The following is a 57,671-nucleotide window of genomic DNA, read 5'->3' on the forward strand; positions in this document are numbered from 1 at the left end:
ACATGCGCCAGCTTCTTGGCTCGGTGAACACCTCGGGATAGTCGCGCACCAGGGCCGCCGCGAGCCGGGCGGCTTCCAGGCGCGCGGCGGCCAGGTTCCTCAGCACCATGCCCTCGGGGTCGGCGAACCGTTCTGAACCCTGGGCTTCGAAATGAAAACGAGGCATTGTTCGGCCCTTCTCGCGCTGCACCGAAGGGGCTCGACGCAAGGGCGGCGCCAGAATGGGCCAGGCTTCGCCCGCGAGGTGAATTTTCCGGCCTCGTCCGCGTGGCGGGCGTGTCGTTCGGATACGCCGAGGGGCGTATGCGCGACGCCTTCCCCGCGACGGGACCTAGAACGCCTCGGCCACGATCGTCCCGTCGGGCAGTAGGGCCGCGCGCTTGAGGCCGCTGGAGGCGAACGGCATGGCCACTTCGCCGTCCCGATCCACGGCGATCAGGCCGCCGTGGCCGCCAAGGTCCGCCACGCCTTGGATGGCGGCCTGGGCGGCGGCCTCCAGGCTCTCGCCGCCGAACCGCACCCGATGGGCGATCTGGGCGGCCACCGCGGTGCGGATGAAGTATTCGCCCTGGCCGGTGCAGGACACCGCCGCATGACCGTCCGCCCAGGCGCCGGCCCCGATGACGGGCGAGTCGCCGACCCGGCCCGGCAGCTTGCCGAACACCCCGGCCGTCGAGGTCGCCGCCGCCAGCCGCCCCTCGGCGTCCCGGACCACGCAGCCGACGGTGCCGGTCGGCAGGACATCCGGCGCGTGATTGGCCTCGAAGGTGCCGGCATGGGTGAACCATGTCTCAGGATCGGCGATCGCCTTCAGGCCCTGCTCGCGGGCGAAGGCCATGGCGCCCTCGCCGGCCAGCATCACGTGCGGCGTCCTCTCCATCACCGCGCGGGCGGCCAGGATGGGGCTCTCGAAGCCTTGCAGGGCGGCCACCGACCCGGCGCGCAGGGTGGCGCCGTCCATCAGGCTGGCGTCCAGCTCATATTCGCCGTCGGCGTTGGGCGAAGCGCCCTTGCCGGCGATGTAGAGACCCGAGGCCTCGAGGGCGACCACGGTCTCGACGGCCACGTCCAGGGCGCTGGCCCCCGCCGTCAGCCGCTCGCGCGCCGCCTCGACCAGGCCGCGCATATGGGCGAGTTCGGCGCCGTAGTCGTGGCCCCGCTTGGCCCCCGCGCCGCCGTGCAGGGCCAGGGTAAAACGTTTGTTTGACATTCTGCTTCCTTGGCCGTCCGGCGTGCGCTAGCGTCCGGCCCGCTCTTAAAGACAAACGCAGGGAGAGGCGAGATGAAGGCGGTGCTCAGCAAGGTGGTCGGCGGACCCGAGACCCTGGTGCTGGAAGACCTGCCCGACCCCGTTCCCGGTCCCGGACAGGTGGTGCTGAAGGTCAAGGCCTGCGGCGTCAACTATCCGGACGTCCTGATCATCGAGGACAAGTACCAGTTCAAGCCCGAGCGGCCCTTCGCGCCGGGCGGCGAGGTGTCGGGCCTCGTGACGGCGGTGGGCGAGGGCGTCACGGCGCTGAAGGTCGGCCAGCGGGTGCTGGCCTCGACCGGCTGGGGCGGCATGGCCGAGCAGGTGGCGCTGGACGCCGCGCGCTGCACGCCGATCCCCGACGCCATGCCGTTCGACGAGGCGGCCGCCTTCATCCTGACCTACGGCACCTCGTACTACGCCTTGAAGGACCGCGGCCGCCTGAAGGCCGGCGAGACCCTGCTGGTGCTGGGCGCGGCGGGCGGCGTGGGGCTGGCGGCGGTCGAACTGGGCAAGGCGGCCGGGGCCCGGGTGATCGCCGCCTGTTCCAGCCAGGAGAAGGTGGACCTGGCCATCCGCCATGGCGCCGACGCCGGCGTGGTCTATCCGCGCGGCCCCTTCGACAAGGACGGCCAGAAGGCCCTGGCGACCCTGATCAAGGACGCCTGTGGTCCCGGCGGTTGGGACGTGGCCTATGACGCGGTCGGCGGCGACTATTCCGAAGCCACGATCCGCGCGGCCGGCTGGAACGGCCGGTTCCTGGTGATCGGCTTCCCGTCCGGCATACCGAAGATCCCGCTGAACCTGACCCTGCTGAAGTCGTGCGACATCGTGGGCGTGTTCTGGGGCGCGGCGGTGGCCCGCGATCCCGAGGGGCACGCCCGGAACGTCCAGGAGCTGATGGATCTCTATGCCGCGGGCAAGATCCGGCCCTACGTCTCCGAGCGGTTCCCCCTGGCCAAGGCGGGCGACGCGATCGCTCACCTGGCCAGCCGCAAGGCCATGGGGAAGGTCGTGGTCGTCAACGAATAATCCGCGACAACGCGACACAGGCGAACCGGAGATTGTGTTGAATCGCGATGTCCCGAGAGCCCGGTCCGCCTGCGTCGTCAGTTGCTTAAATGGTGAACTGTTCTTGAATGGGTGTTTTCAAGGTTAAGTCTCGCTAATCATCCTTCTTGGGGAAAGGCTAAGCCTATTCCTGTAGACCTGTGCTCCAAATCGTCGGAGTCGGGTAAGATGTTTCTTCCAGCGAGAGACGCCAGCTCTCCAGAGGTGCGTCAGAACTTCCGCATGAGCCGCCGTCCCGAAGAGCGCGTGCAAGTGCTCGGCGGGTCGATGGACCTGGTCCGTCCAGAGGAAGTCTTCCACTTCGTGGCCGGCAAGATCGCCGCGCGCGAAAGCGCCGTGGTGGCCAATCACAACCTGCACAGCCTGTATCTGATCCGCAGGGACGAGAAGATCGCCGAGTTCTTCGCCAGGTCCGACCTGATCGAGGTCGATTCCGTGCCGCTGATCTTTTGGGCGCGCATCGTCGGCCGGGCCAGCCGCCGTTTCCATCGTTGCACCTATCTGGACTGGCGCGACGCCTTCTGGGAGCGGGCCATCCAGGAAAACTGGAAGGTGTTCTTCGTCGGCGGCGCCCCGGGGGTCGGCGAGAAGGCGACCGCGAGGATCCAGGAAGACTGGCCGGGCGCGCGGATCCGCACGCATCATGGCTATTTCGATGTCGCCTCCGGCTCGGCCGAGAACCAGGCGGTGGTCGACGCGATCAACGCCTATCGGCCCGACATCGTGCTGGTCGGCATGGGCATGCCGCGCCAGGAGATCTGGGTTCTGGAGAACCAGGCCAGGCTGGGTCCCTGCGTGACCTTCACGGTCGGCGGCGCGTTCGACTACGAGGCCGGCGTCCAGCGTCCGTCGCCCCGCTGGATGGGGCAGGTGGGCATGGAGTGGCTGTTCCGGCTGGTGGTCGATCCGCGGCGCCTGTTCACCCGGTATTGCGTAGAACCGTGGCACCTGATGGGTCCGGCCTTGCGGGATGTGCGTCGCGCCTTGGCGCGACAGGCCGTTTCCAGTAAAATTCCGGATGCTCGCGCGGAGTATGTGCGAGCCTCGGATTTGGCGCGCTCTGATGTTCTGGGGGGACAATGAGCCTGAAAATCTACATGCCGTCGCCTCACCGAAAGACCGAGCGGCCCAATATCGCGCAACGCGTCGCGGCGATCTTTGGCCTGGCCGGGCTCGTCCTGGCCTGGGCGGTCGTCCTGCTGCCCTGCGCGATCTGGCTGCTGTTCAACCTGGTGTTCAACCGGCCTCAGCCGTCGCCGGCCAGCCAGCAAGCCTGAACGCTGTTCACTTAGTCCTGGCCAGGCGCGTCCCGCCGCGCCAGGATAGCCGCGCCTGACGCAGCGGCCCGCCTTCCAGAGGCCGCGCGCGGCCAAAGGGAGCGGCGGCATGGCGGGACGTCTGGACGGCAAGGTTGCGGTGATCACCGGCGGATGTTCGGGCATCGGGCTGGGAACGGTGGAGCTGTTCGCGGCCCACGGCGCGAAGGTCGTCGCCGCCGACCTGCAGATCGAGAAGGGCGAGATGCTGGAGCAGCGTTTCCCCGGCCAGGTCCGCTTCGCCCCCTGCGACGTGACCCACGAAAGCCAGGTCGCCGCTGCCCTGGCCCTGGCCCAGGACGCCTTCGGCGGCCTCGACATCCTGTTCAACAACGCCGGCCATGGCGGGGCGCCCAATGGCGTGGCCGACATGACCGCCGAGGGCTGGGACGCCACCTTCGCCCTGCTGCTGCGCGGACCGGTGCTGGGCATGAAGCACGCCCTGCCCCTGATGCTGAAGCGCGGCGGCGGCAGCATCATCAATACCGCCTCGATCGCCGGTCTCCAGGCGGGTTTCGGGCCGCTGGCCTACTCCACGGCCAAGGCGGCGGTGATCCATATGAGCCGGTGCGCGGCGGCCGAGCTGTCGCCGCTGAAGGTCCGGGTCAACGCCATCTGCCCCGGCCTGATCGCCACCTCGATCTTCGGGGCGTCGATGGGCCTGCCGCGCGAGGTCGCCGACCAGATGGCCGCCCGGGTAGCCGAGGTCGGGCCGAAGATCCAGCCGATCCCCAAGGCGGGCCTGCCCGACGACATCGCCCGCGCGGCGCTCTATCTGGCCAGCGACGATTCCGAATTCGTGACCGGCACGCACATCGTGGTCGACGGCGGCGTCACGATCGGCGGCCGGCATGCCTGGGACCACGCCGCCCCTTCGCCGCTGCTGTCGGCCATGGGGATAACCCCCGAACAGGCCGAGCAGATGCGGGCGGCGCTGATCGCCTCGCAGGGCCAGTGAAGGCGGACCGATGAAGGTGGGTCCGTGAGCCTGATCGGGGGCGGCCCGGCGCTCGGGGCCCGGCTCACGCCCAACCTGCGCGGCGCGCTGTGGATGCTGGCCTCGGCGGTTCTGTTCACGGCCATGACCATCCTGATCAAGTTCCTGGGGAGCGGCTATCCGGCCGCGCTGCAGGCCTTCTACCGGCAGTTGGCGGGCGCGATCATCCTGCTGCCGCTGGTGGCCCGCGACTGGCGCGGCGCCTTGCGGACCACGCGGCCGGGCATCCTGGTCTTCCGGTCCAGCGCCGGGGTGCTGGCGATGATCCTGGCCTTCTACGCCTATCAGGAACTGCCCCTGGCCGACGCCAACGCCCTGTCGTTCACCCGCACCCTGTGGCTGGTTCCGCTGGCGGCGCTGGTGCTGGGCGAACCCGTCGGACCTCTGCGCATCGGCGCGGCCCTGGTCGGTTTCGTCGGGGTGCTGATCATGCTGAGGCCCGGCGGCGGCGACGCGGCCCACGGGCTGGGTTGGCCGCAGGCCGCCGCCCTGGCCTCGGCGCTGCTGTTCGCCCTGACCGTCACCGGCATGAAGGTGATGACCCGCGACCATTCGCCCTTCACCTTGCTGGTCTATGCGGCCGGTCTGGGCCTGGCCTTCTCGATCCCGCCGGCCCTGTTCGTCTGGCGCTGGCCAAGCTTGCCGGACCTGGGGCTGCTGGCCCTGATGGGCGTGATCGGGACCCTGACCCAGGGTTGCTACATCAAGGGCATGCAGGCTGGCGAGGCGGCGGTGATGGCGCCGATCGACTATACCCGCCTGGTGTTCGCGGTGGTCGCCGGCCTGGCGCTGTTCCATGAGACGCCCAGCCCGGCGGTGCTGGCGGGCGCGGCGATCGTCGTGGCCTCGACCCTGTTCATCAGCTGGCGCGAGCACCAGCTGTCGCGTCGCGCGCGCGTCTAGGCAGGCCGCGCGACATCGGAGCGCGGCCTGCCCAGGGTCTTGTTCGCCGCCGTTTCCGCGGAAGGCCGGCTCGATGCTCTAGGAGCGCATGCCCACGCCGACATGGACCCACTGGGTGGGCGCGCCGGGCGCCTGGCGGTCCAGCCACTGATAGGGCGCTTCGTTCCAAGGCAGGATCCAGGGCGACAGGTTGTCGAGCACGACTTCGCCCTGGGGGGTGGCCACCAGCAGCACGGCGTGCATTTCGCCGCGGAAGGTGCGGACGATGGCGATCGACAGGGCCTCGCCCGGAGCGCCCGCCTCGATCAGCGCGCGCCGCTTGGCCAGGGCGTAGTCCTCGCAGTCACCGCGCCTGACGTGGTCGACGCCGGCGGCCCAGTAGTCGGCGCGCCCATAGGCGGCGTAGTCGTCGGAGCGGCGGATCGAGCGGTTGATCTGGGTGTTGATGCGCTGCAGCTCGCGGTCGCTCAACTGGCTGACGATCGGCGGCGCCGGCTCATCCTCGACCGGCGAGACCGGGGCGTCGACGACCGTCGGGTCCATTTCTTCCATCGCCTCGTCGTCCACCAAGGTGGGCGCGACGGGTCTGAACAACGTGACGCTCGATCGCGGCGCGAGCGGGCGGCTGATATAGCTCGGATAGGCCGAGGCCGAGGCGGGGGCTTCGCTGAGTTCGGCGGTCGTGCGTCCGAACACGGCGGCCCAGCGGGCCTGGCCGGCCCATTGGCGGACCTCCGCGAGCTTGGCCGCCTGGCCGGCGTCGATGTCGCCGCCACGGATGCCGTCCACGCACTCGATGGGTTGGCGCTGGCAGAGGTCGGTGAAGCCGATCGGCGCCGCGGTAGGGGCGCCCAGGGGCATGGGCGGCGCGACCTTCATCGGCGCCGCGATGGCGAGGGCGGGCGCGAACGCAAAAGCCAGGAGGCTGAGGGCGGACCGATGGCGCATGGATATTCATCCCCTGTTCGGGATCGAATATCGCAACTAAATGATAATAACGGCCGTAGATAAATGGGTAAATGTAAGTATACGGTTATAGTAAATTCCCGGTAAACTAAGTAAGGGATTTCCCCTAGGCAAAATAAGCTAGTTAATAAGCTTGGCTATTTGGGCGCAATAAAAAAGCCGGCGACGTTGGTGCGTCGCCGGCTTGAGATGGAGTGGCGCCGGTCAGGCCGGATTGGCCGAGGAGGCCGCGTCCTGAACCTCGGGGGCGGGACGGCGACGACGACGCTTGCGCCTGTCCATCGCCCGCAGTTGCCGGACGCTGAGGTCGGGATGGACGCGAAGCTGATGGCGCAGGCGCTCGACCATGCCGGGCAGAACGGCCGCGGTGATCCCCGCCGCATCGGCCATGAAGTCGGCGAGCGACATCTCGCGGCCGGTCAGCCCTTGCAGGAGTTCGATGGCCAGGCCCAACGCCGCGGCGACCACGGCCAGGTCGGTTCGCCGCCGACGGGGAGCGATGATGAACAGGGCGTTGGTCACCGCGAAGAAGGCGATGGCGTGGGCTTCCTTGTCGGTGAAGCCGAACCGCAATTCGAGGTCCTGGAACGGGCCCAGCATCACGACCAGCAGGCTGGCGAACGCAATGGCGAAGAAGAGCTTAAAGCATCGTTGCAGGGTGCGCGGCGTCAACATCGGAAGGTGCTCCTTGTTGGCGCACTTTCATCTGTCGACTTCAACTCCTGGTAAATTCGTATGCTTAATGCCGGGTAATATTTAAGAAAATTGATCAACGAGGCAAAAGAAAAGCCCGCCACCAGACGGTGGCGGGCTTTCCCGAAAGATCTGCGGGCGTTCTAGCTCGCGTAGTACTTCTTATACTCGTCGTAGTAGTATCCGGCGTCGCCGTAGCCGTGCTTGGACTGAGCGTTCATGTCGACCTGGGTCAGGGCCACGCCGGCGATCTGGGCGTTCGCCTGCTGCAGCAGGCGAACCGAGGCGCCGATGGCCCGGGCCGGGGTCTTGCGCCAGCGGGCCAGAAGCACGACCAGGTCGGTCTTGCCCGCCAGGATCCGCGTGTCGGCCAGGGCCAGCACCGGCGCGGTGTCGAGGATGATCAGATCGAACGAGGCGCGGGCGCGGGTCAGGAGCTGGTCCATCGCCGGCAGGCCGAAGACGTCCTCGGTGGACGAGGCGGTGTGCGCCAGCGGCAGGACGTAGGCGCCCGAGGCCTGGTCCAGCAGCACGGCGCTCTCCAGCGCCGCGGTGCCGTGCAGCACCTCGGCCAGGCCCTTTTCCGGCGTCAGGCCCAGGGTGCGGGTGACGGCGCGGCGGCGCAGGTCGCAATCGAGCAGCAGCACCTTGCTGCCGGCCTGGGCGGCGACGCGCGCCAGGCAGATCGAGGTGGTGGTCTTGCCTTCGCCCGGCAGGGCGGAGGTCAGGACCACGATCTTACCCTGCTGGCCGGGCACCGCGTAGAGGATCGAGGTGCGCAGCGAGCGGAAGGCCTCCGCGAAGCCGGACAGGGGTTTGCGAAGGACGTAGTCGATCGGCTGGATGCCGCGTTCGTTCGCTTCGGCGACCGACGACATCAGGGGGATCGAGGCGATGCTGGCGAGGCCGATCTTGCGTTCGACATCATCCGAGGTCGCCAGGCCAGCGTCCATGATCTCGGCGATGACGACCGCCGCCAGGCCCGCGCCGGCGCCGACGATCACGCTCAGCGCCAGGGCCAGCATCACGTTGGGCGAGCTCTGGCGGGAAGGCGGAACGGCGTGGGACACGACCCGGGCGTCAGCCTGTTCGACGCCTTCTTGAGCGCCGGTCTGCTTATAGCGGTCCAGGAAGCTCTGGTAGACGTTGCGGGCGGCTTCCGCGTTGCCCTCGAGCTCCTTCAGGTGGACCGAGGCCGCGCTGTTGGCGGCCAGGGTGCCGCGGGCGCCGCCGAGGCTGGCTTCCACGGAGGCCGTACGCTGCTGGGAGACGCGGACGCGGGCTTCGAGGTTGGAGACGATGCGGCGGATTTCGGCCTGGATCTGTTGGTCGATGTCGGCCAGTTCGCGCTGGGCCCGCACCATGTCGGGGTGGCGGTCGCCGTAGCGGCCCGACATCTCGGCCACGCGGCCGCTGACCACCGCGCGCTGGGCGCGCAGGTTCTGCACGACCTGGGAGCTCAGGGCTTCGCCGACGTCGTCGCCGTTGGAGCCGGCGGCCAGCTGCGCGCGAGCGGTGCGCAGGCGAGCCTCATCCTCGGCTTGCTGAGCGCGGGCCTGGGCCAGTTGCTGGTTGTAGGCGGAGATTTCCTGCTCGGTGAGCGTGGTGCCTTCCGAGCTGAGCAGGTTGTTGGCGACGCGGTAGTTGGAGACGGCCGCGTCGGCCTCCTGCAGCTGGGTGCGCAGGGTGTCCAGGCGGGTGTTCAGGAAGCTGTTGGCCTGGCGAGTGGCGTCGAACTTCGCGGTCAGCTGCGACCGGATGTAGGCGTCGGCGAAGGCGTTGGCGATCGCGGCGGACTTCATGGCCGACGTCGACTGGAAGCTGATCGTGATCGAGTAGGTCAGGCCCACGCGACGAACGGTCAGCTGCTTGCCGACCGCGGCGATGACGGCCTGCTTCTCGGCTTCGGCCGCGCCGGGCGCGGCGCGTTCGGTCGCGGCCTTCTTGCCGCCCAGGATGCTGCCGATCAGGCCCGGCGACTGGAGGGCGGCGTTGAATTCCGGATCCTTGTCGAGCTTGAGAGTGTCGACGACGGTTGCGGCCAACTGGGGAGACTTGAGGATCTCGACCTCGGTGTCCACCGTGCCGGTGTCCGCCGTCAGGCCGGACAGGACCGCCTGGGAATCGACGACCTTCTCCGTACGCGTGTTGATCATGACATTGGCGGTCGCCGTGTACATCGGCGTTTGCCGAAGCATCACGAACAGCAGGGCCGCGGCGATCACGCCGGCCACGGCCAGGAACAGCCACAAGCGACGCCGGAATGCGGCGATCAGGCGTTCAACATCGATGGTCTCGCCAGAAGACCCGCGGGCGCGGCTCGTCTGCGGCTGCGTATCAACACTGTTTTCCATTAATCTTCGCCAGATCCATTTCTAAAGGGCTGCGTTTAGTCGATGTGAACAAATACGCAGTGAAGGCGTGAGCCACTTCCTGATAGTGGATGCATAGTTCACAACCCACCTTTCGAAAGCGTTTCTCTGTTTTTCGATCTCATGCATGGCGAGCGCCAAACCGGGCTCCACTAGCACACCCCCCGAACGCAAGCGAAGGGGTAAAAACGAAGTCAACCAAGTTTGGACAACAAGCGCGTCAGGATTCTGGCGCCCGGGGCCCCGAAATAGAAAAGCGCCTACGCGCTGGGCGCCGTGTAGGTTCTGTAACAGTGCAGCTTGCCGCGGCGTTCCGTTGACCGACGACTGGGAAAAGCCTGTAGGCGGTGGGCTGATGTACAGTCTCGACCAAGACCCGCTCGGGGGTTCAGGGGGGAATGTGTTCAGGAGTTGCATGATGCTTTCGGCGTTCGTCCTCGCTCTTCTGGCGTTGGCCGCGGACCAGTCGGCGGGACCCGGGGAGGTTCCGGCCAGGGCCCTCGCGCCGCCAGTGGCCGAGGCGACGGCCCGGGCCTACGCTTGGCGTCCCGTGGCGATCGGCGGGGGAGGCTTCATCACGGGGTACAGCGCCGACGCCAGGGGTTTGACCCGGATCGTCAGAACCGACGTCTATGGCGCCTATCTCTGGCGGCCCGAGACGAACCGCTGGCTTCAACTGGTCACGACGGCGAGCATGCCATCCGAGGATCACAAGCCGATGACGCTGAACGAGGGCGTCTATGAAGCCGTGGTCGCGCCCTCCGATCCGGATCGGATCTACATGGCCATCCACGGCGGGGTGTACCGCTCGAACGACCGCGGGCGCAGCTTCGTTCGAACCAGCCTGCCGCTGGTGACCTTCGACGCCAACAGCCCCTTTCGGCACTATGGCCCGTTCATGGGCGTCTCGCCCCGGGATCCGGACCTTGTGCTCCTGGGCACGCCGAACGACGGATTGTGGCGATCGGAAAATGGCGGCCGCGACTGGACCAGGATCGCGACGGCGCCTGGAGGGCTTGGCCCGGGCCGCGCGGCGCCGGAACCCAGGCCCGGACTGGTCGTGTGGTTCTCGCCGGATGGCGCGCAGGTCTGGGTGGCGTCGGCCGGAGGCGGGGTCGCGCGCTCGCTCGACGGCGGCCGAAGCTTCACGCCCCTCGTCTCGCCGAGGGACCCCCAGCCGGCCAGCCTGCGCCAAGGCGCCTTCGGCCCCGACGGAGCGTTCTACGGCGTCGACCACGATCACAAGAAGATCTGGAAGTTCTCGGGAGGGGCGTGGGAGGACCTTACGCGGGCGGCCGGCGTGGCCCCGGCGCCGTTCGGCAGCGTCGCCGTCAATCCGGCCGACGGATCGATCTATGTCTTCGACGAAGGCGGTCACGCGATCCGCAGCGACAACGGCGGCCTGCGGTGGTCTCGCGTCCTGACCAGCGCGCGGGTCGGCAAGGGCGACCCGCCCTGGCTGCGCGTGGCCGACAAGGGCTTCTTCGCCACCGGCCAAGTGGTGTTCGATCCCGTCATTCGAGGCCGGATCTGGAACGCCGCCGGCACGGGCGTCTATTTCGGCGATATCGCCTGGCCGCTGGGAAACATCACCTGGGAAAGCCAGGCCCGGGGCATTGAGGAGCTGGTCGCCAACGACGTCAGCGCCGCGCCGGGCCAGCTGCCGCTGTTCGCGGCCTGGGATTTCGGCATCCATCGGCGCGACGATCTGGAGCGCTTTTCGACGAGCTACGGCCCCAAGGAGCGGGTGCTGATCGCCGCGCAGCAGCTGGACTGGACGCCGGCCCAGCCCGGCTTCTTCGTCACGAACGCCTCGGACACCCGCACCGATTGCTGTTCGGAGGACGGCGACGCCGTGCTCGCCGGCTATAGCGAGGACGGCGGCCAGACCTGGTCGAAGTTCGCGACCTTGCCGCAACCGCCCGGGACGACCTTGTCCGATCCATGGCGCATGGCGTTTGGAGCCATCGCGGTCGCGGCCGACGACGCGCGCAATATCGTCTGGGCGCCCACCCACAATCGTTCGCCCTTCTACACGATGGACATGGGGCGGACCTGGCGGCGCGTGGTCCTGCCCGGCGAGCGGCCGCCCAACACCGGTTCGCACGCCGACTACTACTTCCACCGCAAGACCCTGGCCGCCGACAAGGTGCTGGCTCGGACCTTCTACCTGGTCCACAGCGGCGACGGCCTCAACCCGGGGCTCACCGGCCTGTGGCTTACCCGTAACGGCGGCGCGGACTGGTCGAGGGTCTACAAGGGCGAGATCGCGCCGGGCAGCCGCTACAGCGCCAAGCTCAGGGTCGTTCCCGGCCAGGCGGGTCAGCTCTTCTTCACTTCGGGCGTGTCCGGCCCGGGGGACACGGCCCTTCGGCGGTCCGTCGACGGCGGTCGGACCTGGACCGCGCTGCGCCGGGTGCAAGCAGTACACGACATCGCCTTCGGCAAGGCCGCGCCCGAACGGGATTATCCGGCCATTTATGTTACGGGGCGGATTGACGGTCGCTACGGTGTATGGCGATCGGTAGACAATGCGGTGAGCTGGGTGCGGATCGGCGAATTTCCCGTCGGTGCGCTTGATGAAGTCGTCGCCATGGATGCAGACAAGGATGTGTTCGGTCGTGTCTATCTCGGCTTCAAAGGGTCTGGATGGCGATTTGGGCAGCCCTCAGCGTGTAAACCGGGGCATTACACGTTTGGGGACGATAAAGAATGCTATTTTTTGGGGTCGTGAAGCGTGCATGGCCTCAATTTTGAGCCAAAATGTTTCAATGGCATTTCTTAAGGTCGAGCCTTGCTTATATTCGCCGGCAGGAAGGCTTGGCGTCCGATCCGCAGAAACCTTTTGGGGAATGATGAGGCCATGATCGACCGCCCGCTGCGTGCGGAGGCAGGGTTTAGGTTGGGCCGATCAAGCCCGGCAAGGCCCCTGCGACCATGACGGCGCCAAGACTTCTCCTCGTGGCGTCCGCCGGGGGGCATTGGGTCCAGCTCTCGCGGCTGGCCGCAGCCTTCGAGGGTTTCGACGCGCAGTGCGTTACGACGCTGAAGGGCGCGCGCGCGCCCTGCGGCGAGCGGCCGGTCGCCGTGGTGAGGGACGGCTCCCAGACGAATCCTGTGGCGCTGGTGATCATGTTCGCGCAGTTGCTGTTCATCGTGCTGAAGTTCCGGCCGTCCACCATCGTGACCACGGGCGCCGCGCCCGGCGTCTTCGCCGTGCGGCTGGGCAAGCTGCTGGGGGCCCGGACCGTCTGGATCGACAGCATCGCCAATTCGGAGAAGCTCTCCCTGTCCGGCCGCCTCGTGCGCAAGCATGTGGATCTGTGCCTGACCCAGTGGCCTCACCTCACGGACGCCTATCCGGACGTGCAATGCTTCGGGTCGGTCATTTGATACTGCTGTCCGTAGGCACCCAACTTCCGTTCGACAGGCTGGTGCGCACGGTCGACGACTGGGCGATCGCGACCGGGCGATCGGACGTGGTCGCGCAGATCGGGCCCTCGACCTACGCGCCTCGCTCGCTGAAGGCTTTTCCGTTTCTCGCCCCCGAAGCCTTCCGCGAACTCCAGTTGAACGCCACGATCATGATCAGCCATGCGGGCATGGGGTCGATCCTGACCGCGTTGGAATACGGCAAGCCAATCATCATCATGCCCCGTGATCACGTGCGCGGCGAACATCGCAACGGCCACCAACTGGCGACCGCCGAGCGCTTCAAGGCCGTGCCCGGTATCTATGTCGCGTCCGACGAGCTCGGCTTGATCGAGCATCTGACGCGTCTGGCCGAGTTGACGGGCTCGCAGAAGTTGCCGCCTCACGCGCCGGCCAGCTTCACGGACCGGCTGCGCGACTTCATTTGCAAACCCTGAACGGCGCGGCCCGCCCTAGTCGAACAGCCCGGCCAGCTGCCGACCGATCCGGGGCCAGGCCAGGGCCTGGCTCAGCAGGACGCGACCCTGGGCCGCGCGGTCCGCCCATTCCGCCCTGGGCGTGGCGTAGAAGGCCAGGATCGACCGGGTGACGCCGTCCAGGTCGACGGGCGTGGGAATCTCGACCGCGGCCAGCCCCGCGGCGATCAGGTCGGCGATGCCGCCCACCGGAGCGGCGATGACCGGCCGGCCCGCCATGCCGGCGATCACGGCCACGCCGCTCTGCGAGTTGAAATCGGTGTAGGGCATCAGCAGGGCGTCGCAGGCCGCGAGGAGTTCGTTGACACGCTCGTCCGTGACAAAGCCCGTTTCCATGATCAGGCCGTCGGGGCAGCGCGCGGCGATCGCCCGGCATTCGTCGAGATAGGTGGGATCGTTGGGATCCTTGGCCCCCGCGACGATCAAGCGGACGGGGCAGCCGGCCGCCCGCGCGGCGATGACCGCCTCCATCGCCAGGGCGACCTGCTTGTTCCGACGGATCGTGCCGAAGGCCAGCAGCGTGTTGGAGCCCGGCGCAGGCCCCGCGGCGGGCACGTCGAAGGCGCCGTGCGGCGACACCACGATCTTGCCGGCGGGCACGTCGAACAGCCGGACCAGCGGCCCCCGGCCCGCTTCGGACAGCACGACGATCACCGAGGCGCAGCCGTAGATCGCCCGATAGCCCGCGCGCTCCAGCCATCGCCAGGACGCGGGCAAGCTCCAGGAATGGGGCTCGGGATCGTGGCAGACGAAGACGATCTTCGCGCCGGCCAGCCGCAACAGCATCAACGGCCAGATCGCGAAGATGAACGGGTCGGGGATGCTGACAATGAAGCGGCTGCTGGTGAAGCGCGCGGCCAGCAGCGCGACCAGGCCGCCCGCCACCCGAGCGAGCGAAAAAAACGCCCGGCGCGGGCGCGAGCCGCCGTCGACCAATTCCCGAACCGGACGGACGCGGCGGACGTTGCCGAGCTGAGCGGTGCGGTCCTCCGGATAGCCGGCCGGCGCGATGAACAGGACTTCGCTCCCCGCCGCGGCCAGGCCTTCCACGACACCTTGGGCGTAGAGACCCGCCCCCGAACGCCAGGCGCGCGTATAGACGACGATCCGCTTCAACGGTGGCGGCCCCGATGCTCTGATGGAACGGCGCGACGGCCCAGCCGGGCTCGACCGTCGCCAGAGCCTTATCGCGCGTCGGGCCTTCCGCCAATGTCCACTGGCTCCGATCGACGCGAGGGTGAGCGCCCGGCCGCTGGAACGTGCATTCCAGCGGCGGTCTCGCCTCCCAAGGCCTTCCGGCGGGCGGCGTCGCTTCCCAACGCGTCCCGGGCGCGATAGTCAGAAGCCTCTCCCGTGATTTCGGAGCCCGAATGGGACGCTACCTGCCGCAGATCGACGGGCTCCGCGCCGTGGCGGTGTCGGCGGTCGTGATCGACCATTGTTTCGGACCGCGGATCCTGGTCGGCGGCCATATCGGGGTCGACATCTTTTTCGTCATCAGCGGCTTCCTGATCACCGGCCTTCTGGTCGAGGAGATCGACCGCGACGGGCGCGCGTCGCTGCGCGGCTTCTACGCCAGGCGCTTCCTGAGGATCATGCCGGCCTTGCTCGGCGTGTCGCTGTTCGTCGTGGCGGCGCTGGTGGCGGGGTCCTTGGTCGCCCGGAGGTTGGACCTGTGGGGCGAGCTTCGCAACGTGCTCTACGCCTTGGCCAGCATCATGAACTGGGCCCGGGCGGCCGGCTGGACCGGGGGAGGCTTCCTGGGCCATGCCTGGTCGTTGAGCGTGGAAGAACAGTTCTATCTGGTCTGGCCGCTGTTGTTGAACGCGACGGCGGGACGCCTGGACCACAAGCGATATGCGATGGTTCTGGTCGGGGCGATGTTGGCCCTGGCGGCTTGGCGCGGCTTCCTGGCCTGGGACGGCGCCAGCGCCGAGCGCCTGTACAATGGGACGGACACTCGCGCCGACGGCTTGCTGCTGGGCGCGGCCCTGGCCCTGTCGGGCGTGCGGCGGCTACCGGCCATCCTGCTGAAGCTCTGGCCCGTGCCGGTGCTGGGCCTGGCGGTGGTCGCGGTTTCGACGCCCTGGTCGGCGCCGCTCCTGGGCTATGGGGGCTTCACCCTGGTGGCGCTTTGCGCGGCCTGGCTGGTCGCCCTGGCGGTGGACGATCGCGCGCCGTTCGTCCCATGGCTGAAGTCGCCGTTCGCGCTCTGGATCGGCAAGCGGTCCTACAGCCTCTACCTGTGGCACTATCCGATCCTGATGATCTTCTCGTTCGCCGGCGTGCGTTCGCGCCTCACCGACGTCCTGACGGTCGTGGCCTCACTCGTGGCCGCGCACCTGTCCTACCGACTGGTCGAACAGCCCTTCCTGCGTTTGAAGGGGCGTTTTCTGGGGCTCTGGGACGGGCGGGCGCGGGGCGAACGAGGGGTACCGAACTCCGCCCCCTAGCCAGGGCGGGAGCGGCGCGCGGCGCGTCGGCCGGTTCTTCAGATAGACGTAGTAGGCGGCGATAAAGATCGCCGACAGCACGGTCGAAGATCCCGACCACAGGTCCGGGGCGATGACGCCAAGGAAGGTGCAGGCGCAACCGGCCAGGGCCAGGCCGTCCGCGTCCGCGCGCTCGAAGCCGATGGCCTGGAGGAAGAAGCCGGAAAAGGCGCTGATGGCGCTGATGATCATGAAGATGATCAGCCCGACGACGCCGCCCGTGTAGAAGACCCCGACCGCGCCGATGTCCGAGAAGAAGAAGGTGGTCGTCGCCATCAGGTTGATGGTGTCGTCGCGGCTGCTGGCCAGGCCGACGCCGAACAGCCAGTAGTCCCGCACGAAGTACTTGGTCGCCTCGTAGGACAGCGAGCGGATCGTGGCCGAGGAGTCGTCCTTGCCGAACAGGTCGTAGGGCCGGAACGCGTGGTCGTTCAGGCCGATGATCAGGACCAGGGACACGACGAAGAAGGCCAGGAAGCAGAGGACGCCGACCCGCCTGGTGTTCCGGAGCACGACATAGGTGACGAGCGCGAAGATCGTGACCGCCGTGACCGCGCGGAAGTAGGAAAGCCAGATGCCGGCCGCGAACAGGCCGAAGGTCAGCAGATAGAGCCACTTCCTGGCGACGAAAGCCCGGGTGAACGACAGGCACAGGCCGAACACCATCAGGGACGACATCATCGCGAAGCGCGACGGGCGGCCGATCCGCAGGTCGGCCGCGATGAACAGCTTCTCCGCGCCCGGGTCCGTCGGCGCTTTCAGGCCTCCGAGGCCGAGGCTGAGCGCCAGGTAGAAGAGGGCGTAGGCCAGCGCCACCCCGAACAGGACGTTGATCAGGGTCTTGCGCTCGAGGTTGACCAAGGCCGCGACGAAGACGACCGAGGAGAACAGCCCGATATAGACCGATATGGCGTTGAGGTTGGCGTCGCGCCCCCAGGCGGCCGAGAACCAATAGACCTGTGACGCGGCGTAGATGGTCGCGACCACGCTCCACAAGACGATGCCGTACTGGCGGTAGACGATGCAGATGCCCGAGGCCAGGCCCAGGGCCAGAAGTTCGAGGGCCAGGGCGACCGTGCGGCCGTTGGGGCCCGCGTAGAAGCTGACCCGGCCCTGGTGCGCCACGAACGCGATCAGGAACGCCACCAGCGCGAGCATTGTCGCCAGCCTGGCCAGCCATGGCTTCGGTGTGGCGGTCGGTTGCACGAAATCGGCTTTGCTGGTCTTGGTGAAGGAAGATGCGGCGAACCCTTCCGCCCGCGCGGAACTGGTATCAGTGCGCGACAAATCGGGCAACATCAGGGAGCCTTCGCTTCAGCGCGGCCGCCATACAGTTCAGTTTGTTTGCGCCGCCGGGTAATCAATACATCAATCCACTCTAGACTTAGCGAGTACTGGCCGAGGTGGCCGGGGCGCGCAAGGTGAAACCTGCCGTCGCCGCGCCGGCGCCCGTCGCGGTCAGATGCTGGAAATCGAAATAGTAGAGGCTGTCGGGCGCGCCGTAGCGGCAGCCTTCCTTGCCGCATAGACGGGCCTTCGTGTCGAAGAAGGTCACGCCCGGGCGCGCGTCCGCCACCGAGCGCAGGACGGGGGTTGCGGGATCGTCGAACAGCTCGTCGCCGCGGGCGGCCAAGACGCCGGGCGTCCGCGAGAACAAGCGCTGCGCCGCCGCTCGCGCGGGAATCCTGTCGCCGACGATGCGGCTGTAGGGATCGAACCGGAAGGCGGGGACGTCGTCGACCAGGACCACGCGCCGCTTGGCCGCCGTCAGGCGCGCCACCGTGTCGTCCAGGGCGACGGCCAGCGGAACAGTCGCGCCCTGGCCGTCGGTCAGGACCATTTCCGAGGGCCAGTAGCTGGCCAGCACGATGACCTCGATCTCCGGATGCCGCTCGACATAGGCGAAGGCCTCCCGCTGGAAAGCCTGGCACTGCGCCAGGTGGCCCATGCGGCCGGGCACCTCGCGGGCGAAGCCCCACAGGGGTGGGCACGAGGACTTGGTGATCTGGCCGAAGCCGAAGCCCTCGCGCGCCGCCAGCGCCTTGAAACCGGGCGCGATCGCGCTGCCGTGGCTATCGCCCAGCACCAGGACGCGGGGGCCCGCCGAAGCCGGCAGGCAGGTCGCCGGATCCTGCGGCGACACGGCCCCGTAGGGCGCCAGGCAGGGATCGGCCCGGGCCTCGCTGACGGTCCGGGACATCTGACGCACCGCCGGCGAGAACCGGCCGGGCCAGCCGTCGGTCATGAAGAAGGCCAGGGCGGGAAGGGCGATCAGCATCGCGACGACCCCGTAGCGCGCCAGGATCGCCTTCTCCCCGAGGACGCGGCGGCGGAAGGGCTGTTCCACCCATCGCCAGGAGGCCACGGCCGGAATCAGGGACAGGGCCAGCAGCGCGACGGGGGGCAGGCCCTTGCCGTCGGGCGCCAGGATGCGGTTCAGGAAGAACAGCGGCCAGTGCCACAGATACCAGGAGTAGGAGATCCTGCCGATGAAGACGAACGGGCTCCAGGACAGGACCCGGCGATTGAACAGGCTGCCGGGCGTGGCGATCAGGATCGCCGTGGCGATCGTCGGGATCAGGGCGTACCAGCCCGGGAAGGCGTAGGCGGGCTGGTAGAGCGCCATGGCCGCCGCCAGGGCCGCCAAGGCGACGACCGCAACGAGGTCGGCGATCGGGCGCGGGATCGTCCAGGCGCTCGCCCGCCGTTCGGACAGCGCCAGGATCGCGCCCAGGCCCAGCTCCCAGGCGCGGGTCGGCAGGAGGTAGAAGGCCGCCTTGGGGTTCAGGTGCGTCAGCACGATCGAACCGGCGAACGAAATCAGGGTCCCCAGGATCAGGATCGGCATGAACAGCCGCGGCCTGATCCTCAGGCACAGCAGCACCAGGACCGGAAAGACGATGTAGAACTGCTCCTCGACGCCCAGCGACCAGCTCATCAGCAGCGGCAGGTGGTCGGAGGCAGGGTCGAAATAGCCGCCGGCGGTGTAGAACAGCACGTTGGAGGCGCCGAAGATGGCGGCGAAGGCCTCCTTGCCCAGCTCCCGCAGCTCGAGCGGCGTCAACAGCAACGCGCCCAGGCCGAACAGGACGACCAGGAGCGCGTAGAGGGCCGGCAGGATGCGCCGCACGCGCCGGGCGTAGAACAGCGAGAACCGGAATTCCCCCGCGACGGCTTCGCGGAAGACCTGGCCGCCGATCAGGTAGCCGGAGATGACGAAGAAGACGTCCACGCCGATGAAGCCGCCGAGCAGCCCGTGGAAGCCGGCGTGGAAGACCACCACGGCCAGCACCGCGATCGCCCGCAGGCCGTCGATGTCGGGCCGGTAGGCGCCGGTCCAGGCGGTCGGCGACCCGGCGGGCTCGGGCGAACGGGCGGCGTTGTGCGCGGCTTCCTGGATCATGCGGGTCCGGTTGTCTTCGTTCGGCCGGCGCGAGGCAAGGCGCGGGCGGCCTCGCGACGCCGATGCGACACGCACCGGACGATGGCGGGGCGGAAATCGCTCGCGCCCGCCCGCGTCTTGGGCGCAACCCCGCCCGCGCGGCGCCGGGCCTGGGCGGCGGACGCGGTCACAGCGACCTGTAGAGTTCGGCGAACCGCTCGGCGCAGGCCGCCACGGAAAAATGCGCCTCGAATCGCCGCAGCCCCGCCTGGCCGTAGGCGGCGCGGCGCTCCGGCGAAAGGATCAGGGCGGCCAAGGCCTGGGCCAGCTGCGCGGCGTCGTCGGGCTCGACCAGCAGGCCGGTCTCGCCGTCGAGGACCTGCTGGGGAATGCCGCCGATCCGGGTGGCCACGACAGGAAGGCCGCGGGCCATCGCCTCCAGGATCGCCACGGGCTGGTTCTCGGCGCGGGAGGGCAGGACCAGAAGGTCGGAGGCCCGCAGCACCTTGTCGGCGCCCGCCTCGTCCACCCAGCCCGGAAAGGTGATCCGATCGATCACGCCGGCGCGTTCGGCCTGGGCGCGCGCCGTCTCCAGGTCGCCGTTGCCGCCGATCGTGGCGGTGAAGGCCAGGCCATCGGCCTTCAGCCTGGCGAGGGCGTCGATCAAGACGTCCACGCCCTTGCGATGGCCCACCTCTCCCAGGAAGGCGATCGCCGGCGTGGCGTCCCCGACGCGCTCGGCGGGAAGGGCGGCCGGCACGCCGTTGGGAATCTCGACCACCTTGGCCGGCGGCAGCCGCAGCTCGGTCAGCATGAACCGTTTCCAGTGGTCGCCCAGGGCGACGACCGCGTCGGCCCGCGCGAAGAAGGCCCGCACCCCGGCCTGACGGCGGGCCGGCAGGTCGGCGTAGTACTGGTCGTAGCCGCTGCCGTGCAGGTGCAGGATCGTGCGCAGGCCAAGGGCCTTGGCCACGGCCTGGTAGAACTGTTTGCGCCAGGTCGATCCGCGGGGCGCGACATTGATGTGCGCGATGTCGATGCGTCCGGCCATGCATCCCACGGCGAAGACCGCCAGGGCGAGCGGGGCGGTAAGGTGCTTGAACACGGCCTGGTCGCTGTAGCGCGAGCGGTAGACGCGGGTCTGGATATCAGGGATGTGCGCCTGGATGTGGCGCGTCAGGTACGCCGTTACGCGCACGATCCCGCCGCGGCCCGAAAGACCTTCGGGGATGACGATCGCGACTCGTGTTTCTTTCACCGGGGCGTCCGTGCTCTGGGCGGGGCGTGTCTTCGGCGGGGAACGGGCGGAAACAGCTGGCCTATCCCTGGCTTTGCCCGGGCGGCTGCGGGGTCGTCAAGGCGAAGCCGGCGTTTGGGGCCAGGGGCGCGGCGGGCGGCGCGTCCTTCGTCACGATTTGGGGCTCGCTTCGACGGCCGAGGGCGGACAGGCGCTTGAGCAGCCACTTTTCGACGGTCAGGTGGAGGAACAGGGCCGTCGCGACGGCCGAGACCGCCAGGACCACGAACATGGCTTCAGGCGACAAGGGCAGGCGCTTCAGAAGGCGCAGGGCCAGGGAGGCCAACGGCTGGTGGATCAGGTAGAGCACGTAGGACGAGCCGCCGGCCGCCTTCCAGAAGCCGGCGGCGGGCACGGTCCACCTGGCCTCCAGCCGGACCAGCCCGCTGATCAGCGCCGCCGCGCTCAGCAGCAGGCCGATCGCGCCGAACGGACCCAGGACGTCGACGTGGTGCGACACCCCCCGGCCGAACGTCCATTCGATCCCGCACAGCAGCAGCATCAGGCCGCCGCCCAGGCCGATCAGCGGCCAGGGCCGCGCGGCGCCCGGCGCGCCGGCGTTGGCCGCCACGATCATGCCCAGGCCGAAGCCCAGGTTCAGCGTGCTGGCGACCACCGACCAGGATCCCATCCAGGGCACCGTATCCACGCCCGCGGCCAGGGCGTAGAGGCCGGCGGCGATGCTGATCGCGATCCAGACGCCGATGGCCCAGAACGCCTTGGGGCCGAACCACAGGGCCAGGGCGAACAGGGCGTAGAACACCATTTCGTGCCGCAGGGTCCAGGAGATCGACAGGATGGCGTCGGCGTGGGGCAGCAGCAGCAAGTCCGCCGCCACGCCCAGCGGCGTCAGTTCGCGTTGGCCGGCCATCGACGGGCTGATCAGGAAAGCCAGCAGCATGGCCAGGGAAACGGCCAGGAACATCGGAAACAGGCGCACGGCCCGTTTCACGACGAACCGCCCGAGCGCGCCGGCCTGTCCCAAATCGGCCCGATGGACGTGATAGATGATGAAGCCGCTGAGCACGAAAAAGTAGGGAACGCCGACGTGACCAGGCCGGAAGGCGTCGCCGAAGACGGTCACGCCACGGAAGTCCGCGATCACGCTGGTATAGTGGAACAGCATGACCCCCAGGGCGGCGAAGAAGCGCCCAGCCTCCAGGGAAATCAGTTTGTTGCCGTCGGATCGCGCCATTATAGATCTCTGTCCCTTATCCAAGCTTGGCAGTGATTGCCTGTTTGGCCGGCGATGGTCGTTTTTAAGATCGTATATGCCAAAGTCGTGCGTTGTAGTGTCTAGCGGCGGTTTAGACGGAGTTCCGATAGGGACAGTTCACGCCCCTTTTCAGGCGAGGCCCCATGTCTGATTTCAAGACTCATGCCGCCGGGCGAAAGCCGCCACGCCGATGGATCGCATTGATTTTGGGCGGGAGCTTGGCCCTGGGTTCGATCGTGGCGGCGGCGGCGATGTCCACCCAGGAGGGGCGAGGCGTCGTGGTCGAGGCGGCCGACGCGCTCAAGTCCGTGCCGCGTCACCTGCGCACCGAGAGCAACCCCGAACTGATCCAGGCCGAAAATCCGCGCTTCCAGGTGCAGAACGCCGGCCAGCCGTGGAACTACGCCGTCAAGGGCGCGTCGGCCCGCTTCGAGGTTCGCCCCGGCGACAGCCTGCCAGGCGACGGCAAGGTCAAGGAGCGTTCGGAGATCGCGACCTCCCTGCGGATGAAGCCGGGCCGGCCCTACGAGGTCGCCTTCGGCCTGATGATCGAACCGGGACCGCCGAACACAGCCGGCTGGATGACCCTCAGCCAGATCCAGTCGACGCCCGACCCCGGCGAGCCGGGGCACAGCCCGCCCTTCGCGATCGAGATGGTCGGCGAACGCATGCGGGTCATCACGCGTGACGATCCCAACCGCGTCGCCAGCCGCGAGACCACCACTTACCACGCCCACTATACCGACAGCCGGCCGATCAGGCGCGGCCACTGGTATCGGATGCTCATCAGGGTGAAGTTTGGTCCGGCCGGCGACGGCTTCCTTCAGGTCTTTCGCGACGGTCGGCAGCTGGTCGACTATCGTGGCCCGCTGGGCTTCGACGACATCATCGGTCCGTACTGGAAGGAAGGCGTCTACCGGGAGTCCGCCAGGGAATCTTTCGCCGCCAATTTCAGGAATTTGAGCATCAAGCCCCTCTAGGCGCGCGCTTGGTGTAGGTTCGGCGAGGCCGCATCGGTGGCGACGAGGTGGACGATCCAGATGACGGTGGGATTCGCGTGACGCAAGGCCAAGCCAATCCCCGGGCCGCCGCGATCATTCTCAATTGGCGGGCGCCCGTCGACACCGTCCAGTGCGCGCTGAGCGTGGCGCGGCTGGACCACGAGAACCTGGACATTATCGTCTGCGACAACGCCTCCGGCGACGGCTCCTTCGAGGCGATCCAGTCCGGCCTGGCCGAACAGCTGCCGGCGATCAACCAGGAGCGCCTCGCCCGCGGGATGAGGGCCTTCGTCCTGGACGCGCCGGAAGCCTCGGCCTCGCCCGCGTCGCCGCGCGGCGACGACGCGACCCGTCGGCTCTGGGTGGTGCAGACCGGCCGCAACGGCGGCTATGCGGCGGGCAACAACGTCGGCGTCCGCCTGGCCCTGGCCGAACCCGACGTCGACTATGTTTGGATCCTCAACAATGACACCCTGGTGGAGCGCGACGCCCTGGCCAGGCTGCTGGAGCGCATGGCGCAGGATCCCGCGATCGGCATCTGCGGCGCCAAGGTAGTCTATCTGGAAAAGCCCGGCGTCGTGCAGTCGCTGGGCGGCGGGCGTTTCCTGCGCGGTCGCGCCCGCTGCGAGCTGCTCGGCAAGGGAACCTCGGCGGACGCCCCGGTCGACGCCGCCGCGATCGAGGCCCAGCTCAGCTACATCAACGGCGCGGCGGCCCTGGTGCGGCGAACCCTGATCGAGACCGTCGGCTACATGGACGAGGACTACTTCCTGTACTGGGAGGAGATCGACTGGGCCGTTCGGGCCGCCGGTCGCTTCCGCCTGGGCTATTGCGACGCCGCCAGGGTCTATCACCGGGTCGGCATGTCGATCGGGACCAGCGACGAGGGCCGCTCCTCGATGCTGTCGGACTTCTACCTGACCCGAAGCAAGTTTCGTTTCCTGCGGCGGCACTTTCCGGGACTGGTGGTCCTGGCCCTGCCGAACCTGGTGCGGGCGGTGATCCGCGAGCTGCGCGCCGGCCGGCGGGAGCGGGCCCGGAACCTGCTCGTCGCCGCGGCGGGCGGGCGCTATTCGCCAGGCTGAGCGAGGTCAGGCGCGCGAGCGCGCGAACCGGCGCTTCAGGCGACGCCCCTCCTCCACCAAGGGATGGCGGCACAGCACGAGGGTCACGGCCCAGAGCACCATGCCCAGCGCGACGGCGGCGGCCACCTGCCACAGCGGCACGGCCGGATCGCCGCGGACGGCCAGCATCAACGCGCCGGCCGGCGCGATCGCCGCCAGGGCCAGCAGAAGGGACCGACCGTAGATCGGGACGACGTCGGCGGTCGTGGTCTCGGTCAGGCGCGCCAGGGGCGGGCGGTACATCAGGATGGCCGTCGCCGCGTCCGCCAGGCGCGCCGCCGCCGCGCCCAGGAGACCGCCGAAGAACGCGCCGCCGGTGAAGTAGGCCAGGCTCAATCCCGCGCGGCGGTACTCGATCTTGACCTGCAGCTTGGTTTCGTCGCGGATGACGAACACCTCCCAGGTCATGGTCACGCAGGTCAGCAGCACGCCGGCCAGGGCCAGCATCGAAAGCAGCGGCGCGGCGCCAGTCCATTTGGGGCCGTAGAGCAGGTGCACCAGCGGTCCGGACAGCACGGCTATGCCCGCGAAGGCGGGCCAGAGCAGGGCGGTCATGTTGGCCAGGACGCCCAGATAGGCCTGGCGCAGCGAGCCGGCCTTGCGCTGCTGCTCGGCCAGGTCGGCGAAGACCACCTTGGTGAAGACCGTGTGGATGTTGTCCCAGATCACGCTGTGCAGCGAGGCGGCGCGCGAGAAGAGGCCCAGGGCGCTCAGGCCCAGGATGCGCCCCAGGATCAGTTCGCCCAGACGGGTCGACAGCGTGTTGACCCCGCCGATCGCCACCATCCGCAGGCCGAAGGTCATCACCGTTCTCCAGCGCGCCAGGCTCAGGCGTAGCGCGAAGTGGCGGAAGCCGAAGACATTGACGATCGCCACGGCCGTGATCGCGCCCGCCAGGTTTCCCCAAGCCATGCTCATGTAGCTGTGGCCGGCCAGCACGCCCAGGATCGTGACGCCCGACGCCACGGCCGCCTTGCCGGCCGAGGCCATGGCGATCTTGGAGAACTGGAGTTCGCGCTGCAGCAGGCCCGATGGGCGCAGCTCGAAGATGCTGACCAGCGGCGCGACGGCGATCAGCGCCATGACCGACCCCACGCCCGGCTCGGAATAGACGCGGGCGGCGACAAAACTGGCGGCGTAGACCAGGGCGGCCAGCACGGCGTTCAGCGCCGCATTGACCGTGAAGACGGTGTCGACCAGCGCCCCGTCCAGCTCCGGCTCGCGCACCAGCAGGCTCAGCAGGCTGAAGGTCTGCAAGGTGGCCAGAAGGCCGTTCGTGGACAGGGCCACGGCGTAGACCCCCACCTCGTAGGGCGAGAGCAGACGGGTGACGACGATCTGGGTGCCGAACTGCAGGCCGAAGAACAGGATCTGAGCCCCGGCGCTCCAGATCAGATTGCGCCTAATGGACATCGGACAGGGGCTCCGGTCGCGCGCCGCCGCCAGCGGACGTCATCAAGCCGTGATTAGGGCGATCGCGGCGCGCCGTCGAGGTCATCGGGCCTGGTTCCGGACCCGGTCGCCCAGATCCATGCGCCGCGCGACGATACGCGACCCCGATTGGCTGAAATGATCGTTGTCGAGATAGAGCGAGCGGCCGGCGTCCTCGACCTGGCATCGCTCGGCGTCGCAGAGGACATCGTCGAAACCGACGACCGGAACGACGCCGCGTCGTTTCACCTCCGCCAGGAACCTCAGCACCGCCGCGCGCCGCCGCGCGTACTCGCTGCGGTCGATGGCGCAACTGGCGGCCGGAAACACCGACCACAGCCCGGCGTGCAGCCGATCCACGCAGCGGCCAATATTGTACGGCGCCGAAGGCGGCGGCGCGACCAGCACCACGCGCTTGCCCTGGCGGCGCAGCGCCTCGACGGTGCGGGCGAGGCCGGCCAGCAGCCGCGTGTCGTCCTGGGGAAACTCTTCCAGCCCTCCCGGTGTCCGGGCCAGCACGCGCCAGTCCCCGTCCTCGGCGCCGCGCACGTACTGGGTCAGGGCGCTGGAGAGGACCACCGTGTCGATCTCGGGGCGTCGGGCCAGGTCCTCGAGCACCTGGCGGTTGAAGCGCATGCAGCTCTCCGCCCAGGCGGGGTGATAGAGCGCGCCGTTGATGGGCGCCATGTCGAGGAACGGTCCGCAGACGGTGCGGGTCGCCTGGGCCACGCCGCCGGGCGTGGTCTCGGCCAGGCCGCCGACCAGGTGCATGCCGAACGAGTCGCCCCAGACCAGGGTCCGGGCGTGGGGCGCGCTCTGGCAGGCGGGTTCGCGCCGGAAGTCGTCCTTGAACGCGCAGCGGGCGTCCAGGCCGACGTTCCACTCGCGGTCCGCCAGGCTCGGGTGTGACGCATGGCGCGCCCACAGCATCGAGGCGCCGACGACCACGACAGGGATGGCGATTAGGATGGCGATGGCGCGTCCGTCGACCTTGAACCGGCGCAGCGGTTGCTCGACCAGCCGGTACTGGACCTCGGTCAGGACCAGGGTAAGGACGACCAGCAGAGCGTTGATGATCCAGGGCGCGGGACCGACGAAGACATTGTTCGCGAAGGCGAACAGCGGCCAGTGCACGAGATAGAGTGAGTACGAGCGGTCGCCGATCGGGATCAACGGCGCCAGCGCCCGCGCCGGCCGGACGATCTGGCCGCTGACCAACAGGTTGGCAGTCGCCAGGCACGCCAATCCGGCGGCCAGACCGGGATGTCCGTGCTCGTCGAAGACGAAGGGAATGATCAGCAAGGTCAGCAAGCATAGCGGCCGAAGCCAGAGGCCGACTTTGTCCAGGCTGACGCCGCGCCGGACGATCATCGCGGCCACCGAGCCCAGGCCCAGCTCCCAGGCGCGGGTCGGCATGAAATAGAACGCCGCCGACGGGCTGCGCTGGACGGCGTAGAGACAGAGCGCGGCGCTGGCGGCCGTCAGCAGGATCCCGGCCCACGGGCGCAGCCGCCGCGGACAGATCACCGTCAACAGCGGCAGGATCAGGTAGTACTGCTCCTCGATGGCCAGGGACCACATGTGGAGCAGGGGCTTGAGGGCCGCGCCGCTATCGAAATAGTCGATCTGCCGCCACAGGACGACGTTGGTGGTGAAGGTGAACGATCCGGCCAGCTGCTGGACGAACTTCGCGTACTCGAACGGGTCCAGCAGGAAAGGGGCGACGGCGGCCGTGGCGACCAGGGTCGCGTAGCTGGCCGGCAGCAGGCGGCGGACCCGCCGCGCGTAGAAGTCGCGGAAGCTGAACCGTTCGGCCTCGGCTTCACCCTCGATGATCCGCATCATCAGGTAGCCGGAAATGACAAAGAAGATGTCGACGCCCAGGAAGCCGCCCGGCAGGTAGATCAGGTGGGCGTGGTCCACCACGACGAGCAGGATGGCCAGGGCCCGCAGCGCCTGGATGTCGGGACGAATGATCGAAGGCGGATGGGCCGCGGTTTGGCTAGTCATGCCGGCTGGCGGGCTGGGCCAGGGTGACGGCCTGGAGCGCCTGAGCCGGCGCGACCCGTCGCCGGAAGAAGCCGGTGATCAGGCTCCAGGCGCCGGCGTTCCAGGCGACCAGCGAATAGAGCCCCAGGCTGGGCGATCCGCGTCGCCAGCTCAGCAGCGCCAGTGGTCCCAGCAGCAGCACGACGAAAACCGCGGCGCGTCCGGCCAGCGGCAGGGGAACGACCAGGCACGCGAGCAGCAGCGCCCACCAGGCCATCACCGCCAGGCTGTTGCGGATGTGGCCCAGGCGGCGGAGCACGAGCGGCAGGTGTGGGCGGCCCAGCGCCCCGCGCAGCACCTCGCCGGCCGCGCCCGCATAGCCCGACTTCAACCGTCGCCAGAGCATGCGGTAGCCCTCGGTCTGGTGGCCGTAGTGATCGACGGCGGGATGGTCGATCCGCGCCAGCTTCCATCCCCGCGCGCTCAGGCGGGCGGCCAGCTCGAACTCCTCGAAGGCGTGCAGGTTGCGATCGGCGAAATGGCCGACCTGGCGGACGGCCGCGACCCGGTAGAGGCCGCCGCAGTCGAGTCGGTCGACCAGGCCGGGCCGCCAGTTGCGGTCGTTGTTCACGGCGGTGGCCCGGATCTGGAACTCATGGCCCTCGACGTTCATCTCGCGGACCAGGCCGCCGACCGCCGCTAGATCCGGATTGGCCTCCAGGTGCGCGATGGCGGCGGGCAGGAAGCCGGGATCCAGCACCATGTCGCCGTCCAGCAGATAGAAATAGTCGCCGTCCGCCTGCTGGAAGGCCAGCTGCGCGCCGGCCCCGCAGGAGCGCTCGGACGGATCGGCCAGCTGGACGATGCGCACGGGCAGGGTCGAAGCGATCTCCACGGTTCTGTCGGTCGAGCCGGAATCGGCCAGGACCACCTCGCCGCCGAACGGCTCGGCCGCGCGCAGGGCGCTGGTCAGCGCCTCGGCGATGCGCCGTTCCTCGTTCAGGGCCTTGACGCCGATGGTCAGCTTCATGGTTGGAGCTCCGCCAAGGCGACCGCCCGTTCGGTCCCGCTTCGCCAGCGCGCGGTCTCGCGCCAGATCCATAGCGCGAAGACCGCCTCGCCCAGGAGCACGCCGACCAGGGAATAGAGCGGGCCGCCCAGGATCAGCAGCACCAGGACCCCGACCAGGGAAACGCCGCACGAGATCATGCTGGCGTGGGCCAGGGGCCTGAACTGGCCGGCGGCCTGCAGCAGGACGCTCTCGGCCGTCCGCGCCGTGCGCACGCCGGCGATGGCCAGCCACAGCAGGGTTCCGATCATCAGGTAGGTTCTGTCGTAGCTCTTCGGGAACAGCACGGTCGGTCCATAGCGCATCAGCGCCAGCGCCGCGACGACCGTGGCCGCCCAGGCCGCGATCAGCATGATCCGGAAGAACCGCATGGTGGCCAGCGCCTCGCGTCCGTGGTCCCGCGCCAGCTGGCGGGCCATCTGGGGGCGCTCGAATTCGGTCAGGGCGTTGGTGACCACGCTGATCGGCCGCATCAGCAGGGCGCTGGCGGCCAGCGGGGCGAAGGCGGTCGCGCCGCTGATCAGGGTGACGATATAGGCGTGGGCGTTGGCGGTGGCCTCGGTGGTCAGCACGCCGGTCAGCGACCAGCCCGAATGCTCGCGCCAGACCCGCGCGTAGGAAACCAGCGCCTTGAGCGAGAGCTCGCCGAACTGCTGCTTCAGGTACCGGGGGCCGAACGGCGCCAGGCTCAGCGCGGCCCCGGCCAGCAGGCTGGCATAGGCCGGCGCGGCCGAGGTGGCGTGGGTGACGGCCACCAGGCCGACGCCGCCCAGCAGGACGAGGGTGTAGATGATGTCGGACGTCATGGTCCGCCACGGCCCGCCCGTGGCGTAGGCGTAGGCCCGCGCGAACCAGCGGAGGAGCATCGCCATCGCATAGGCGGCGAAGAGCAGGCTGGCGGCCGGATCGGCGCGCAGGATCATCCCCAGCGCCGCGAAGATCGCGAGGGCGACCACCGCCAGGACCAGATTGGTCGACATCAGGCACCGGCGCATCGGGCCGTCGCGCGTCTCGTCGCCCGTCAGCAGGATCGGCATGGGCGCGCAGAACAGCGCGCTCCACAGGCCCAGGCTGAACTGCGAGGCCACCAGCAGAAACGAGAAGGCCCCGAAAGCGCCGGGATCCAGCACATGCAGCAGCTGCACGGACACCACGAACTGGGCGCCGGCGCTGCCGACCGGACCGATGGACGCCATCCCGTAGCGCACGGTCTTGGCGACCATGCGCGCCAGCGGTGATGGCTCCGGTCGCGACGATGCGGGATCAGGGGCGGGCATGGGCGTCGGCTTGGATCAGGCGCGGGCCGTCGACCTGCGGCGTGAGGACGACTTTTCGCGCTGTTCCGGCGACGACGCGCGCACCGGCTTGGACGACCGGCGGGTGACCACGCCGGTCAGGGCGATGGTGAACATCAGGAAGACCTCGATGATCGTGTCGCGCTCCAACAGGCTGGACTCCGTCATGTTGTGGCCGGCGCAGAACACCAGCATGGCCACCAGCAGGGCCAGCTGGGACCGTCCCGCGACACTGCTGCTCAGCAGCCTGGCGGCGGGCGCGATGATCGTGGCGACGACCGCCAGGACCAGGCCCGGCACGCCGACCTGGACCAGCAGATCGATATAGCCGTTATGGCCGTTGCCCAGCTCGCTGACCCAGTTCTTGGTGTACTGATAGACCGGGCTGTTTTCGCCGATGTTCCAGAACGAACCGTAGCCGGAACCGGTGAACGGGTGGTCCTTGGCGTAGTTGAACAGGTACGGCCAGATCTCTCCTCGGCCGGTCAGCGCGTCCTTGCGCTGGAACGGGCCAAGCATTTCATCCCACCATTTGAGCGAGCTCATCATGGCGATGATGCTGCCGATGAGCAGGACCGGGATCAGCGCGATCCGGTATTTCGGCTTGAATCGCAGGGCGATCGCGCCCGAGATCAGGGCCGTGACGAGCATGCCCATCGACGTTTTCGACTGGGTGCGGAACAGGTAGTAGGCGGTGGCCACGATGATGGCCAGCCGCAGCGCCAGCCACATGCGTTGGCCGCCGAAGGTGAAGATCAGGATGGTCATGGCGCAGATGGCGCCGGTGAAGTTCTTTTGCGGGAGCAGGCCGCGCCAATCGCCGACCAGGCCCTTGTCCATCGAGTCGGCCAGGCTGTGCACGGCCGACGGCGAGACCGCGATCGCGACGTAGTTGGCGACCAGAAGGGCGGTCAGGAAGATCATCAGGACCTTGATCGTCCGGTCATAGCCGCAGTCGTCGACCACCAGGAAGATCGTCCAGATGATCATCGTGGTCAGCAGCAGGCGGCGAAAGCTGATCATGGGATCGATCGCCCAGGTCAGGCTCAGCCAGCACCAGCCGATCGCCAACATCAACGTCATCGGCACGATCAGCAGCTTTCGCCACTGCTGGAGGATGCCGACCGCCCACAGGGTGGCGGCGAAGAGGATGGCGTAGGTCACTTGTCGGAAGACGTTGCCGCTGCCGGTGTTTTGACCGCCGCTGGTGATGATCGGGGCGACGACCATCAGGGTCAGCAACACGAACAGGATATAGGCCGCCGGAATCAGGAACGGCCGGGGGCCTGTCCTGCGTCGACGCTCGCCGGTTTCCGTCATGTCACGCCCTCTTGTTGCGGCTGAGGTTTCGATGGTGCTGGCCATGCTCAGGCCATGAGCTGTTCGTAAGACGTAATCATGGCGTCGTAGGTCGCCGCCGCGCCCAGGGCGGTGGCCCGCGCGGCGGTGGCGGCGTAGTGAGCCGGATCGTCCAGCAGCCGCAGGATCTCGCGCGCCAGCGCCCGGTCGTCGTGCACGCCCACCACCACGCCGCAAAGCGCGCCATCGGGGGTGGTGACGCCCTCGACCTGGACCTGCGCGTCGGAGACCACCAGGGGCATGCCCAGCCTGGCGGCTTCGATCAGGGCCAGGCTATGGCCTTCGAACAGGCTGGGCTGAACAAAGACGTCGCCGCCGGCCAGAATCTCCAGAGTCTCGGTGCGGGGATGGAAGCCGAGGAATTGCACGCGATCGGCCACGCCGAGTTCGATGGCCAGCGCCTTGAGGGCGGGCCCTTCGGATCCGTCGCCGACGATGCGCACCACCACGTCCGGCATGTGGGCGGCGGCGCGGATGAGAACCGGATAGTTCTTCTGCTCGGCCAGGCGGCCGATGGCGACGACCTGCCGCGCGGTGCGCCTTCCCTGGCGCGCCTTGGCCAGGCGCGCGATCCTCGCCTCGACATCGGGCGGCAGGGCGTTCTTGATCGTCGTCAACTTGCCGCGATAGGTCGCCGACTTGCCCCGGTGCGTTCGCCGCACCGCCTCGGACACCCCGACAATGTGGGCGACGGCGGCGAGGGATCCCGTCAGGCCGTCGATGAGGTTCAGGGCGCGATTGTACGTGTCGGACGGCGAATGGTGAGAGATGACCACGCGGACCGGACGACGGGCCAGGGTGGCGGCGACCGGCGCCAGGACATTGGCGGCCGGCAGGGCCGTGAATACGATGTCGGCCTCGAACCGATCGAAGAGGCGCGCCAGGTCGCGGACCAGGGCCAGCTTGGCGCCGAGCGAGGCGGGCCTCTCGGGCACGGCGTAGGTCCAGGTGGCCGGAGGCGCGACGTCCTGGGGGGGCATGTCTCCGGGGTAGAGCGCCGCCAGCATGACTTGATGGCCACGCGCGCGCAGGCCCTCCGCCAGATTGGCCCAGATCTCCTGGGCGCCGCCGGAGGTCGAATGCGAGACCAGGAACACGATCCTGCGGGCGCCGGAAGAGGCGTTTTCGGTAGGCCTTGCGGTCACGGCGTCTTGGCGTCCCTCAGGGGCGGCGCGCTGTCGGTGGTCTGGGTCGCCAGATAAAAGAGCGCCGGCAGATTGGTTCTGAAATATCGCCCGCCCAGCCGCAAGGGCTCATTGATCGTCCGGTGCAGCCACTCCAGGCCGATGATCTGCATCCATCGGGGCGCACGTTTGAACTTGCCGGAATAGTGGTCGAACATCCCGCCGCAAGTCCGGATCCAGCCGATGCCCGAAAGGCGTTCGCGATTCCTGTGGGCGAAGGCTTCCTGCAACGGGCTGCCCAGCCCGACCCACATCACGTCCGTCTTCAGGGCCACGACCTCCGCGCAGATCCCCGCCTCGTCCTCCTGGGTGAAGTAGCCGTTACGGACGCCCACGATCTCCAAGCCGGGGTAGAGCGCCCGGAAGTGTTGCGCGGCCTTCTCGGCGACGCCGGGCTTGGCGCCGAGAAAATAGAACTTCAGACCCTCGCGCGAGGCCACCTCCGCGGCGTCGTTGATGAAGTCCGTGGTGGCCACGCGTTCGCGCAAGGGTTCGGCGCAGAGCAGCTGGGTGGCCATCACCAACGGCATGCCGTCGGCGTCGACAATGTCGGCCTCCAGGATCAGGTTGCGAAACTCGACGCTTCGATGGAAGTCGGCGATGACCGCGCCGTTCGACGAGACGACGACGCGTGGATAGCCCTTCCGTCCCGCCCGCGCCGCCCGGATGTCTTCCAGCATTACGGCCGCGAGTTCCGCGCGAGTCAGGCGCGTCGTGGGCACTCCACCCACCAGAAGAGTGCGCAACGCCCCCGACCTATCTGGCATGCAGTTCGCCAATCCTGAACAGACTCAACGCCATGGCCTCGGTCGATATCCTTTGCGTCCGCTCGACGGCCGCATTTTCTGTCCGGATTACGGCTCTGACGCGACATCGCGAAGACAGAGCGGGTGAAATCAAAAGGCTTGCGAGACCAGCGCTCCTGAGACGGCGTCGCCGGATCTACATGTCCGAAAGGCGGCCCCATACACAAGCGTATCGTGTCGTTTTTCAAATGTCCTTGTGATCTCGATCAATTTTTTCCCACCTCGTAACGCCTGACGCGCTTGGAGCGCGCTAGCTGGACCTTGGTTGCATTTCCAAGTTCAAGACTTCGGCCGAGTCCGAAGGTGCTCTACGTTATTGGCGTCAGGTTTGAAAATCGGCGTCCGTCAAAAGCCTAGATCTGCAAAATCAACCTTGCCAGTCAATGGTTAAGCCTTAGCTGTGAAACTAGCTTCGCCATTGGGTGAATGCGAACTGCAGGCCTAGCAGAAAGGCCCAGAACGCTGCGATGGAGGGGACCTGCAACGCGTAGTCGGTGGTCCCGTGTAGCAGGACCACCGCGCTGGAGGCCACCAGCCCCCGCGCCAGGGTCTTGCCGGAACGCATCTTCGAAACATGAAGGGCGGAGATCGCCGTTATCGTGGCCACCAGGGCGAACATGGGCAGGGTTCCAGCGACGCCGGCCTCCTCGAGCCACTGGATGTAGACGTTGTGAGCGGCCCGGATCGACCACAGGACCGAATAGTTCTCGGTGGTCAGGGCTCGGCCGTTGATGTCATCGAACGATCCCAGCCCATGTCCGAAGATTGGCGAGGCCAGGAACGCGTTCCAGTGGGTCGAGAAGATCAGGCCGCGGATCGTGGCGTCGGAATCCAGGTCGTCCACGCGGGTCCACATGGGGATCGATGCGCCGCCGACCACCGCCAGCGCCGCCGCCGCCAGGGCGAGGTCGCGCGGACGAACGGCTATGCGAATCTTGCGCTGCGAAGCCAGATCCCAGACCAGCAGGATCAGGATCGACATGGCCGTGGCGGCCAGACCCATACGGGAAGCGGTCAGGACCAGACAGATCGCGATGAAGAGCAGGCCTCCGGCGGGCGTCGCGAGCTTGCGCAGCCGGTCCCTTTGATCCAGCCGGGCTGTCCGTCGCGACTGCCGGAGGAGGAAGGCGGTGGTGATGACCGCCAGCATGCCGAAGACGGTGGCGCCGCTGTTGGCGCTCAGGAAGCCTCCGGAGAGACGGCCCCGCACCTGCAGGCCGGCCAGGAAGAAGGCGATCGACAGGGCGGCGTAGACGCCGCCGAGCAGGACGATCCATTCGATGGTCGTGCGGGCGCGTTCACCGCGCGCGCCGTGAACGCAGCCCACGCCGAAAATACAGGCCAGGCCGCAGAGCTTGACCATCTCCAGCCACGTTGCCGATCGGTTGATCGAAAGGACCCCGGGAAGCCCTGCCAGCTTCCACACGGAGGCTGAAGCCTGCGAGGCCGGCCAGTAGAGCGTCACGAGGGCGACGGCCAGGACGGTCGCGAACAGCCCCAGCAGAGGCCAGACGAATCCCAGTTCGGCCAGTTCGTCCCGGACCCGCGGCCGGGACAGCACGACGCAAAGCGCCAAGGCCAGCGCCAGGGAGAAGCCCTGGGCCATGACCGTCTGGTTCGCGCCCGCCGCCAGATGGGTCAGGTAGAGCGCGCCGGGCGCCACGGCCAGGGCCAGCCTCCGCCACCGTGTCTCCGCGGAGGCGCGCGCGCGCGGAGCCAGAAGGCGCCGGTGGCGACGCCGCGCTTGCCGGGAGGCCATGGCGAGGTCGGCTAGAACTGGGTCGTCAGCGAAAGGGTGACCCGGTTGACCGTATAGTTGGGGCCGCTGCTGGTCCCGTCGGACGACTGCTTGGTGCGATAGTAGCGCACGGTGAGGCCGAGATTGCGGTTGACCAGATAGTTGCCGCCGAGCCCGAACTCGGTCCGGTCGTCTTCCCGGTCGATGCCGTTGTAGTCGTCGTTCGCGTGCTTGAGGCTGGCGCTCAGGATCACGTTGCGCAGCAGCTCGTGGTCGACGCTCAGGCCGAAGTCGGTGGACAGATAGCCGCCCGCGCCGATGACGCCGGCGTCCTCGATGCCCCGCGAGGCCGTGGCCGTCACGGTGGTGAGTTCGGTCGGGAACCACTCCACCTGGGTGCGCGAGCCGAAGCCGTGGATGTCGTTGTAGGCGGCGTTGTCGAACGACTGGCTGATGTAGCCGACGGCCACCTCGCCGCGGATGACCGCGCCCAGCTCGAAGTTGACGCCGGTCAGCAATTCGTAGCCGGTCGAGTCGCGCGACGGCGTGGCGACGGTGCCGGTGTCGTAGTTGCGCTTGTTCCCCGTGCCCGCGACAAAGATCGCGGTCGCGGGGCTGAGGGCGTAATCCACGCGGCCTTGCAGGCTGCTGTTGATGCGATCGCGAGCATCCTGATCGATGACGTTGCCGTTCAGGTCGGCGCCGTCCTTGTAGTCGTAGGACTGGACGTCGGCGCGCACCGTCAGCTTGGTGTGGCCGACGATCCGGCTGGTCGACAGATAGGCTTGCGCCTGATCGTACTTGATCGGGTCGCGCGCCGAGACCGCCGTGTTCGACGAGGTGCGCGGCTCGATCGCCTTGATGTAGTCCGTGCCCACCGCGATGTTGAAATCGCGCAGGACGTCGACGCGACCGGTGCCGCCGACGCTCCAGTTGTCGGCGTTCTCGGAGTGGTACTTCTCGTTGCGGATGAAGTCGCCGCGGACATAGGCGTTCAGCTGGTGCCGCGACCAGTTCGAGTTGAGCGTCGCCGACGGCCGGGCGTGGAAGGCCCAGTCGCTGACCGGCCCGGTCTCGACGGCGAAGACGTTGTCGCTGTATTCGTTGTCGAGCTGAAGCCGGGGGAACAGCGAGAACGTGCCGATCGACGTGCCGATCGCTTCGTATTCCGGGTGCGGACGGTCGAGGACCGCGACGCTGCGATCGCGCGCGAACAGATCGGTGGTGCGGGCCTGGGCCGAATCGAGCGCCTGGCCAAACGACGTCGTCGGACAGGCGCTCGCCGCGACGGCGAGAATGAAGCAGGCCTTGGCGGCGTTCATCTTGATGTCGGTCGCCCGCATGCGGCCAAGCCCCTCGTTCCGTTCAGTCACTTTGCACCCTTGATCAGATTCTTGTCGGCCGTTAGGCCGCGCGGTAGTCCGAACCGCCGCCGCCGCCCGTTGCGCCCGGAGCCGAGATCGGCGGGCCGCCGGCAGGGCCGATCGCGCCGGGACCTTCCTGCACCTTGATGGCGGCCTGGACCTTGGCCAGCACCTCGGCGATGGCGGCGGCGATCGCGGGAGTCAGGGTTCCCGCGGCCTGCATGTTGGTCTGGGTAAGCTGCAATGCGCTCACGGCCGTGAGCGGCTCGACACCGCTGGTGGCGATGGTCTGCTCCAGGGCCGTCACGATGACCGCCTGGGTCGCATCGGCCGGCAGCGACCTCGACTTGGCGCTCGCTTCCGCGGCCTGGGCCGCGATAGCCAGGGCCGACGCCAGAGGGCCGGGGTCCGGCGTCGGCGCTTGGGCGACGGCGATAAGCGGTGAAGCCGCCAGGCTCATCACCGCGCTGGCGGCCATCGCACGCATCGCGATGGCCACGAATGTGTTTCTGTTCATTCCAAATCCCCCTCACCGCGAAGCTCAGTTCGCGGCTCATCAGCCCACCAGCAAAGGCGGCGCCAATCCTCTCTCGATAGCGGTAAGCCCGACTGCCGCAAAACGTGTAAAACTTACGGTTTGGGCGTTTACTATAACTTGAAAACCGACGCAACATCCATGAGTAAGTAGAGAACGCCAAGAATAATCAGCTATTCTGCCGCTTTTGCGAGCATCCCGTGATCCCTCAGCGCATCGTTGTGACCTGAGCGTTCGACCAAGGCGGCCGCCCAACGCCCGGCTGGATTGTGGATGGCGCGGACAATATCGGGGCCGCCACTGTGATAGCGGGCGAAATTCCTCATTTCACCCACCGCCCGGGCCCTCAAGGCGGGTGTCATTTCGGGCCAGTGTTCGAATATGAAACGCAGGCGCCAGCGCGTGGCGTCCGGACCGAGCGGCGCGGCCTGGTAGGATTTGTCGATATAGTCGAGGGCCTGGGCGTCCAGGGTCCGGGTCCCGAGCTGTCGCACATAGGCGCGTCGCAGCCAGGCGTTCGCCGCGGCCGGCGCCTGGGCCAGGGCGGCCTGGCTTTCCCGATCGGCCCGGACGGTCTGGGGGTACTGCGCGGAAAGCGCCCGGTCGGCGCGCATCTCGTGGACGGGCGCCAGATCCGGGTCGATCGCGTCCGGCCATATGAGTCCGGCGGTGGTGATCGCCGCACCGCTCGCGGCCGCAATCGCCAGGGTGGCGATCGCGGTCGTTTTCAATGTCCTGGGCGTTATCCGCGCCATTCTCGCCTCGTAATCGGTCGATGCGCGGGCATCTGCATCGCGCAATATTGCTACTCTATTATGATCGTACGCTCGCGGCGGCGAGCAATTCATGTCGCGGGCGCGACCATGTAGCCCAGCCCCTTGCTAAAGTCGGGCCCGTCTGCTTTTGAACAAGCTATCGCCACACCGCTATGGTTTCGACGGTCGGAAAGAGGATTTCGATATGCGGCACTTCTTGCGTCTCTGCGCCATGAGCCTGGTTCTGGCCTTCGGAGGCGTCGCCTGCGCCCAGACGCCCGCTGCCCCGACGGCCGCTCCGGCCGCCGCCAGCTCCGACGCCACCGTCCGCGCCGTGCCGGAGTATCGGCTGGGCGTCGCGGACAAGGTGCGTGTCAACGTCTTCGGCGAAGAGGCCCTTACCGGTGAGTTCCTGGTCGGCGGCGGCGGCAAGGTCTCCCTGCCCCTGATCGGCGAGGTGCAGGCGGCCGGCCTGACGATCTCGCAGTTCCAGGAAGAGATCAGCAACGAGCTGCGCAAGGGCTATATCAAGGAGCCGCGCGTCAGCGCCGAAGTCCTGAACTATCGCCCCTTCTATATCCTGGGCGAGGTGAACAAGCCCGGCGAGTATCCGTACACCAACAACCTCAGCGTCCTGAACGCGGTGGCCACGGCCGAAGGCTTTACCTATCGCGCGAACAAGCGCGTGGTCTTCATCAAGCGCGCGGAGGATCAGGCCGAGCAGTCCTATCCGCTGACGCCGCTGACGAAGGTCGCGCCCGGCGACACCATCCGGATCGGCGAGCGTTATTTCTAGGCTCAGGTTTTCGGCATTTGAACTTTGGATCGTTACCCTTGCTCCGCACCAACCTCCCGTTCCGTCGCGCGCCCAGGCGCCTGTCGGGACGGGAGCGTCTCGATGGGGTCATGACGGATTGGATGGGGGATGATCGGTAACTGGTTAGCACGTCGGAAGGCGTCCAGCGCCGGACCGACGGCCAGCGTGCCGCCGGACACGCTGGTGTGGACGGTCGGCGACATCCACGGGCGGCTCGACCTCCTGCGCCCGCTGCTCAGCGCCGTCCTGGAAGACTTTGGTCGCGGCGCCCAGGCGCGGAAGGTGCTGATCTTCCTAGGCGACTATGTGGACCGGGGCCCCGATTCCAAGGGCGTGATCGACCTGCTGTGCCGTCTTGCCGACGACGGCCCGGTCGAAACCATCTTCCTGCGCGGCAACCACGAAGACCGGATGGCGGCCTTCCTCGAGAATCCCGGCATCGGGCCGACATGGTGCGACTATGGGGGCCGCGAGGCGCTCCGGTCGTACGGCGTGACGGCGCCGACCGATCGCGACGACAATGACGCGTGGGCCGCCGCCTCGGCCGACCTCAACACCGCCCTCAGCGACCGGCACCGGGCCTTCCTTCGCGGCCTGAAGTTCAGCGTCAGCGTCGGAGACTATTTCTTCGTGCACGCCGGCGCGCGGCCTGGCGTGCCGCTGGACCAGCAGTCCAAGCACGACATGATGTGGATCCGGCAGACCTTCCTGGACGATAGCCGGGCCTTCGAGAAGATCGTCGTGCACGGCCACACGCCGACCGACGACATCCAGTCGGATCATCGCCGGATCGGCCTGGACACGGGCGCCTACGCCACGGGCGTGCTGACCGCCGTGCGCCTGGAAGGCGCCGAACGCGCGGCGCTGCAGACCGCCATGACGGGCTCGGGCGTCGAGCTCTGGCGCAGCGAGGTCGAGACGATCAAGGGCGCGAAGCGCTCAGCGCGGTAGCGACGCGCCCGCCCGGGCCGGCCGAAACCCTTTTTTTGCATCTTGTCCGCTACAGGTGGCCGGTAATCCCCGGGGGGCCTGCGCTTGCTGAAGGTTTTGACCTGCCTGACGACGGAGCACGACCTGCGCCTGGTGGTGGTCGCCGGCCTGATCTGCTTCGCCGCCTGCTTCACGGCGTTTCGCCTCTATTCCCGGATGCGCGGCGCCAAGGGCGTGGTGCGGGCCGCCTGGCTGCTGCTGACCGGGCTGGTCTCCGGATCGGGCGTGTGGGCCACCCACTTCATCGCCATGGTCGCCTATGATCCTGGCCTGAAGACCGGCTACAGCCCGTCGGGCACCTTGCTGTCGCTGATGATCGCGGTGCTGTTCATGGCCGGCGGCTTCGCCGTGGCCTCGGCCCAGCGCACGCGCACCAACGACTTCGCCGGCGGCCTGATCCTCGGCATGGGCGTGGCCGCCATGCACTATACGGGCATGTCCGCCTTCGTGACCCAGGGCTTCGTGCAGTGGGAGCAGGCGACGATCGCCGCTTCCGTGCTGGCCGGCGTCGTCGGCGCGGTGGGCGCCCTGCAACTGGCGGGACGCGCGCACACCCTGCTCAAGCAGCTGGGCGGCGGCCTCGTCCTGACGCTTGGGATCTGCGCCCTGCACTTCATCGGCATGAGCGCGATCACCATCGTCCCCGACCCGTCGATCAACGTGCCCGACCAGTTGTTGTCGGGCGGCGTCCTGACCCTGGCCGTGAGTTCGATCACCGGCATGATCATCCTGGGCGGCCTGGGCGCGGTGGCCATCGAATCCTCGACCAGCCGTTCGGCCCTGGACCGCATCCGCCGCCTGGCCAACGCCGCCTACGAGGGCATCGTCGTGGTCCAGGACGGCCGCATCAACGACGCCAACGCCGCGTTCTGCGAGCTGGCCGGGGTCGAGCTGGACGCGCTGTTGCTCATGCCGCTGTCGGGTCTGCTGACCTTCGACACCGAGGCCCCCACCCGCGAGGGCGTGCGGCGCGAAGGCGTGCTGCAGCCCGCCGACGGCGGCCGCGCGATACCGGTCGAGGTGTTCTCGCGCCTGATGGACGACGGCGCCCGCTCGGAGACCTCCGGCCTGACGGTGCTGGCCGTCCGCGACCTGCGCGAGCGCCGCTCGGCCGAGGAGAAGATCCGGTACCTGGCCGAGCATGACGGCCTGACCGGCCTGGCCAACCGCAATTCCCTGCAGGCGCGGCTGGCCGCGGTCCTGGATCGCGTCGAGGCCTCGGGCGAGAGCCTGTCGCTGATCTGCATCGACCTGGATCACTTCAAGGAAGCCAACGACCTGCATGGCCATCTGGCGGGCGACGCCCTGCTGGTCGAGACGGCCCGCCGCCTGCAGGACAGCCTGGTCGCTCCGTCCTTCGCCGCCCGCCTCGGAGGCGACGAGTTCATCGTCGTCCAGGTGGCGGCCGGCGACCAGCCCGCCGCCGCCGCCGAGCTGGCCGGCCGACTGCTGGAGGTCCTGTCGGTTCCGGCCACGTACGAAGGCCAGGGCCTAGCCATGGGCGCCAGCCTGGGCGTCTCGCTGTTCCCCGATGACGGGCGCACGGCCGAGGCGTTGCTGGCCAACGCCGACATGGCCCTGTACCGCGCCAAGGAAGGCGGCCGCGGCGCCTATCGCTTCTTTAAGCGCGAGATGGACGAGTCGATCCGCGAGCGTCGGGCTCTGGCGCGCGAGCTGCGCCAGGCGATCCAGGACGAGGCGCTGATCGTCCACTACCAGCCGCTGGCCAAGGCGGCCGATGGCGAGGTCTGCGGCTTCGAGGCCCTGGTGCGCTGGAACCATCCGGTGCGCGGCATGGTCCCGCCGCTGGAATTCATCCCGATCGCCGAGGAGAACGGCCTGATCGCTCAGTTGGGCGAGTGGGTCCTGCGCCAGGCCTGCGCCGACGCGGCCAGCTGGGAACGGCCGTTGCGCATCGCGGTGAACCTGTCTCCGCTACAGCTGAACCAGCCGAACCTGCCCGCCCTGGTGCACGAGATTCTGATCCAGACCGGCCTGTCGCCCAAGCGGCTGGAGCTCGAGGTCACCGAGAGCGCCCTGTTCAAGGACTATCAGCGCGCGCTCGACAACCTGCGCCGCCTGAAGGCCCTGGGCGTGCGGATCGCCATGGACGACTTCGGCACGGGCTTCTCGTCGCTTTCGACCCTGCAGTCGTTCCCGTTCGACAAGATCAAGATCGACAAGAGCTTCGTCGAGAACATCCACCGTCACGACCGCGCGACAGTGATCGTGCGCGCCGTGCTGGGCCTCGGCCGGAGCCTGGACATTCCTTGCGTGGCCGAGGGGGTGGAGACCCAGGAGCAGATCGACTTCCTGCGTGGCGAGGACTGCGCCGAGCTGCAGGGCTATGCGATCGGACGGCCTGCCGCGGTCGATACGCTTTCCGCCTGGACCCTGGCGAGCGAGGCCGCGGCGATCCCTTCCGCGGCCGCGGCGGACAAGAAGATGCAGAAGCGGAAACGCGCCTGATCCCGCGCGCCTGACCTGGAGGTCGGTCTTAGGCCGGCCTTGCGCGTGCGAGCCTGATGGCGGCCGTGGGCTTTGGCCGGTTACCGGCTCATGGCGATGAAGCCGAAGATCACCGCGGCCCACACCGCCAGGCTGAAGGCGGCGCAAAGGAGCAGGGGCCATCGAATCCTGTACCGGGGCGGCGTGCGCCGGGTCGCGCGCAGAAACGGAGTGCTGTGCGTTTGAACGTTCGAGGGACCGAACTTCATTGCGTTTCCTCCCGCGCCCGGCCTTGATCGAGGGTCTCGGCCCCGTCCTGCCGTGTACGCCTATGGATAAGATGCTCAGTTGAGCTCAAGCGCAAGGCATACACACGCATAGGGCGCGGAAAAATGCGTCAAATTCGCACAATCCTGGCCGGAATGGCGCCGGAAACCGGCTGGAGGGCTTCCCTTTCCCGCCAACTGCCGAAAAGCCGCCAGCGTCCGCCCGAAGCTTGGCCTTTGACCTAGCGTCTCCGACTCATCCCGCCCATCAGGCCGCGCATGATCTCGCGTCCGGCCTGGTTGGCGATCGTCCGCAGCAGCGAGGTGGCGAAGGCCTCGCCCATCGACTGGCGGCTGGAGGCGCGCGGCCGCGGCGCGGCGCGGGCTTCCCGCGCCTCCTCGCGCTCACGCACCTTCTCGGCCGCGGCCCGCTGGCGTTCGGCCTCGGCCTGGGCGGCGGCCGTGTCGGCCTGCTGCTGGGCCTGGGCGGCGCGCCCTTGCAGGGTTTCGTAGGCCGAGGCGCGATCCAGCGCGGTGTCGTAGAGGCCCGCGACCGGGCTCTTGGCGATCAGGGCCGCGCGCTCCTCCGGCGTCAGCGGACCCAGGCGCGAGGCCGGCGGGCGCACCAGCGTCTTCTGGACGACGCAGGGCGCGCCCTTGGCGTCCAGGGTGGAGATCAGGGCCTCGCCGACGCCCAGGGCCTGGATGGTCTCGGCGGTGTCGAAGGCCGGATTGACCCGGAACGACTGGGCGGCGGCCTTCAGCCCCTTCTGGTCGGCGGGCGTGTAGGCGCGCAAGGCGTGCTGCACCCGGGCGCCCAGCTGGCCCAGCACCGCGTCGGGAATGTCGGCCGGGTTCTGGGTGACGAAATAGATGCCCACGCCCTTGGAGCGGATCAGCCGCACGACCTGCTCGATCTTCTCCAGCAGCGGCTTCTCCGCGTCGTTGAACAGCAGGTGGGCCTCGTCGAAGAAGAACACCAGCTTGGGCTTTTCGGGGTCGCCGACCTCGGGCAGTTCCTCGAACAGCTCTGACAGCAGCCACAGCAGGAAGGTCGAATAGAGCTTAGGCGACTGGATCAGCTTGTCGGCCGCCAGCAGGTTGACATAGCCGCGGCCGGCGACGTCGGTTCGCATCAGGTCGGCCAGTTTCAGGGCCGGCTCGCCAAAGAAGTTCTCGGCCCCCTGGCTTTGCAGGGTCAGCAGCTTGCGCTGGATCGCGCCCACCGTGGCCGGCGAGACGTTGCCGTACTGGGTGCCGATCTCGGCGGCGTGGTCGGCGACATATTTCAGGGCCGCCTGCAGGTCCTTCAGATCCAGCAGCAGCAGGCCGTCCTTGTCGGCGACGTGGAAGACCACGGTGAGCACGCCTTCCTGCACGTCGTTCAGCTCGAGCAGCCGCGACAGCAGGAGGGGACCCATCTCGGAAATGGTGGTGCGGATCGGGTGGCCCTTCTGGCCGAACAGGTCCCAGAAGACCACGGGCGGCGCGGACGGCGTCAGGGTCAGCCCCATGGACGCGGCGCGTTCCAGCATCCTGTCGTTGGGCGTCCCGATCGCGCCGACGCCCGAGAGGTCGCCCTTCACGTCGGCGGCGAACACCGGCACGCCGGCGTCCGAGAAGGCCTGGGCCATGACCTGCAGGGTGACGGTCTTGCCCGTGCCGGTCGCGCCGGCCACCACGCCGTGGCGATTGGATCGATCGAGCCGCTGGGTCACGGGTCCCTCACCCAGTCCAATGAGGATCTCGCCTTCGCCGATCGCCAGGGTCATACACAACGTCCTTCAGATTGAGAGCTTGAGCCTAGACCCGGCCTTGCGTCACGCCAATCGCCTCGCGCAATGTGGCGCCAGTCTTTTACAGGCCGTTCGAGAAAGAGAACCCGCCGATGTCCATCTCCCCGTCGATCACCGGCCGCAACGCCCTGGTGTTCCTGGCGGTCATCGCCGGAGCCGCCGCGCTCTACTGGATGCGCGGCATCCTCACGCCGCTGGCCATGGCGGTGTTCCTGGCGGTGATGATCGACAGCTTCGCCCGCGTGCTGGTCGAGCGCCTTCCGAGGTTCCCCAGGAACCTGGCCCTGCCGGCCGCGATCTTCCTGTCGATCGCCATGTTCGCGGCCTCGGTCTGGGTGGTCACCGCCAACGGCGCCAGCTTCGTGGGCCAGATCCGCGACTACGCGCCCCGCCTCAACGAGGTGATCGCCAAGGTCGCTTCGCTGGTCGGGATCAAGGTGGCGCCGACGATCGGCGACCTGATCAACCAGCTCAATCCCAGCAAGTACGCCGGGGCGGCGGCCCAGAGCCTGCAGAACTTCGCCTCCAACGCCATACTGGTGCTGATCTATCTGGGCTTCATCATCGCCTCGCGGCGCGGGTTCAGTCGCAAGATCGTCGCGCTCTATCCGCACCATGCCGAGCGCGACAGCGCGGTCCAGCTGTTCCAGCGCATCCGCAACGGGGTCGAGCAATACCTGTGGATCCAGACGGTCACCGGCCTGATGATCGCCGCCGCCGCCTGGGTGGCGATGATGCTGCTGCGCCTGGACAACGCCCTGTTCTGGGCCTTCCTGATCTTCGTGGCCGCCTACATCCCGATCATCGGCGGGGCGGTGGGCTGCATCCTGCCGCCGCTGTTCGCCCTGGTGCAGTTTCCCGACAGCTTCTGGCCGGCCCTGATCCTGTTCGGCGCGCTGGAGCTGATCTTCTTCGTGGTCGGCAACGTCATCTACCCGCGCATGCAGGGCGACAGCCTGAACATCGACCCGACGGTGGTGCTGTTGTCGCTGGCGGTATGGGGCGCGCTGTGGGGCGTGACGGGCATGTTCCTGTCCACGCCGCTGACCGTGGCCCTGATGCTGATCATGGCCCAGTTCGACGGCACGCGCTGGATCGCCATCCTGCTGTCGGAGGACGGCGATCCCAGCGGCGCGGGCCTGGACCGCAAGGCGCCGGGCGCGCCGGACAAGGAGCCGCCGGACAAAAAAACAGGTTCCGCATCGACTTCGCGACAGAAGTCGACAAAGGGGGCTTAAAATCTCAAATGGCCTTCCTATCTAGGTCCTGTCGGCAGCCCCCCATGCCGACCCCGCGCGACGCAGACCGATTTTCTGGAGCGTCCCATGCGGAACCGCCCGCCTCCCCCCGGCGGGCCCGCGCCGCCGGTTTCCCCCAACCGGCGGCGCTTCCGTGCCCGGTCCACGGCGTCCTCGTCTCGGTAAGATATTCCGCGCTTTTCCCTGGATACGGTTGAAACCGGGCCGGGAAAGGCTAGGTTGTCGCCAAAAATTCGCGAGGAAATCCCATGGTCGGTGCAAAACTTGACCCCAAGGCGGCCGCCGTTCAACCGGACGGTCTGATTTCGGCCTTCGGCGCGGCCCTGGGACAGGCGACGCTGACCGCGCCGCAGGTCCAGTTCGCCGCCCAGGCCCAGGAAGACTGGTCGGCCGAGGAACTGCCGGACTTCGATCCGGCCGATGTCGCCCACGCCCTGGTCGACTTCTGGCGGTTCGGCGAAACCGAATCCACGCCCCTTTCGATCCGCGTCCGCCCCGCCGTCCGCGCCGACGGGACCGACCTGAAGAGCGACCTGCTGGAGATCGTCCAGCCCGACCGCCCGTTCCTGGTCGACAGCATCATGGGCGCCATCGCCGAGCACGGCTTCTCGGTGCGGGCCATGTTCCACCCGGTGATCGACACCCCGGACTTGGGCGAGGGGGCCGGCCGGCGCTCGATGATCCAGGTCTATCTGGCTCCCGTGGGCGAGGACCGCGAGGCGGCCCTGGTCGAGGCCGTCCGCGACGCCCTGGCCGACGTCCAGGTGGCGGTCGACGACTTCGACGCCATGAAGGCCCTGATCCGCCGCTCGATCGCCGAGCTGCGCGCCTCCAAGGCGCCGATTCCCGAGGGCGAGCGCGAAGAGGGCCTGGCCTTCCTCGACTGGCTGGAGGGCGACCGCTTCGTGTTCCTGGGCGCCCGGGTCTACGACTATCCCCGCACGGCCGAGGGCGGCTACGCGGCCGAGGAGCCGCTGTATCAGCCCGAGGGCAGCTTGGGCGTGCTGCGCGACCAGACCCTGACCGTCCTGCGCCGGGGCAGCGAGCCGGCGATCCTGTCGCCCCAGGTCCGTGACCACCTGCTGCTGGGCGCGCCCCTGGTGGTGGCCAAGTCGAACCTGCGCTCCAAGGTCCATCGGCGCGGCTACATGGACTATGTCGGGGTGCGCCGCTACGGCGCCGACGGCAGGCCGTCGGGCGAGGTCCGATTCGTGGGCCTGTTCACCGCCGAGGCCTACGAGACCCCCGCCCACGAGGTGCCGGTGATCCGCCGCAAGGTCGAGCACGTGCTCACGGAGGCCGGCAAGGATCCCGAGGGCCACAGCGGCAAGCGCCTGCGCAATATCCTGGAGACCTGGCCCCGCGACGAGCTGTTCCAGATCTCCGAGGACGAGCTGCTGTCGATGGCCATGGGGGTGCTGCACCTCTACGACCGTCCCCGCGTGCGGCTGTTCGCCCGCAAGGATCCGTTCGACCGCTTCATCTCGGTGCTGATGTTCGTGCCGCGCGAGCGCTATGACAGCGGCGTGCGCGAGCGGGCCGGCCGGATCCTGGCCGAGGCCTATCAGGGCCGCGTCAGCGCCTACTATCCCAGCTTCTCGGACGCCCCCCTGGCGCGCGTGCACTATGTGCTGGGCGTGACGCCCGGCAGGCACGGCGAGCCGGACCTGGCGACGCTGGAGGCCGCCGTCGCCGAGACGGCCCGCACCTGGGATGACCGCTTCGAGGCCGCCGTGCGCGACGGCGGGGCGCCCGGCCGGGTCGCCGAGACCCTGGCCCGCTGGCAGGGCGCCTTCCCGCCCGGCTATCGCGACCAGTACGACGCCGCCGAGGCCCTGGCCGACCTGGCCGTGGTCGACGACCTGGGGGCGGACGAACAGGTGCGGGTCCGCGCCTTCCGCCTGGCCGACGACGACAAGCTGACCTTCCGCTTCAAGCTCTATCGGCCCGGCGCCGCGGCGCCCCTGGCCGACGTCCTGCCGATCCTCGAGCACATGGGCCTGAAGGCCCTGATCGAGGACGGGTTCAAGCTGGCGCCGACCCAGGGGGCCCACGCCAAGGTCTGGGTCCACGAGTTCACCCTGCGCGACGAGCGCGGCGAGCATCTGTCGTTCGGCGACATCAAGACCGCCTTCGAAGCCGCTTTCGTCGCCATCTGGACGGGCCGCGCCGAGAGCGACGGCTTCAACCGCCTGGTGCTGGAGCTGGGCGTCGGCTGGCGCGAGGCCGCCCTGGTCCGCGCCCTGGCCCGCTATCGCCAGCAGACCGGCCTGGATCCCAGCCAGGGCGTGCAGGAGCAGGCCCTGTCGGACAATCCCGGCGTCACCCGCCTGATCCTCGACCTGTTCCGCATCAAGTTCGATCCGGCCGTGCGCGCCGACCTGGCCGCGCGGGCGGAACAGGCCAAGGCCGTCGAGGCCAGCATCGGCGAGGCCCTGCAGGCGGTCGAGAGCCTGGACGCCGACCGCGTCCTGCGCCGCATCGCCGCCCTGATTGGCGCCATCCAGCGGACCAACTTCTTCCAGGTCGGTCCCGACGGCGAGCCCAAGCCCTATATCAGCTACAAGATCGCCTCGCGCGAGCTGGAGGACCTGCCGGCCCCCAAGCCCTATCGCGAGATCTACGTCTCGGCCCCGCACGTCGAGGGCGTGCACCTGCGCTTCGGCCCCGTGGCCCGGGGGGGCTTGCGCTGGTCCGACCGCCGCGACGACTTCCGCACCGAGGTGCTGGGCCTGGTCAAGGCCCAGCAGGTCAAGAACGCGGTCATCGTGCCGGTCGGCTCCAAGGGCGGCTTCTATCCGAAGGCCCTGCCGCGCGGCGGCGATCGCGACGCCATCCAGGCCGAGGCGATCCGGGCCTACAAGACCTTCCTGTCGGGCCTGCTGGACATCACCGACAACATCGACGCCGACAACAGGATCGTGCCGTCGGCCGGGGTGGTCGTCCATGACGGCGAGGATCCCTATCTGGTCGTCGCCGCCGACAAGGGCACGGCCACCTTCTCCGACATCGCCAACGGCGTGGCCGAGGACTACGGCTTCTGGCTGGGCGACGCCTTCGCCTCGGGCGGCTCGGTCGGCTACGATCACAAGGTGATGGGCATCACCGCCCGCGGCGCCTGGGAGGCGGTCAAGCGCCACTTCCGCGAACTGGGCAAGGACATCCAGGCCGAACCGTTCACCGCCGTGGGCGTCGGCGACATGAGCGGCGACGTGTTCGGCAACGGCATGCTGCTGTCCAGGCAGACCCGTCTGCTGGCCGCCTTCGACCATCGTCACATCTTCCTGGATCCCGATCCGGATCCGGCGATCTCGTGGGCCGAGCGCGACCGGATGTTCAAGCTGCCGCGCTCGTCCTGGGACGACTACGACAAGAGCCTGATCTCCAAGGGCGGCGGGGTCTTCGCCCGCTCGCTGAAATCCATCCCCCTGTCGCCGGAAGTCCGGGCCCTGTTCGAGATCAAGGCCGAGACGGTGACCCCGGCCGAGCTGCTGACCGCGATCCTCAAGTCGAAGGCCGAGCTGCTCTATCTCGGCGGCATCGGCACCTATGTGAAGGCCCGGGGCGAGAGCCAGGCCGAGGCTGGCGACAAGGCCAACGACGCCATTCGCGTCAACGGCGCCGACCTGCGGGTCAAGGTGGTGGGGGAGGGGGCGAATCTGGGCCTGACCCAGGCGGGGCGGATCGAGTTCGCCCAAGCCGGAGGACGCCTGAACACCGACGCCATCGACAACTCGGCCGGCGTCGACAGCTCCGACCACGAGGTCAATATCAAGATCCTGACCGGGATTCTGGAGCGGGGCGGCGTCCTGACCCGCGAGGCCCGCAACCGGCTTCTGCCGACCATGACCGACGACGTGGCCGGCCATGTGCTGTCCGACAACTACGACCAGACCCTGGCCCTGTCGCTGATGGAAAGCGATGCGGTCTCCGAGGTCGAGTCCCACGCTCGGTTCATGGCCGAGCTGGAGGCCAAGGGCCGGCTGGATCGCAAGGTCGAGGGCCTGCCGGAAGCGGCGGCCCTGGCCGACCGCGCCAAGGCCGGCAAGGGCCTGACCCGGCCGGAAATGGCCGTGCTGCTGGCCTATGGCAAGATCGACCTGTTCGACGACATCGTCGCCTCGCAGGCGCCGGACGATCCCTGGTTCGAGGCGACGCTGAGGGGCTACTTCCCGCCGGCCCTGGGCCAGTACGGCGACGCCATGCAGCAGCACCGCCTGAAGCGCGAGATCATCGCCACGGTGCTGGACAACCAGATGATCAACATGTGCGGCCCGACCTTCCCGAGCCGCCTGCGGGCCGCCGCGGCCTGCGACACCACGGCCCTGGTCATCGCCTTCGCCGCCGCGCGGGAGATCCTCGGGATCGACGCCCTGTGGGACCAGGTCTCGGCCTTGGACGGCAGGGCCTCGGCCGGCGGCCAGCTGGCCCTGTACAAGGCCCTGGCCTACGCCTTGCGCAGCCTGACCTTCTGGCTGGCCCGCCGGGCTTTCAAGGACAAGTCCGCCGTCGGGGCGCTGGTCGAGGCCTATGGGCCGTCGGTCAAGGCGCTGTCGGCCCTGGGATCCGCGATCCTGTCGCCGTTCGAGCAGAAGGCGGTCGCCAAGCGGACCAAGGCCTATGTCGCGGACGGCGCGCCGGAGGCCCTGGCCCACGCCGTGGCGGCCCTGCAGCCGATGACCACGGCGGCCGACCTGGTGGACCTGGGCAACGCCTCCAGCTGGTCGGTGCAGAACGTGGCCCGCCTCTATCACCAGGTGGGCGCGGCCTTCGGCTTCGATCGCCTGCGCTCGGCGGCGGGTTCGTTCGTGGGCGGCGACGCCTTCGAACGCCTGGCCGTCCGCCGCCTGATCGAGGACATGCTCGGCGAGCAGACGGCCATCACCCAGGCGGTGCTGAAGTTCGTGGCCAACGCCCAGGCCGGCGACGACGAGGCCTCGGCCAAGGCGGCGGTCAGCTCGTGGGCGGCCCTGCGCGCCGAAGGCGTCCGCGCCGCCAGGCGCACGGTCGAGGACGTCGAACAGGCCGGCGGCGGCTGGACCTTCGCCAAGCTGACGATCGCCAACGCGGCCCTGCGGGGCCTGGCGACGGCCTCTTAGGCGCGCGCCGAGCAGGGATATGCCACCGTGGTATGTCCCCGCCGCCCGAGCGACATCTCAGGGTTGTCTCGACTTCCCGGGCGGTCCAGGATCGCCGTGGTCGGCGTGAGCTTGGTGTTCGGGGGCGTTGGATGGGCAAGGATCGTATCGTTCTGCTGGACTCCCTGCGGGGTCTGGCGGTGCTGGGCATCCTGCTCTGCAACATCCCGATCTCGGCCGAGCCGCACGCGGTGGCCACCAGCCTGACCCTGTGGCCGCTGGGCATGGCCCCGGCCTCGGTGGCGGTGTGGTGGGTCACCCAGGTGTTCTTCCAGCAGAAGTTCTATTCGATGTTCGCCATGCTGTTCGGCGTCTCGGTCCTGCTGGTCGGCGGGGAGGGCGGCGACGGGGCCGACTCCAGGGAACGGCGCAGGATCCTGGTCCTGCGCCTGGTCAGCCTGCTGGCGATCGGCCTGTTCCACGGCCTGGTCATCTGGCAGGGCGACGTGCTCAACACCTATGCGATCGTCGGCCTGCTGGCCATGTGGGCGCGCTCCTGGCCGGCCAAGCGCCTGCTGCAGGCGGGGATCGGCCTGCATCTGGCGCTTTCGGCCTGGGGCGGCTGGAGCCTGCTCAAGCATGCGGCCGAGGGCGGCGGCGACCCGCCGCCGGCCGCCATGGCCAAGTTCCTGGGCCAGGTCCATGCCGACAGCCTCCAGTACGCCGGAAGCTTCGCCCAATCGTTCGTCCAGAACGCCAGGGACTATTGGGACTACGTGTTCGAGTCCTTCACCCACTGGCCCCAGACCTGGCCGCTGCTGGTGCTATCGCTGATGCTGATCGGCATGGGGCTCTACAAGCTGGGCGTCCTGTCGGGCAAGGCGTCGACCAGCGTCTATCAAGGTCTGATCGGCGCGGGCCTCGGGGCCCTGGTCATCGTCGGCATGGCCGAGACGCTCTACGCCGTGCTGCCGACCCATCCCTGGGCGCCGCGGGCCATGGCCCGCTGGCTGCAGAGCGCCACGGCCCCCGTGGTCAGCCTGGCCTATGTGGGCCTGATGGTGCTGGCGACGCGGGCCCGGGTCTGGAGGGCGATCCCGGCCGTGCTGGCGCCGGTGGGCCAGATGGCCTTCACCAACTACCTGACCCAGTCGATCCTGATGACGACGCTGCTGTACGGCGGCCGCGGTCCGGGGCTGTACGGCAAGGTCGATCGGCCGTTCCTGGCCGCCGCGGTCGCGGTGATCTGGCTGCTGCAGATCCTGTGGTCGCGCTGGTGGATGGCGCGCTTCACCATGGGGCCGCTGGAGTGGCTGTGGCGGCTGGCCTATCGCGGTCCCATGCCCCTGCGCCGCGAACGCCCGACGGCGCCGGTCGCCGCCTGACGGGGGCGGAGGCCGTCTAGCTGGGCGGTCGGGAATTGAGGAAGGTGTCCAGCGCCGTGTTGATCACGGTCAGGGTCACCGCGTCGCGCAGCCGCTGGGCCTCGGCCTGGCTGATCCCTGCGGCGGTGTAGCCGGCGATTTCGGTCAGGTCGGTCTCGCCCTGGACCAGGTTCCGGAACTCGGCCTGGCTCAACTGGCCGGCCGCCAGTTGGCCGGTCCAGAGCGCCAGGTTGGCCTTGGCCCTGTCGAGGGCGGTCTGGGCCATCGCCTTCACCTGGTCGGAATAGCCCTCGAAGCTGTCCTGGCCCAGCACCGAGAGGTTGGCCCTGGCGGCGGCCAGGAAATCGTCGAACTGGCTCATGACGCGCCGCCTTCCTCGATCTGGCCGCAGGACGTGGCTTGCCGCTTGTTGGCCTCCAGGCAGAGGATGTAGTCGAAGGCCCGTCCGATCTGGATCTTCTTCTGGTCGCGGAAGGCGGGGCTCAGCGCGCCCTGGCTTCGCCACAGGGCGATCGTCCCGCCATAGAGCGCCCGGCCGGGATCGCGCAGCACCGACCATTGCCGCGCCGAGAAGGTGTTGAGCGGATCGACCGCCGCCGCCGCGGCCGCCGCGTCGATCCGGGCCGTCAGGGCGGCGACCTCGGCGGCGTGATTGGCGTAGGGCTCCCCGGCCACGTCCAGCAGCGACAGGGTCTGGGCCTTCAGGCTGGCGGCGTTGACCTGGGCGGACGCATCGGGAAGCGGCGCCATGGGCGCGCAGGCGATCGGCGCCACGGCGGGCAGGGTGAGGGTCAGGGCGAGCAGGGCTCGCGCGATCGGCGCCAGCTTCATGGAAGGCCTCCCGCTAGGTGGCGCGACCCTGGCATACAATCTCAAACGGCACAATCTCAGCGGGAATGGCGCCCGTGCAGGGCGAGTTCAGCTCGCCCGCGCCACGGCCAGGGCCTGGGCGAAATAGTCCTGGGTCCGGGCGAACAGGTCGGGCCGATATCGGGCGCGCGGATCGTTGGCGCGGTCGTCATCGAAGGCGTGGGTGGCGTCCGGATAGAAGGCGGTGTCCACGGCCAGGCCGTCGCGCCTCAGGCGTTCGAGCGCGCGTTGCGGATATTTCCAGCCCACCACCTGGTCCTTGCCGCCGACCACGGAGAACACCTTGGGGCCCATGGCGCCCTCGAGCGCGGCGCCCCATCCCCGGCTGGAGGTCAGGGACGGATAGGCCGCGTACGGATAGACGAGCAGGGCGGCCTTGACCCGCGTGTGCAGTTTCAGGGGATCGGCGTCGACGATCCCGGTGGCGTGGGCGGCGTTCGGCCCGATCGCGTAGCCGTCCATGATCGCCCAGCCGCCATGGCTCCAGCCGGCCAGGAACACCCGATCGGGATCGGCCCAGGCCTGGCGCTCCAGCCAGGCCAGCATGGCGAAGATGTCGCCCGATCGCCTGAGGCCCTGTAGCGTCGTCCCCGTGCAGACCGTCAGCTTGGCCCGCAGGGGCGAGATCCCGCGGGGCGCGAAGCTGTCGACCACCACGGCCGCCCAGCCGGCCTCGACGGCGACCCGGGCGTAGGTCTCCAGGAACGGCGTCTTGCCGCCGCAGCCGTGCAGGATCAGCGCCACGGGGAAGGGGCCCGGCCCCGAAGGCCTGAAGACCTTCGAGGCGCCGGCGACCCTGGCGCCCCATTCGGCGGAGGTCATGGCGGCGCTCGGCATCACATTCTCCCGTGGGTCGCGAGCGACATGAAATTTTCAATACGGGGCTGCATGGCCCAATTCGAGACACTAGGTTGGTGTCTCAAGAATCTGATCCATGTCGGGAAGCGACAAAAGAGTGTCGAAACGATCTGGCGTTGTGGCGAAAAAACATGCCGTTGCTGTCGCTTGAACAACCAGATCGCAAAAAACAGCTTTCGCGTGTTCCCTTATGGCTTCTGGATTGTTAATGGGGATCTCATTGTGGACCAAGAGACAATCTCAGCAAAGCTCTCGAACAAGCCACCGTTCGAAATGGCTGAGCTTGGAAACTTGACTGGCGCGACCCTTGCTAGGGATGACTCCGAGGGCGCTATTCCATCGGCCCGGCACGAAGGACGGATGAGGTCTGATATGGAACAGGGGTACGCCATTACTAGCTTGGAACGGCCGAGCATGCCTCGCACTGGCCCGGCCTACAGCCTTCAGAAGCGTTTTCTCGATATCGCCGGCTCGCTCGGCCTGCTGATCTTCCTGGCGCCGACGCTTTTGCTGATCGCGCTGGCGGTCAAGTTGGACAGCCGCGGGCCTGTCCTGTTCGTGCAAAGACGGACGGGCCTGAACGGCGTGCCGTTCCGCGTCTACAAGTTTCGTTCGATGACGGTCGCCGACGACGGCGACGTCGTGAAGCAGGCCACCCGCAACGACAGTCGCGTCACCCGCGTGGGACGCTTCCTTCGCCGCTCCAGCCTCGACGAGCTGCCGCAGCTCCTGAACGTGCTGAAAGGGGACATGTCGCTGGTCGGACCGCGCCCTCACGCCCTGGCCCACGACGAGTATTACGGCTCCAACATCCCCGACTACCACAAGCGCTTCCGGACCCGCCCGGGGATCACCGGCCTGTCGCAGGTCAAGGGCTTCCGTGGCGAAACCGAAACGGTCGCCGACATGGAGCAGCGCATCCGGTTCGACAACCTCTACATCGAGAGCTGGTCGATCCTGAAGGATGTTTGGATTCTGGTCTCGACCGCCGTCGTCGTGCCGCTGCAGCGCACGGCCTACTGAGAAGCGCCGCCCTGTTTCAAAAGAAGCCGCCCCGAAGCCTGGCTCCGGGGCGGTTTTTGTTTGAGTCTTTCCCGAGCCCCGCCCGGTGGACATGCTTTAGTGGCGGAACACCCGCACGCCGGTGAACGCCATGGTCAGGCCCAGCTTGTCGGCGGCCTCGATCACCTCGGGGTCGCGCATCGAGCCGCCGGGCTGGATGATCGCCGTGGCCCCGGCCTCCGCCGCCTGGATCAGGCCGTCCGCGAACGGGAAAAAGGCTTCCGAGGCGCAGGCGCAGCCCTGCAGATCCAGGCCGAAATCGGCGGCGCGCAGCGCCGCGATGCGGGCGCTGTCCTTGCGGTTCATCTGGCCGGCCCCGACGCCCAGGGTCTGGCCGGCGCGGGCGTAGACGATGGCGTTGGACTTGACGTGCTTGCCGACGGTGAAGGCGAACAGCATGTCGCGCACCTCCTCGTCCGTGGGCTGACGCTGAGTGACGATCTTCAGGTCCGAGGCCTTGATCCTGGCGTCGTCGCGGGACTGGACCAGGAAGCCGCCGGCCACCGACTTGAAGGTGTCGCCAGCCGAGAGGGCGTCCGGCAGGCCGCCGGTGACCAGCAGGCGCAGGTTCTTCTTGGCGGCGAACACCGCGATCGCGTCGTCGTCGGCTTCCGGGGCGATCACCACCTCGGTGAAGATCTCGACCATCGCCTCGGCCGCCTGGCGGGTCAGGCGCGAGTTCACGGCCACGATGCCCCCGAAGGCCGAGGTCGGATCACAGGCCAGGGCGCGCTCATAGGCCTGGCGCTGAGTGGCGCCGACGGCCACGCCGCAGGGGTTGGCGTGCTTGATGATCGCCACGGCCGGGCCCTGGGCCGGGTCGAACTCGGCGATCAGCTCGAAAGCCGCGTCGGTGTCGTTGATGTTGTTGTAGCTGAGTTCCTTGCCCTGCAGCTGGGTGGCCGTGGCCACGCCGCGGCGCGGATTGGGGAAGGTGTAGAAGGCCGCCTTCTGGTGAGGGTTCTCGCCATAGCGCATGGTCTGGCGCAAGGTCCCGGCGATCGACTTGCGGGCCGGGAAGTCCTGGCCCAGCTGGGCGGCGAACCAGGTGGAGATCGCCGCGTCATAGGCCGCCGTGCGGGCGTAGGCGCGGGCCGCCAGGGCCTGGCGCAGGGCCAGGGTGGTCCCGCCGGCCTTCAGGGCTTCCAGCACCTCGGCCAGGTCCGAAGGATCGGTGCAGACCGCGACATAGCCGTGGTTCTTGGCCGCCGAGCGGATCATGGCCGGGCCGCCGATGTCGATGTTCTCGACGCATTCGGCGTAGGACCCGCCCTTCGCGACCGTCGCCTCGAACGGATAGAGGTTCACGTACAGGATATCGATGCCGCCGATGCCGTGGTCGGCCATGGCCTTGGCGTGCTCGGGGGCGTCGCGGACGCCCAGCAGCCCGCCGTGCACGATCGGGTGCAGGGTCTTGACCCGGCCGTCCATCATCTCGGGGAACTGGGTCAGGTCCGAGACGTCCTTGACCGGGACGCCGGCCGCGGCGATCGCCGCCTTGGTGCCGCCGGTCGAGACCAGCTCGACCCCGGCCGCGTGCAGCACCTGGGCGGCCTCGACCAGGCCGGTCTTGTCGGACACCGACAGCAGGGCCCGCTTGGGCGCGACGAGATCGGGGGCGGACGGATAGTCGGGGGCGGCGGGCACGGCGGACTCCTCGGGTCTGTTGACGACGGAACGGAGCCCAGGCGCGCGGCGATCGAGGTCCGCGCTCCCCGATGGTTGCCCATCACTAGCGCCAGTCACGCGAACGGCGCGGAAAATACGGGGGCGGGCGGGGGAGTCAATGCAGGCCGTCGATCGCCGCCGCGCCCGCCGCCGAATCCTTCGCCGATCTCGCGCCGGCCCCAAAGGACCGGCGCGCCGGCTGGCCTCAGAGGATGAAGTCGCTGGCGACCAGGGTCGGCCCGTAGACGATCAAGGTCGCGTCGGCGACGTGGTCGAGGTTGTTGTCGAGCTGGACGGTGTAGTAGTTCGCGCCCGCCGGGTGCGTGACCAGCAGTTCGCCCGCCACCCCGTGGAACTGGCTCACCAGGGTGAAGGCGGTGTCGCCGTTGGCGGCCTTGCCGTCCGCGTCGATGGCGCTGAAGTCCAGCTTGTCGATCCCGGACTCGAACGCGTTGATGGTCTCGTACTTGCCGATCGGCAGGTCGGTCTTGGCCAGGAACTGGAACAGGTCCTTGCCGGACCCGCCGTCCATCGTGTCGGAGCCCGCGCCGCCGACCAGGATGTCGGCGCCGCTGCCGCCCAGCAGGCGGTCATTGCCGTCGCCGCCGCTGATGAAGTCGTTGCCGCCCATGCCGTCGATGCGGTCGTCGCCCGCCTCGCCATAGAAGCTGTTGGCCTGAGCCCCGCTGTCCGACAGGTTGTCGGCGCCGGCGCCCGCATAGACGGTGCTGGCGCTTTTGGTCACCAGGGTGTCGGAGCCGCTGCCCAGCTTCCAGACCTCGATCGAGCTGACCGTGTCGATGAAGCCGTCGCCGGTGTTGACCACGCCGGTCGCCTCGTTGCCGACGATGGCGGTCGTGACGTCCGACCAGTCGCCGGTGTCGCGGCCCAGGCCGCCGTCGAGCGCATCGTTGCCCGCACCGCCGTGCAGGACGTCGTCCCCGGCCTTGCCGTAGAGGAAGTCATGGCCGGCACCGCCGTCGAGGAGGTTGGCGAAGTCGTTGCCCGTGAGCTTGTCGGCGCCCGACCCGCCCGTCAGGTTCTCGATGTTGATGAAGGTCATCGAACCCAGCGTCGTGGTCTGGGCGCTGGTCACGCCCAGGTCGATGATCATGGCGCTGGTCAGGCCCTTGAACGAGACCGTGTCGACGCCCGCGCCGCCGTCCAGCTCGTAGGCGCCGTTCACGGCCATCAGGATATCGTTGCCGGCGTCGCCATGCAGGATGTCGGTCTTGGAGGCGCTCGTCAGGGTGTCGGCGTTGGCGGTGCCCGAGACGATGGCGTGGATCGGCGCGGCGGGCGTCACCGGGGTCACCGGCGCTGCGGCCGGCGCGGCCAGGACGCTGTCGGCGAGTCCGATGCTGGCCGACGGCTGGGGAATGACCGTGTCGCTGACGGTCTTGATGGAAAGGCCCTTGAAGTTCGCCGCGAAGGTCTCGGGAGACGTCTCCCGATAGACCCCCTCCTTGAAATAGGCCCCGACAAGGTCGTTGAAGCCGAGGGCGCCGTGGAAGTCGACCAGCTCGACGCCGTTGCGCCAGACCACCAGGTGGCCTTGCCCGAAGGGGTCGAACTTGATCTGGATCTTGAAATCGTACCACTGGCCGCGGGCGATATCCGCGCTGTCGGTATAGTGCCGGACATAGCGTATGTCGGCTTCGG

General features: G+C 68.4%; 44 protein-coding genes and 1 riboswitch (2 of these 45 cut by a window edge). Of the genes, 18 read left to right on the top strand and 26 right to left on the bottom strand.

Annotated features, from left to right (window positions below):
* Both AC07NX_RS07760 and AC07NX_RS07765 read right to left on the bottom strand, forming a co-directional pair.
* On the bottom strand, nucleotides 1-166 hold the 5' portion of the coding sequence (locus AC07NX_RS07760; protein WP_035075536.1) for a DUF6894 family protein. Its footprint begins 83 nt before the window's first position; 166 of the gene's 249 nt are visible here — the first part of the coding sequence; the start codon lies at nucleotides 164-166; its stop codon lies beyond the left edge, outside the window.
* Between the two features lie 165 nt (nucleotides 167-331).
* Nucleotides 332-1,210 carry an isoaspartyl peptidase/L-asparaginase family protein gene (locus AC07NX_RS07765; protein WP_494640569.1) on the bottom strand — a complete coding sequence of 293 codons (879 nt, stop codon included), beginning with the start codon at nucleotides 1,208-1,210 and terminating at the stop codon, nucleotides 332-334.
* Between the two features lie 72 nt (nucleotides 1,211-1,282).
* On the opposite strand from AC07NX_RS07765, the gene AC07NX_RS07770 reads away from it, so the two are divergent.
* The 5 genes from AC07NX_RS07770 to AC07NX_RS07790 all read left to right on the top strand — a co-directional run bounded on the left by AC07NX_RS07770 (nucleotide 1,283) and on the right by AC07NX_RS07790 (nucleotide 5,536).
* Nucleotides 1,283-2,281, top strand: a complete 999-nt coding sequence (locus tag AC07NX_RS07770) for an NADPH:quinone oxidoreductase family protein (protein WP_494640571.1) — start codon at nucleotides 1,283-1,285, stop codon at nucleotides 2,279-2,281.
* A 207-nt stretch (nucleotides 2,282-2,488) separates the two neighbouring features.
* Nucleotides 2,489-3,403 carry a WecB/TagA/CpsF family glycosyltransferase gene (locus AC07NX_RS07775; protein ID WP_494640573.1) on the top strand — a complete coding sequence of 305 codons (915 nt, stop codon included), beginning with the start codon at nucleotides 2,489-2,491 and terminating at the stop codon, nucleotides 3,401-3,403.
* The gene (locus AC07NX_RS07780) at nucleotides 3,400-3,597 is read left to right on the top strand and encodes a hypothetical protein (RefSeq protein WP_494640575.1); all 198 of its coding nucleotides are present in this window, start codon (nucleotides 3,400-3,402) and stop codon (nucleotides 3,595-3,597) included. The genes AC07NX_RS07775 and AC07NX_RS07780 overlap by 4 nt, the downstream gene beginning before the upstream one ends.
* A 109-nt stretch (nucleotides 3,598-3,706) precedes the next feature.
* Complete coding sequence (locus tag AC07NX_RS07785) at nucleotides 3,707-4,594, top strand: SDR family NAD(P)-dependent oxidoreductase (protein WP_494640577.1); 888 nt, start codon at nucleotides 3,707-3,709, stop codon at nucleotides 4,592-4,594.
* Nucleotides 4,595-4,627: 33 nt separating this feature from the next.
* A complete protein-coding gene (locus AC07NX_RS07790; RefSeq protein ID WP_494640873.1) occupies nucleotides 4,628-5,536 on the top strand; it encodes a DMT family transporter in 909 nt (302 codons plus the stop codon).
* Between the two features lie 78 nt (nucleotides 5,537-5,614).
* On the opposite strand, the gene AC07NX_RS07795 is transcribed toward AC07NX_RS07790, so the two are convergent.
* The 3 genes from AC07NX_RS07795 to AC07NX_RS07805 all read right to left on the bottom strand — a co-directional run bounded on the left by AC07NX_RS07795 (nucleotide 5,615) and on the right by AC07NX_RS07805 (nucleotide 9,549).
* Nucleotides 5,615-6,484 (bottom strand): transglutaminase-like cysteine peptidase, encoded by an 870-nt coding sequence (locus AC07NX_RS07795; RefSeq protein WP_494640579.1) that lies wholly within the window; start codon nucleotides 6,482-6,484, stop codon nucleotides 5,615-5,617.
* Nucleotides 6,485-6,706: 222 nt separating this feature from the next.
* Nucleotides 6,707-7,177, bottom strand: a complete 471-nt coding sequence (locus tag AC07NX_RS07800; RefSeq protein ID WP_494640581.1) for a VanZ family protein — start codon at nucleotides 7,175-7,177, stop codon at nucleotides 6,707-6,709.
* Nucleotides 7,178-7,338: 161 nt separating this feature from the next.
* Entirely contained in the window at nucleotides 7,339-9,549 is a 2,211-nt protein-coding gene (locus AC07NX_RS07805; RefSeq protein ID WP_494640583.1) for a GumC family protein, read from the bottom strand.
* A gap of 334 nt (nucleotides 9,550-9,883) precedes the next feature.
* Between AC07NX_RS07805 and AC07NX_RS07810 the strand changes: the two genes are divergently transcribed.
* From AC07NX_RS07810 to AC07NX_RS07820, 3 genes are all read left to right on the top strand, one after another.
* Nucleotides 9,884-12,301 carry a hypothetical protein gene (locus AC07NX_RS07810; protein ID WP_494640584.1) on the top strand — a complete coding sequence of 806 codons (2,418 nt, stop codon included), beginning with the start codon at nucleotides 9,884-9,886 and terminating at the stop codon, nucleotides 12,299-12,301.
* A gap of 227 nt (nucleotides 12,302-12,528) precedes the next feature.
* Nucleotides 12,529-12,960, top strand: coding sequence for a glucuronosyltransferase (locus AC07NX_RS07815; RefSeq protein WP_494640585.1), 432 nt, complete (start codon nucleotides 12,529-12,531; stop codon nucleotides 12,958-12,960).
* Nucleotides 12,939-13,436 carry a glycosyltransferase gene (locus AC07NX_RS07820; RefSeq protein WP_494640587.1) on the top strand — a complete coding sequence of 166 codons (498 nt, stop codon included), beginning with the start codon at nucleotides 12,939-12,941 and terminating at the stop codon, nucleotides 13,434-13,436. Before AC07NX_RS07815 ends, AC07NX_RS07820 begins: the two co-directional genes overlap by 22 nt.
* 15 nt (nucleotides 13,437-13,451) lie before the next feature.
* Here AC07NX_RS07820 and AC07NX_RS07825 read toward each other — a convergent pair whose 3' ends face one another.
* Nucleotides 13,452-14,591: a glycosyltransferase family 4 protein gene (locus tag AC07NX_RS07825; RefSeq protein ID WP_494640589.1), complete on the bottom strand. Its 1,140-nt coding sequence runs from the start codon at nucleotides 14,589-14,591 to the stop codon at nucleotides 13,452-13,454.
* 254 nt (nucleotides 14,592-14,845) lie between these two features.
* Here AC07NX_RS07825 and AC07NX_RS07830 point away from each other — a divergent pair, with 254 nt between their 5' ends.
* A complete protein-coding gene (locus AC07NX_RS07830) occupies nucleotides 14,846-15,928 on the top strand; it encodes an acyltransferase family protein (RefSeq protein ID WP_494640591.1) in 1,083 nt (360 codons plus the stop codon).
* A gap of 1,423 nt (nucleotides 15,929-17,351) precedes the next feature.
* Here the strand turns inward: AC07NX_RS07830 and AC07NX_RS07835 are convergent.
* From AC07NX_RS07835 to AC07NX_RS07845, 3 genes are all read right to left on the bottom strand, one after another.
* A complete protein-coding gene (locus AC07NX_RS07835) occupies nucleotides 17,352-19,370 on the bottom strand; it encodes an acyltransferase family protein (protein WP_494640593.1) in 2,019 nt (672 codons plus the stop codon).
* A 166-nt stretch (nucleotides 19,371-19,536) separates the two neighbouring features.
* A complete protein-coding gene (locus AC07NX_RS07840; protein ID WP_494640595.1) occupies nucleotides 19,537-20,607 on the bottom strand; it encodes a glycosyltransferase family 4 protein in 1,071 nt (356 codons plus the stop codon).
* A 61-nt stretch (nucleotides 20,608-20,668) separates the two neighbouring features.
* Nucleotides 20,669-21,841 (bottom strand): acyltransferase family protein, encoded by a 1,173-nt coding sequence (locus AC07NX_RS07845; protein WP_494640597.1) that lies wholly within the window; start codon nucleotides 21,839-21,841, stop codon nucleotides 20,669-20,671.
* Between the two features lie 239 nt (nucleotides 21,842-22,080).
* Between AC07NX_RS07845 and AC07NX_RS07850 the strand changes: the two genes are divergently transcribed.
* Both AC07NX_RS07850 and AC07NX_RS07855 read left to right on the top strand, forming a co-directional pair.
* Nucleotides 22,081-22,842 carry a polysaccharide lyase family 20 protein gene (locus AC07NX_RS07850; protein ID WP_494640599.1) on the top strand — a complete coding sequence of 254 codons (762 nt, stop codon included), beginning with the start codon at nucleotides 22,081-22,083 and terminating at the stop codon, nucleotides 22,840-22,842.
* 77 nt (nucleotides 22,843-22,919) lie between these two features.
* The gene (locus tag AC07NX_RS07855) at nucleotides 22,920-23,948 is read left to right on the top strand and encodes a glycosyltransferase family 2 protein (RefSeq protein WP_494640600.1); all 1,029 of its coding nucleotides are present in this window, start codon (nucleotides 22,920-22,922) and stop codon (nucleotides 23,946-23,948) included.
* Nucleotides 23,949-23,954: 6 nt separating this feature from the next.
* Here AC07NX_RS07855 and AC07NX_RS07860 read toward each other — a convergent pair whose 3' ends face one another.
* The 11 genes from AC07NX_RS07860 to AC07NX_RS07910 all read right to left on the bottom strand — a co-directional run bounded on the left by AC07NX_RS07860 (nucleotide 23,955) and on the right by AC07NX_RS07910 (nucleotide 37,557).
* The gene (locus tag AC07NX_RS07860) at nucleotides 23,955-25,400 is read right to left on the bottom strand and encodes an oligosaccharide flippase family protein (RefSeq protein WP_494640602.1); all 1,446 of its coding nucleotides are present in this window, start codon (nucleotides 25,398-25,400) and stop codon (nucleotides 23,955-23,957) included.
* Between the two features lie 81 nt (nucleotides 25,401-25,481).
* A complete protein-coding gene (locus AC07NX_RS07865) occupies nucleotides 25,482-27,428 on the bottom strand; it encodes an acyltransferase family protein (protein WP_494640604.1) in 1,947 nt (648 codons plus the stop codon).
* Nucleotides 27,421-28,437, bottom strand: coding sequence for a glycosyltransferase family 2 protein (locus AC07NX_RS07870; protein WP_494640606.1), 1,017 nt, complete (start codon nucleotides 28,435-28,437; stop codon nucleotides 27,421-27,423). The genes AC07NX_RS07865 and AC07NX_RS07870 overlap by 8 nt, the downstream gene beginning before the upstream one ends.
* Nucleotides 28,434-29,699 carry a hypothetical protein gene (locus tag AC07NX_RS07875; protein WP_494640608.1) on the bottom strand — a complete coding sequence of 422 codons (1,266 nt, stop codon included), beginning with the start codon at nucleotides 29,697-29,699 and terminating at the stop codon, nucleotides 28,434-28,436. The genes AC07NX_RS07870 and AC07NX_RS07875 overlap by 4 nt, the downstream gene beginning before the upstream one ends.
* Before the next feature lie 69 nt (nucleotides 29,700-29,768).
* On the bottom strand, nucleotides 29,769-31,091 hold the full coding sequence (locus AC07NX_RS07880; protein ID WP_494640610.1) for an O-antigen ligase family protein: 1,323 nt from the start codon (nucleotides 31,089-31,091) through the stop codon (nucleotides 29,769-29,771).
* 47 nt (nucleotides 31,092-31,138) lie between these two features.
* Entirely contained in the window at nucleotides 31,139-32,275 is a 1,137-nt protein-coding gene (locus AC07NX_RS07885; RefSeq protein ID WP_494640612.1) for a glycosyltransferase family 4 protein, read from the bottom strand.
* Nucleotides 32,272-33,081 carry a WecB/TagA/CpsF family glycosyltransferase gene (locus AC07NX_RS07890; RefSeq protein ID WP_494640614.1) on the bottom strand — a complete coding sequence of 270 codons (810 nt, stop codon included), beginning with the start codon at nucleotides 33,079-33,081 and terminating at the stop codon, nucleotides 32,272-32,274. The genes AC07NX_RS07885 and AC07NX_RS07890 overlap by 4 nt, the downstream gene beginning before the upstream one ends.
* A gap of 445 nt (nucleotides 33,082-33,526) precedes the next feature.
* Complete coding sequence (locus tag AC07NX_RS07895) at nucleotides 33,527-34,783, bottom strand: O-antigen ligase family protein (RefSeq protein ID WP_494640616.1); 1,257 nt, start codon at nucleotides 34,781-34,783, stop codon at nucleotides 33,527-33,529.
* A gap of 107 nt (nucleotides 34,784-34,890) precedes the next feature.
* Nucleotides 34,891-36,231, bottom strand: coding sequence for an outer membrane beta-barrel protein (locus AC07NX_RS07900; protein WP_494640618.1), 1,341 nt, complete (start codon nucleotides 36,229-36,231; stop codon nucleotides 34,891-34,893).
* Nucleotides 36,232-36,262: 31 nt separating this feature from the next.
* Complete coding sequence (locus tag AC07NX_RS07905; RefSeq protein WP_494640620.1) at nucleotides 36,263-36,739, bottom strand: hypothetical protein; 477 nt, start codon at nucleotides 36,737-36,739, stop codon at nucleotides 36,263-36,265.
* Nucleotides 36,740-36,930: 191 nt separating this feature from the next.
* On the bottom strand, nucleotides 36,931-37,557 hold the full coding sequence (locus tag AC07NX_RS07910) for a hypothetical protein (RefSeq protein ID WP_494640622.1): 627 nt from the start codon (nucleotides 37,555-37,557) through the stop codon (nucleotides 36,931-36,933).
* A 160-nt stretch (nucleotides 37,558-37,717) separates the two neighbouring features.
* On the opposite strand from AC07NX_RS07910, the gene AC07NX_RS07915 reads away from it, so the two are divergent.
* The 3 genes from AC07NX_RS07915 (at nucleotide 37,718) to AC07NX_RS07925 (ending at nucleotide 41,788) form a co-directional block, all read left to right on the top strand.
* Nucleotides 37,718-38,308, top strand: a complete 591-nt coding sequence (locus AC07NX_RS07915; RefSeq protein ID WP_494640624.1) for a polysaccharide biosynthesis/export family protein — start codon at nucleotides 37,718-37,720, stop codon at nucleotides 38,306-38,308.
* A gap of 129 nt (nucleotides 38,309-38,437) precedes the next feature.
* On the top strand, nucleotides 38,438-39,280 hold the full coding sequence (locus tag AC07NX_RS07920) for a metallophosphoesterase family protein (protein ID WP_494640626.1): 843 nt from the start codon (nucleotides 38,438-38,440) through the stop codon (nucleotides 39,278-39,280).
* 78 nt (nucleotides 39,281-39,358) lie between these two features.
* Complete coding sequence (locus AC07NX_RS07925) at nucleotides 39,359-41,788, top strand: putative bifunctional diguanylate cyclase/phosphodiesterase (protein WP_494640875.1); 2,430 nt, start codon at nucleotides 39,359-39,361, stop codon at nucleotides 41,786-41,788.
* A 487-nt stretch (nucleotides 41,789-42,275) separates the two neighbouring features.
* Here the strand turns inward: AC07NX_RS07925 and AC07NX_RS07930 are convergent, their stop codons facing one another.
* Entirely contained in the window at nucleotides 42,276-43,805 is a 1,530-nt protein-coding gene (locus AC07NX_RS07930; RefSeq protein ID WP_494640628.1) for a helicase HerA-like domain-containing protein, read from the bottom strand.
* Between the two features lie 116 nt (nucleotides 43,806-43,921).
* On the opposite strand from AC07NX_RS07930, the gene AC07NX_RS07935 reads away from it, so the two are divergent.
* The 3 genes from AC07NX_RS07935 to AC07NX_RS07945 all read left to right on the top strand — a co-directional run bounded on the left by AC07NX_RS07935 (nucleotide 43,922) and on the right by AC07NX_RS07945 (nucleotide 51,551).
* Nucleotides 43,922-45,067 carry an AI-2E family transporter gene (locus AC07NX_RS07935; RefSeq protein WP_494640630.1) on the top strand — a complete coding sequence of 382 codons (1,146 nt, stop codon included), beginning with the start codon at nucleotides 43,922-43,924 and terminating at the stop codon, nucleotides 45,065-45,067.
* Nucleotides 45,068-45,336: 269 nt separating this feature from the next.
* Nucleotides 45,337-50,187 carry an NAD-glutamate dehydrogenase gene (locus tag AC07NX_RS07940; RefSeq protein ID WP_494640632.1) on the top strand — a complete coding sequence of 1,617 codons (4,851 nt, stop codon included), beginning with the start codon at nucleotides 45,337-45,339 and terminating at the stop codon, nucleotides 50,185-50,187.
* A gap of 131 nt (nucleotides 50,188-50,318) precedes the next feature.
* Nucleotides 50,319-51,551 (top strand): DUF418 domain-containing protein, encoded by a 1,233-nt coding sequence (locus tag AC07NX_RS07945; RefSeq protein WP_494640634.1) that lies wholly within the window; start codon nucleotides 50,319-50,321, stop codon nucleotides 51,549-51,551.
* 16 nt (nucleotides 51,552-51,567) lie between these two features.
* On the opposite strand, the gene AC07NX_RS07950 is transcribed toward AC07NX_RS07945, so the two are convergent.
* The 3 genes from AC07NX_RS07950 to AC07NX_RS07960 all read right to left on the bottom strand — a co-directional run bounded on the left by AC07NX_RS07950 (nucleotide 51,568) and on the right by AC07NX_RS07960 (nucleotide 53,258).
* Nucleotides 51,568-51,912, bottom strand: a complete 345-nt coding sequence (locus AC07NX_RS07950; RefSeq protein WP_494640636.1) for a hypothetical protein — start codon at nucleotides 51,910-51,912, stop codon at nucleotides 51,568-51,570.
* Nucleotides 51,909-52,382, bottom strand: coding sequence for a hypothetical protein (locus AC07NX_RS07955; RefSeq protein WP_494640638.1), 474 nt, complete (start codon nucleotides 52,380-52,382; stop codon nucleotides 51,909-51,911). The genes AC07NX_RS07950 and AC07NX_RS07955 overlap by 4 nt, the downstream gene beginning before the upstream one ends.
* A gap of 87 nt (nucleotides 52,383-52,469) precedes the next feature.
* The gene (locus AC07NX_RS07960) at nucleotides 52,470-53,258 is read right to left on the bottom strand and encodes a dienelactone hydrolase family protein (protein WP_494640640.1); all 789 of its coding nucleotides are present in this window, start codon (nucleotides 53,256-53,258) and stop codon (nucleotides 52,470-52,472) included.
* Nucleotides 53,259-53,693: 435 nt separating this feature from the next.
* Here AC07NX_RS07960 and AC07NX_RS07965 point away from each other — a divergent pair, with 435 nt between their 5' ends.
* Nucleotides 53,694-54,302 carry an exopolysaccharide biosynthesis polyprenyl glycosylphosphotransferase gene (locus AC07NX_RS07965; protein ID WP_494640642.1) on the top strand — a complete coding sequence of 203 codons (609 nt, stop codon included), beginning with the start codon at nucleotides 53,694-53,696 and terminating at the stop codon, nucleotides 54,300-54,302.
* 96 nt (nucleotides 54,303-54,398) lie between these two features.
* On the opposite strand, the gene purH is transcribed toward AC07NX_RS07965, so the two are convergent.
* Both purH and AC07NX_RS07975 read right to left on the bottom strand, forming a co-directional pair.
* Complete coding sequence (gene purH / locus AC07NX_RS07970) at nucleotides 54,399-55,988, bottom strand: bifunctional phosphoribosylaminoimidazolecarboxamide formyltransferase/IMP cyclohydrolase (protein WP_494640644.1); 1,590 nt, start codon at nucleotides 55,986-55,988, stop codon at nucleotides 54,399-54,401.
* Nucleotides 55,989-56,016: 28 nt separating this feature from the next.
* Nucleotides 56,017-56,097, bottom strand: a riboswitch (ZMP/ZTP riboswitch).
* A gap of 117 nt (nucleotides 56,098-56,214) precedes the next feature.
* On the bottom strand, nucleotides 56,215-57,671 hold the 3' portion of the coding sequence (locus AC07NX_RS07975) for a heparin lyase I family protein (RefSeq protein WP_494640646.1). 361 nt of this gene lie beyond the right edge of the window; 1,457 of the gene's 1,818 nt are visible here — the last part of the coding sequence; its start codon lies off the right edge, out of view; it ends in the stop codon at nucleotides 56,215-56,217.

Source organism: Caulobacter sp. GW821-FHT09A05, from assembly GCF_059418465.1.

What these genes read in the sequence shown, in the direction of transcription:
- AC07NX_RS07820 (WP_494640587.1), top strand. Translation starts at nt 12,939, where the DNA reads ATGCTTCGGGTCGGTCATTTGATACTGCTGTCCGTAGGCACCCAACTT.
- AC07NX_RS07870 (WP_494640606.1), bottom strand. Translation starts at nt 28,437, where the DNA reads ATGAAGCTGACCATCGGCGTCAAGGCCCTGAACGAGGAACGGCGCATC.
- AC07NX_RS07945 (WP_494640634.1), top strand. Translation starts at nt 50,319, where the DNA reads ATGGGCAAGGATCGTATCGTTCTGCTGGACTCCCTGCGGGGTCTGGCG.
- AC07NX_RS07890 (WP_494640614.1), bottom strand. Translation starts at nt 33,081, where the DNA reads ATGCCAGATAGGTCGGGGGCGTTGCGCACTCTTCTGGTGGGTGGAGTG.
- AC07NX_RS07830 (WP_494640591.1), top strand. Translation starts at nt 14,846, where the DNA reads ATGGGACGCTACCTGCCGCAGATCGACGGGCTCCGCGCCGTGGCGGTG.
- AC07NX_RS07835 (WP_494640593.1), bottom strand. Translation starts at nt 19,370, where the DNA reads ATGATCCAGGAAGCCGCGCACAACGCCGCCCGTTCGCCCGAGCCCGCC.
- AC07NX_RS07860 (WP_494640602.1), bottom strand. Translation starts at nt 25,400, where the DNA reads ATGTCCATTAGGCGCAATCTGATCTGGAGCGCCGGGGCTCAGATCCTG.
- AC07NX_RS07805 (WP_494640583.1), bottom strand. Translation starts at nt 9,549, where the DNA reads ATGGAAAACAGTGTTGATACGCAGCCGCAGACGAGCCGCGCCCGCGGG.
- AC07NX_RS07765 (WP_494640569.1), bottom strand. Translation starts at nt 1,210, where the DNA reads ATGTCAAACAAACGTTTTACCCTGGCCCTGCACGGCGGCGCGGGGGCC.
- AC07NX_RS07965 (WP_494640642.1), top strand. Translation starts at nt 53,694, where the DNA reads ATGCCTCGCACTGGCCCGGCCTACAGCCTTCAGAAGCGTTTTCTCGAT.
- AC07NX_RS07875 (WP_494640608.1), bottom strand. Translation starts at nt 29,699, where the DNA reads ATGGTCGCCAAGACCGTGCGCTACGGGATGGCGTCCATCGGTCCGGTC.
- AC07NX_RS07915 (WP_494640624.1), top strand. Translation starts at nt 37,718, where the DNA reads ATGCGGCACTTCTTGCGTCTCTGCGCCATGAGCCTGGTTCTGGCCTTC.
- AC07NX_RS07950 (WP_494640636.1), bottom strand. Translation starts at nt 51,912, where the DNA reads ATGAGCCAGTTCGACGATTTCCTGGCCGCCGCCAGGGCCAACCTCTCG.
- AC07NX_RS07920 (WP_494640626.1), top strand. Translation starts at nt 38,438, where the DNA reads ATGATCGGTAACTGGTTAGCACGTCGGAAGGCGTCCAGCGCCGGACCG.
- AC07NX_RS07865 (WP_494640604.1), bottom strand. Translation starts at nt 27,428, where the DNA reads ATGACTAGCCAAACCGCGGCCCATCCGCCTTCGATCATTCGTCCCGAC.
- AC07NX_RS07940 (WP_494640632.1), top strand. Translation starts at nt 45,337, where the DNA reads ATGGTCGGTGCAAAACTTGACCCCAAGGCGGCCGCCGTTCAACCGGAC.
- AC07NX_RS07930 (WP_494640628.1), bottom strand. Translation starts at nt 43,805, where the DNA reads ATGACCCTGGCGATCGGCGAAGGCGAGATCCTCATTGGACTGGGTGAG.
- AC07NX_RS07905 (WP_494640620.1), bottom strand. Translation starts at nt 36,739, where the DNA reads ATGAACAGAAACACATTCGTGGCCATCGCGATGCGTGCGATGGCCGCC.
- AC07NX_RS07775 (WP_494640573.1), top strand. Translation starts at nt 2,489, where the DNA reads ATGTTTCTTCCAGCGAGAGACGCCAGCTCTCCAGAGGTGCGTCAGAAC.
- AC07NX_RS07770 (WP_494640571.1), top strand. Translation starts at nt 1,283, where the DNA reads ATGAAGGCGGTGCTCAGCAAGGTGGTCGGCGGACCCGAGACCCTGGTG.
- AC07NX_RS07960 (WP_494640640.1), bottom strand. Translation starts at nt 53,258, where the DNA reads ATGCCGAGCGCCGCCATGACCTCCGCCGAATGGGGCGCCAGGGTCGCC.
- AC07NX_RS07880 (WP_494640610.1), bottom strand. Translation starts at nt 31,091, where the DNA reads ATGACGGAAACCGGCGAGCGTCGACGCAGGACAGGCCCCCGGCCGTTC.
- AC07NX_RS07955 (WP_494640638.1), bottom strand. Translation starts at nt 52,382, where the DNA reads ATGAAGCTGGCGCCGATCGCGCGAGCCCTGCTCGCCCTGACCCTCACC.
- AC07NX_RS07845 (WP_494640597.1), bottom strand. Translation starts at nt 21,841, where the DNA reads ATGGCGCGATCCGACGGCAACAAACTGATTTCCCTGGAGGCTGGGCGC.
- AC07NX_RS07785 (WP_494640577.1), top strand. Translation starts at nt 3,707, where the DNA reads ATGGCGGGACGTCTGGACGGCAAGGTTGCGGTGATCACCGGCGGATGT.
- AC07NX_RS07800 (WP_494640581.1), bottom strand. Translation starts at nt 7,177, where the DNA reads ATGTTGACGCCGCGCACCCTGCAACGATGCTTTAAGCTCTTCTTCGCC.
- AC07NX_RS07795 (WP_494640579.1), bottom strand. Translation starts at nt 6,484, where the DNA reads ATGCGCCATCGGTCCGCCCTCAGCCTCCTGGCTTTTGCGTTCGCGCCC.
- AC07NX_RS07935 (WP_494640630.1), top strand. Translation starts at nt 43,922, where the DNA reads ATGTCCATCTCCCCGTCGATCACCGGCCGCAACGCCCTGGTGTTCCTG.
- AC07NX_RS07780 (WP_494640575.1), top strand. Translation starts at nt 3,400, where the DNA reads ATGAGCCTGAAAATCTACATGCCGTCGCCTCACCGAAAGACCGAGCGG.